General features: G+C 49.4%; 51 protein-coding genes and 1 riboswitch (2 of these 52 running past the window's edge). Of the genes, 23 read left to right on the top strand and 28 right to left on the bottom strand.

Annotated features, from left to right (window positions below):
* Positions 1 to 130, bottom strand: the start of a protein-coding gene (locus tag AC6R03_RS13725; RefSeq protein WP_500631902.1) for a D-hexose-6-phosphate mutarotase. The gene continues 761 nt to the left of window position 1, outside the view; the window shows 130 of its 891 coding nt (coding positions 1-130); its start codon is at positions 128 to 130; its stop codon lies off the left edge, out of view.
* A gap of 130 nt (positions 131 to 260) precedes the next feature.
* Positions 261 to 1,256 (bottom strand): type I glyceraldehyde-3-phosphate dehydrogenase, encoded by a 996-nt coding sequence (gene gap, locus AC6R03_RS13730; RefSeq protein ID WP_334551052.1) that lies wholly within the window; start codon positions 1,254 to 1,256, stop codon positions 261 to 263.
* 334 nt (positions 1,257 to 1,590) lie between these two features.
* On the opposite strand from gap, the gene msrB reads away from it, so the two are divergent.
* Positions 1,591 to 1,992, top strand: a complete 402-nt coding sequence (msrB, locus tag AC6R03_RS13735; protein WP_334551050.1) for a peptide-methionine (R)-S-oxide reductase MsrB — start codon at positions 1,591 to 1,593, stop codon at positions 1,990 to 1,992.
* A 92-nt stretch (positions 1,993 to 2,084) separates the two neighbouring features.
* Here the strand turns inward: msrB and AC6R03_RS13740 are convergent, their stop codons facing one another.
* Positions 2,085 to 2,903 (bottom strand): DUF2989 domain-containing protein, encoded by an 819-nt coding sequence (locus AC6R03_RS13740; RefSeq protein WP_500631903.1) that lies wholly within the window; start codon positions 2,901 to 2,903, stop codon positions 2,085 to 2,087.
* A 114-nt stretch (positions 2,904 to 3,017) separates the two neighbouring features.
* Here AC6R03_RS13740 and AC6R03_RS13745 point away from each other — a divergent pair, with 114 nt between their 5' ends.
* Positions 3,018 to 3,302, top strand: a complete 285-nt coding sequence (locus AC6R03_RS13745) for a YeaC family protein (protein ID WP_500631904.1) — start codon at positions 3,018 to 3,020, stop codon at positions 3,300 to 3,302.
* Positions 3,303 to 3,318: 16 nt separating this feature from the next.
* On the opposite strand, the gene AC6R03_RS13750 is transcribed toward AC6R03_RS13745, so the two are convergent.
* The 4 genes from AC6R03_RS13750 to AC6R03_RS13765 form a co-directional block, all read right to left on the bottom strand.
* A complete protein-coding gene (locus tag AC6R03_RS13750; RefSeq protein WP_500629095.1) occupies positions 3,319 to 3,795 on the bottom strand; it encodes a YchJ family metal-binding protein in 477 nt (158 codons plus the stop codon).
* A gap of 39 nt (positions 3,796 to 3,834) precedes the next feature.
* Entirely contained in the window at positions 3,835 to 5,043 is a 1,209-nt protein-coding gene (locus tag AC6R03_RS13755; protein ID WP_500631905.1) for an EAL and HDOD domain-containing protein, read from the bottom strand.
* A gap of 82 nt (positions 5,044 to 5,125) precedes the next feature.
* Positions 5,126 to 5,860, bottom strand: coding sequence for a UDP-2,3-diacylglucosamine diphosphatase (lpxH, locus tag AC6R03_RS13760; RefSeq protein WP_500625808.1), 735 nt, complete (start codon positions 5,858 to 5,860; stop codon positions 5,126 to 5,128).
* A 126-nt stretch (positions 5,861 to 5,986) separates the two neighbouring features.
* On the bottom strand, positions 5,987 to 6,481 hold the full coding sequence (locus tag AC6R03_RS13765; protein ID WP_334551042.1) for a peptidylprolyl isomerase: 495 nt from the start codon (positions 6,479 to 6,481) through the stop codon (positions 5,987 to 5,989).
* Positions 6,482 to 6,693: 212 nt separating this feature from the next.
* Between AC6R03_RS13765 and cysS the strand changes: the two genes are divergently transcribed.
* Positions 6,694 to 8,076, top strand: coding sequence for a cysteine--tRNA ligase (gene cysS / locus AC6R03_RS13770; RefSeq protein WP_500629093.1), 1,383 nt, complete (start codon positions 6,694 to 6,696; stop codon positions 8,074 to 8,076).
* Positions 8,077 to 8,172: 96 nt separating this feature from the next.
* On the top strand, positions 8,173 to 8,751 hold the full coding sequence (locus AC6R03_RS13775) for a thymidine kinase (protein ID WP_500625810.1): 579 nt from the start codon (positions 8,173 to 8,175) through the stop codon (positions 8,749 to 8,751).
* Between the two features lie 73 nt (positions 8,752 to 8,824).
* Here AC6R03_RS13775 and infA read toward each other — a convergent pair whose 3' ends face one another.
* From infA to aat, 3 genes are all read right to left on the bottom strand, one after another.
* Positions 8,825 to 9,043, bottom strand: coding sequence for a translation initiation factor IF-1 (gene infA / locus AC6R03_RS13780; protein ID WP_001040192.1), 219 nt, complete (start codon positions 9,041 to 9,043; stop codon positions 8,825 to 8,827).
* 82 nt (positions 9,044 to 9,125) lie between these two features.
* On the bottom strand, positions 9,126 to 9,824 hold the full coding sequence (locus tag AC6R03_RS13785; RefSeq protein ID WP_334551038.1) for an arginyltransferase: 699 nt from the start codon (positions 9,822 to 9,824) through the stop codon (positions 9,126 to 9,128).
* A gap of 9 nt (positions 9,825 to 9,833) precedes the next feature.
* Positions 9,834 to 10,541 carry a leucyl/phenylalanyl-tRNA--protein transferase gene (gene aat, locus AC6R03_RS13790; RefSeq protein ID WP_500629091.1) on the bottom strand — a complete coding sequence of 236 codons (708 nt, stop codon included), beginning with the start codon at positions 10,539 to 10,541 and terminating at the stop codon, positions 9,834 to 9,836.
* 18 nt (positions 10,542 to 10,559) lie between these two features.
* Between aat and AC6R03_RS13795 the strand changes: the two genes are divergently transcribed.
* Both AC6R03_RS13795 and aroA read left to right on the top strand, forming a co-directional pair.
* Positions 10,560 to 11,015, top strand: a complete 456-nt coding sequence (locus tag AC6R03_RS13795) for an outer membrane lipoprotein (RefSeq protein WP_500625813.1) — start codon at positions 10,560 to 10,562, stop codon at positions 11,013 to 11,015.
* A gap of 139 nt (positions 11,016 to 11,154) precedes the next feature.
* Positions 11,155 to 12,435 carry a 3-phosphoshikimate 1-carboxyvinyltransferase gene (gene aroA, locus AC6R03_RS13800; RefSeq protein ID WP_500631906.1) on the top strand — a complete coding sequence of 427 codons (1,281 nt, stop codon included), beginning with the start codon at positions 11,155 to 11,157 and terminating at the stop codon, positions 12,433 to 12,435.
* Positions 12,436 to 12,508: 73 nt separating this feature from the next.
* Here the strand turns inward: aroA and AC6R03_RS13805 are convergent, their stop codons facing one another.
* A complete protein-coding gene (locus tag AC6R03_RS13805; protein ID WP_334551034.1) occupies positions 12,509 to 12,757 on the bottom strand; it encodes a YciN family protein in 249 nt (82 codons plus the stop codon).
* A 339-nt stretch (positions 12,758 to 13,096) separates the two neighbouring features.
* On the opposite strand from AC6R03_RS13805, the gene topA reads away from it, so the two are divergent.
* The 5 genes from topA (at position 13,097) to AC6R03_RS13830 (ending at position 21,689) form a co-directional block, all read left to right on the top strand.
* Positions 13,097 to 15,724, top strand: coding sequence for a type I DNA topoisomerase (gene topA / locus AC6R03_RS13810; RefSeq protein ID WP_500631907.1), 2,628 nt, complete (start codon positions 13,097 to 13,099; stop codon positions 15,722 to 15,724).
* Between the two features lie 218 nt (positions 15,725 to 15,942).
* On the top strand, positions 15,943 to 17,637 hold the full coding sequence (locus AC6R03_RS13815) for a GGDEF domain-containing protein (RefSeq protein ID WP_500631908.1): 1,695 nt from the start codon (positions 15,943 to 15,945) through the stop codon (positions 17,635 to 17,637).
* A 342-nt stretch (positions 17,638 to 17,979) separates the two neighbouring features.
* On the top strand, positions 17,980 to 19,197 hold the full coding sequence (gene glgC, locus AC6R03_RS13820; protein WP_500631909.1) for a glucose-1-phosphate adenylyltransferase: 1,218 nt from the start codon (positions 17,980 to 17,982) through the stop codon (positions 19,195 to 19,197).
* Positions 19,187 to 20,647, top strand: a complete 1,461-nt coding sequence (gene glgA / locus AC6R03_RS13825; protein WP_500629086.1) for a glycogen synthase GlgA — start codon at positions 19,187 to 19,189, stop codon at positions 20,645 to 20,647. The genes glgC and glgA overlap by 11 nt, the downstream gene beginning before the upstream one ends.
* 241 nt (positions 20,648 to 20,888) lie before the next feature.
* The gene (locus AC6R03_RS13830) at positions 20,889 to 21,689 is read left to right on the top strand and encodes an alpha/beta fold hydrolase (protein ID WP_334551028.1); all 801 of its coding nucleotides are present in this window, start codon (positions 20,889 to 20,891) and stop codon (positions 21,687 to 21,689) included.
* Positions 21,690 to 21,711: 22 nt separating this feature from the next.
* On the opposite strand, the gene AC6R03_RS13835 is transcribed toward AC6R03_RS13830, so the two are convergent.
* From AC6R03_RS13835 to torD, 5 genes are all read right to left on the bottom strand, one after another.
* Positions 21,712 to 22,023, bottom strand: a complete 312-nt coding sequence (locus tag AC6R03_RS13835; RefSeq protein WP_500631910.1) for a putative signal transducing protein — start codon at positions 22,021 to 22,023, stop codon at positions 21,712 to 21,714.
* Positions 22,020 to 22,712 carry a TVP38/TMEM64 family protein gene (locus tag AC6R03_RS13840; RefSeq protein ID WP_500631911.1) on the bottom strand — a complete coding sequence of 231 codons (693 nt, stop codon included), beginning with the start codon at positions 22,710 to 22,712 and terminating at the stop codon, positions 22,020 to 22,022. The genes AC6R03_RS13835 and AC6R03_RS13840 overlap by 4 nt, the downstream gene beginning before the upstream one ends.
* Before the next feature lie 198 nt (positions 22,713 to 22,910).
* On the bottom strand, positions 22,911 to 23,504 hold the full coding sequence (locus AC6R03_RS13845) for a TfoX/Sxy family DNA transformation protein (RefSeq protein ID WP_500631912.1): 594 nt from the start codon (positions 23,502 to 23,504) through the stop codon (positions 22,911 to 22,913).
* Positions 23,505 to 23,708: 204 nt separating this feature from the next.
* A riboswitch (cyclic di-GMP riboswitch) is annotated at positions 23,709 to 23,817 on the bottom strand.
* Between the two features lie 175 nt (positions 23,818 to 23,992).
* Positions 23,993 to 24,997 (bottom strand): HTH-type transcriptional repressor PurR, encoded by a 1,005-nt coding sequence (purR, locus tag AC6R03_RS13850; protein ID WP_500629083.1) that lies wholly within the window; start codon positions 24,995 to 24,997, stop codon positions 23,993 to 23,995.
* Positions 24,998 to 25,235: 238 nt separating this feature from the next.
* Positions 25,236 to 25,943 carry a molecular chaperone TorD gene (gene torD / locus AC6R03_RS13855; protein WP_500631913.1) on the bottom strand — a complete coding sequence of 236 codons (708 nt, stop codon included), beginning with the start codon at positions 25,941 to 25,943 and terminating at the stop codon, positions 25,236 to 25,238.
* Between the two features lie 238 nt (positions 25,944 to 26,181).
* On the opposite strand from torD, the gene torR reads away from it, so the two are divergent.
* Complete coding sequence (gene torR / locus AC6R03_RS13860) at positions 26,182 to 26,889, top strand: two-component system response regulator TorR (protein ID WP_500631914.1); 708 nt, start codon at positions 26,182 to 26,184, stop codon at positions 26,887 to 26,889.
* A 114-nt stretch (positions 26,890 to 27,003) separates the two neighbouring features.
* Here torR and elyC read toward each other — a convergent pair whose 3' ends face one another.
* Positions 27,004 to 27,813 (bottom strand): envelope biogenesis factor ElyC, encoded by an 810-nt coding sequence (gene elyC, locus AC6R03_RS13865; RefSeq protein WP_334551018.1) that lies wholly within the window; start codon positions 27,811 to 27,813, stop codon positions 27,004 to 27,006.
* Positions 27,814 to 27,909: 96 nt separating this feature from the next.
* Here elyC and cmoM point away from each other — a divergent pair, with 96 nt between their 5' ends.
* Genes cmoM through mukB form a run of 4 tightly spaced genes read left to right on the top strand, consistent with a single transcriptional unit; the run spans position 27,910 to position 35,221 of the window.
* The gene (cmoM, locus tag AC6R03_RS13870; protein WP_500631950.1) at positions 27,910 to 28,707 is read left to right on the top strand and encodes a tRNA uridine 5-oxyacetic acid(34) methyltransferase CmoM; all 798 of its coding nucleotides are present in this window, start codon (positions 27,910 to 27,912) and stop codon (positions 28,705 to 28,707) included.
* Between the two features lie 13 nt (positions 28,708 to 28,720).
* A complete protein-coding gene (gene mukF / locus AC6R03_RS13875; RefSeq protein WP_487902687.1) occupies positions 28,721 to 30,058 on the top strand; it encodes a chromosome partition protein MukF in 1,338 nt (445 codons plus the stop codon).
* Positions 30,039 to 30,767, top strand: coding sequence for a chromosome partition protein MukE (gene mukE / locus AC6R03_RS13880; protein WP_334551013.1), 729 nt, complete (start codon positions 30,039 to 30,041; stop codon positions 30,765 to 30,767). Before mukF ends, mukE begins: the two co-directional genes overlap by 20 nt.
* Positions 30,764 to 35,221: a chromosome partition protein MukB gene (gene mukB / locus AC6R03_RS13885; protein ID WP_500631915.1), complete on the top strand. Its 4,458-nt coding sequence runs from the start codon at positions 30,764 to 30,766 to the stop codon at positions 35,219 to 35,221. The genes mukE and mukB overlap by 4 nt, the downstream gene beginning before the upstream one ends.
* Before the next feature lie 115 nt (positions 35,222 to 35,336).
* On the opposite strand, the gene AC6R03_RS13890 is transcribed toward mukB, so the two are convergent.
* Complete coding sequence (locus AC6R03_RS13890; protein WP_500631916.1) at positions 35,337 to 36,389, bottom strand: AraC family transcriptional regulator; 1,053 nt, start codon at positions 36,387 to 36,389, stop codon at positions 35,337 to 35,339.
* A 187-nt stretch (positions 36,390 to 36,576) separates the two neighbouring features.
* Between AC6R03_RS13890 and AC6R03_RS13895 the strand changes: the two genes are divergently transcribed.
* The 3 genes from AC6R03_RS13895 to AC6R03_RS13905 all read left to right on the top strand — a co-directional run bounded on the left by AC6R03_RS13895 (position 36,577) and on the right by AC6R03_RS13905 (position 41,310).
* Entirely contained in the window at positions 36,577 to 38,034 is a 1,458-nt protein-coding gene (locus AC6R03_RS13895) for a coniferyl aldehyde dehydrogenase (RefSeq protein ID WP_500631917.1), read from the top strand.
* A gap of 94 nt (positions 38,035 to 38,128) precedes the next feature.
* Complete coding sequence (locus AC6R03_RS13900) at positions 38,129 to 39,676, top strand: long-chain-fatty-acid--CoA ligase (protein WP_500629076.1); 1,548 nt, start codon at positions 38,129 to 38,131, stop codon at positions 39,674 to 39,676.
* Positions 39,676 to 41,310, top strand: coding sequence for a GMC family oxidoreductase (locus AC6R03_RS13905; protein ID WP_500631951.1), 1,635 nt, complete (start codon positions 39,676 to 39,678; stop codon positions 41,308 to 41,310). The genes AC6R03_RS13900 and AC6R03_RS13905 overlap by 1 nt, the downstream gene beginning before the upstream one ends.
* A 102-nt stretch (positions 41,311 to 41,412) precedes the next feature.
* On the opposite strand, the gene AC6R03_RS13910 is transcribed toward AC6R03_RS13905, so the two are convergent.
* The 6 genes from AC6R03_RS13910 to AC6R03_RS13935 form a co-directional block, all read right to left on the bottom strand.
* On the bottom strand, positions 41,413 to 42,390 hold the full coding sequence (locus AC6R03_RS13910; RefSeq protein ID WP_500631918.1) for an alpha-L-glutamate ligase-like protein: 978 nt from the start codon (positions 42,388 to 42,390) through the stop codon (positions 41,413 to 41,415).
* Positions 42,391 to 42,393: 3 nt separating this feature from the next.
* On the bottom strand, positions 42,394 to 43,899 hold the full coding sequence (locus AC6R03_RS13915) for an inactive transglutaminase family protein (protein ID WP_500625832.1): 1,506 nt from the start codon (positions 43,897 to 43,899) through the stop codon (positions 42,394 to 42,396).
* 12 nt (positions 43,900 to 43,911) lie between these two features.
* Entirely contained in the window at positions 43,912 to 44,652 is a 741-nt protein-coding gene (locus AC6R03_RS13920) for an ATP-dependent zinc protease family protein (RefSeq protein ID WP_500631919.1), read from the bottom strand.
* A 159-nt stretch (positions 44,653 to 44,811) separates the two neighbouring features.
* Positions 44,812 to 45,786: a tRNA 5-methoxyuridine(34)/uridine 5-oxyacetic acid(34) synthase CmoB gene (gene cmoB, locus AC6R03_RS13925; protein ID WP_500631920.1), complete on the bottom strand. Its 975-nt coding sequence runs from the start codon at positions 45,784 to 45,786 to the stop codon at positions 44,812 to 44,814.
* 140 nt (positions 45,787 to 45,926) lie between these two features.
* Entirely contained in the window at positions 45,927 to 46,664 is a 738-nt protein-coding gene (cmoA, locus tag AC6R03_RS13930) for a carboxy-S-adenosyl-L-methionine synthase CmoA (protein ID WP_487902693.1), read from the bottom strand.
* A gap of 102 nt (positions 46,665 to 46,766) precedes the next feature.
* Entirely contained in the window at positions 46,767 to 47,648 is an 882-nt protein-coding gene (locus AC6R03_RS13935; protein ID WP_500631921.1) for a DUF72 domain-containing protein, read from the bottom strand.
* 269 nt (positions 47,649 to 47,917) lie between these two features.
* Between AC6R03_RS13935 and aspS the strand changes: the two genes are divergently transcribed.
* Positions 47,918 to 49,690: an aspartate--tRNA ligase gene (aspS, locus tag AC6R03_RS13940; protein ID WP_500631922.1), complete on the top strand. Its 1,773-nt coding sequence runs from the start codon at positions 47,918 to 47,920 to the stop codon at positions 49,688 to 49,690.
* A 107-nt stretch (positions 49,691 to 49,797) separates the two neighbouring features.
* Here aspS and AC6R03_RS13945 read toward each other — a convergent pair whose 3' ends face one another.
* Positions 49,798 to 50,490: a pseudouridine synthase gene (locus AC6R03_RS13945; RefSeq protein ID WP_500631923.1), complete on the bottom strand. Its 693-nt coding sequence runs from the start codon at positions 50,488 to 50,490 to the stop codon at positions 49,798 to 49,800.
* 345 nt (positions 50,491 to 50,835) lie between these two features.
* Between AC6R03_RS13945 and AC6R03_RS13950 the strand changes: the two genes are divergently transcribed.
* Positions 50,836 to 53,061: an NADP-dependent isocitrate dehydrogenase gene (locus AC6R03_RS13950; protein ID WP_500631924.1), complete on the top strand. Its 2,226-nt coding sequence runs from the start codon at positions 50,836 to 50,838 to the stop codon at positions 53,059 to 53,061.
* A gap of 101 nt (positions 53,062 to 53,162) precedes the next feature.
* Here the strand turns inward: AC6R03_RS13950 and cspD are convergent, their stop codons facing one another.
* Positions 53,163 to 53,384, bottom strand: coding sequence for a cold shock domain-containing protein CspD (cspD, locus tag AC6R03_RS13955; RefSeq protein WP_334550993.1), 222 nt, complete (start codon positions 53,382 to 53,384; stop codon positions 53,163 to 53,165).
* 538 nt (positions 53,385 to 53,922) lie between these two features.
* On the opposite strand from cspD, the gene clpS reads away from it, so the two are divergent.
* Together clpS and clpA are read left to right on the top strand one after the other, a co-directional pair.
* Positions 53,923 to 54,243, top strand: coding sequence for an ATP-dependent Clp protease adapter ClpS (gene clpS / locus AC6R03_RS13960; RefSeq protein ID WP_334550991.1), 321 nt, complete (start codon positions 53,923 to 53,925; stop codon positions 54,241 to 54,243).
* Between the two features lie 43 nt (positions 54,244 to 54,286).
* Positions 54,287 to 56,557: an ATP-dependent Clp protease ATP-binding subunit ClpA gene (gene clpA / locus AC6R03_RS13965; RefSeq protein ID WP_334550990.1), complete on the top strand. Its 2,271-nt coding sequence runs from the start codon at positions 54,287 to 54,289 to the stop codon at positions 56,555 to 56,557.
* Positions 56,558 to 56,633: 76 nt separating this feature from the next.
* Here clpA and AC6R03_RS13970 read toward each other — a convergent pair whose 3' ends face one another.
* Both AC6R03_RS13970 and AC6R03_RS13975 read right to left on the bottom strand, forming a co-directional pair.
* On the bottom strand, positions 56,634 to 57,260 hold the full coding sequence (locus AC6R03_RS13970; RefSeq protein ID WP_500631925.1) for a YdcF family protein: 627 nt from the start codon (positions 57,258 to 57,260) through the stop codon (positions 56,634 to 56,636).
* Between the two features lie 8 nt (positions 57,261 to 57,268).
* Positions 57,269 to 57,671: the 3' end of an NAD-dependent epimerase/dehydratase family protein gene (locus AC6R03_RS13975; RefSeq protein ID WP_500631926.1), read on the bottom strand. The gene runs 419 nt beyond the window's last position; 403 of the gene's 822 nt are visible here — the last part of the coding sequence; its start codon lies beyond the right edge, outside the window — the gene reads right to left on this strand; the stop codon is at positions 57,269 to 57,271.

Raw genomic sequence — 57,671 nt, forward strand, 5'->3', positions numbered from 1 at the left:
GACCACCATGCAGGGCAATACCGGCGCTGGCTTTGTCATGGATGATACGAATCACCTTTACTTGGTCGACTTCGACAATCGTGACACTGTCAGACAAGACAGTCAGGGCAGGGAGCGTTAATAAGTCCATGTAAGTTTCCTGTGCCATAGAGAGCAGGCGTGTCGCCATTAATGAGCTCTCAAATTTCAGATACAAAAAAGGCGACTCAAGAGCCGCCTTTTATAAAATTCTGCGCTAAACGCTTATCTCAAAGTGATGATTACTTAGAGATGTGAGCGATTAGGTCTAGAACTTTGTTTGAGTAACCGATTTCGTTGTCGTACCAAGATACAACTTTAACGAATTTGTCAGTTAGCGCGATACCTGCTTTAGCATCGAATACTGAAGTGCAAACTTCGCCGATGAAGTCTTGAGAAACTACTTGGTCTTCAGTGTAGCCTAGAACGCCTTTTAGTTCGCCTTCAGACGCTTCTTTCATCGCTTTACAGATGTCTTCGTAAGAAGCACCGTTTACTAGGTTAACAGTTAGGTCAACAACAGAAACGTTAGCTGTTGGTACGCGGAAAGCCATACCAGTTAGTTTGCCGTTTACTTCTGGAAGTACAACGCCTACAGCTTTAGCAGCACCAGTTGATGATGGGATGATGTTTTGAGAAGCACCACGGCCACCGCGCCAGTCTTTAGCAGAAGGACCGTCAACAGTTTTTTGAGTTGCAGTTGTTGCGTGAACTGTAGTCATAAGACCAGATTCGATACCGAACTTGTCGTTAAGAACTTTAGCGATAGGTGCTAGACAGTTAGTCGTACAAGAAGCGTTAGAAACGATGTCTTGACCAGCGTAAGTGTCGAAGTTTACGCCGTTAACGAACATTGGAGTTGCGTCTTTAGAAGGACCAGTTAGTACAACTTTCTTCGCGCCAGCAGTGATGTGCTTACGTGCAGTCTCGTCAGTTAGGAAAAGACCTGTTGCTTCAGCAACAACGTCAACACCGATTTCGTCCCATTTTAGGTCTTCTGGGTTGCGCTCTGCAGTTACACGTACAGTTTTGCCGTTAACGATTAGGTTACCGCCTTCAACTTCAACAGTACCGTTGAAACGGCCGTGAGTTGAGTCGTACTTCAGCATGTATGCCATGTAATCTACATCGATAAGGTCGTTAATACCTACAACTTCGATGTCGTTGCGCTCTTGCGCTGCACGGAATACGAAACGACCGATACGGCCAAAACCGTTAATACCTACTTTGATAGTCATTATAGTTGCTCCACAACTTAATTTCTGATTAAAGATAACTGGTAGTAAAATTACAAAACCCAGTCAAAATCTGCAACCGATAATCGGACTTAACTTGTTTAATGTCAAAAAAAAGTGTCGCTTTTTTTCACAATTAAACGCGAGTGGTTGTTTTTTGAACGGATAGTGGAGTTTATACCTAACCAGTTGATGTAAAATGCGTTGAAGACTTGAACTGCTGCTTAAAGTTTAGCCATTCTGTTATGGTTTCAAAGTATGTGCTACAAAGGTTAAACTGCGCAAGTTTTTCAACAAAAAAGTCACAAATAAAAATGAGAATGTGGAGAATAAGTCAGTGAAACAACATAGCGAAAAAGTCACCAAGCCTGATGAATACTGGCGTGAGAAGCTATCGGATGAAGAGTATCGAGTATGCAGACAGCAGGGCACTGAGGCACCATTCTCCGGTAAATTGCTGCACAATAAAGAGACGGGAATCTACGCGTGTACCTGTTGTGACGCTCCGCTGTTTCGTTCAGATAACAAATACGATTCCGGTTGTGGCTGGCCAAGTTTCGATGCGCCGATCAATGACGATGCGATTCGTTACTTAGAGGATCTGAGCCACGGAATGGTGCGGACAGAGATTCGCTGTGCACGTTGTGATAGCCATTTAGGTCATGTATTTGAAGATGGACCACAAACCACCGGTGAGCGTTTCTGTGTTAACTCGGTGTCGTTAGTTTTCAACAATTGATGGCAAGGCAGCGTTAAACGCTGTGTGTGTTGTTACTCACTTTCAAATTGAACCCATTCAATTCAAAGTGAGTAACCACTAAAAACCTAAGGCTAATCAAGCCCTTCGAGTTGTTGGCGCTGAAATTTCCCGGCCCGAATCGCATCTTCAATATCGTCTGCAAACGCATCCAACTGACGATATTTGTCCTTATCAAAACCGTACAGCAATTGCAGCTCCTTCTCGGAAGCGATCGGCACATCAAAGGCTTTCGCTACCATCGCCCAAACGTACGCTTGTTCGCGTTGATGGGTTTGATAGTGAATACTGGCAAGTGATTTCAATATTTCAACGTTGACAGGCGAGCGCTTGGTCAGCTCCAACGCGTGCTTAAGCAATGCGATGGTTTTTTCTTGGTCACGACCCGTATAAAACGTGGCTAATGCATATTGCATTTCTGCGCTTTCAAGCTGAGGTGACCCTTCCATTTGAAGAAAGGCGCGGCGGGCAGAATCACTCCCAGTGCGACTCCAGAGAAAGTAGAGGGCTTGTGGGCTGGTGGATTCAGAGAGCTTTTTCACTAGCGCTTCGAGATCCTTACCCGAGTTGACCAGTGCTTCAAAACGCCGCTGTTTCAGGTTGGATTGATCAATGGGTTGGATCTGAGAGGCTAGCTCTAGACACTTTTTATACTCTGACAGCAAATTGTATTCTTTGATGAGATTTGGGTCTGTTGGGTCCTTAAAGACTTCAAAGCGGTGCCAAATGAGATCGGTACGAGGAACGCGACATTGGCCATCATCCATATTCAGGCGTTCGCAACGAAGTTCCGGTGTGTCTTTACACAGTTGGTCGGTATTTTTTCGAACTTCAAAGCAGCCCGTGAGTGTGGCCGCTAGCCCTATCAATACCAGTGTGATAAGTCGATTCATACGAAGTTTGCTTGTGATCCGTTACACTTATTCTTAGCCGTTATCTTGACGCCTTCATTGAGGCGGTTAATGTCAGGGCCTTAACAAAAAACAACAGAAACCAAAGGATACGTCATGGACGCAGAGCAGTTGATTAATTCAATTACACCAAAAGCTTACGAGCGTCTCCTCTATGCAGTTGAGACGGGTAAGTGGCCTGAGGGTACACCACTTTCGCAGCAGCAGCGAGATTCTTGCATGCAAGCTGTGATGTTGTATCAGTCTAAGCATAATGTAGAAGCGCAACATATGACAGTTGCGCAGGGTGGTGAGCTCAGTTTTAAGTCAAAATCTGAGCTAAAAAAACAGTTTCAAGCAGAACAAGACGACATTTTGCGAGTGAACCCGAATAAATCTTAGTCTCTGATTTTATTCGTTATCCGCAGCATTTTTTAAATTTCTTCCCGCTTTGACATGGGCAAGGATCGTTGCGACCAACCTTGGCCTGATTCGCTTGTGGGAATTCTCCATCGATGTAGTACCACAAGCCATTTTCACGGACAAATCGAGATCGCTCTTCAAGGCATAAGGTCTGTGTTGAGCGACCTTGCTCGGCAGAGAAATACGCCTTGAAGGTGACGAAACCCTCATCATGATGCTCGCCCGGCGCGGTGGATACCACTTCAAGGCCGCACCAGTCGCTCGCGATTGAATCTGCGATGGCATCGCGTTCTTTCTCCGCTTCGCACGAAGGGTGATAGGTGGCGACAACAAAATCAACCAGACCTTTGACATGGGCGCTGTAGCGAGCGCGCATGAGTTGCTCTGGTGTATGGGCATTCTGATGATGTTGATGAATCGGCAGGCAGCAAGACTCATAAGTCTGCTGACTTTCACAAGGACATAAAGACATCCAATCTCCGCTTTTTACTTATATCAGGGACAATCAGGGTTAATTAGACAGTAAATCTGCCGTCCATTGTACCGATTCATCGTAGCATTCACTAACGACTTCTTTCTCAAGGCCGAGCTGTTGACAGAGTTCAGCGGCTTCGTCCCATTGTGCGTGTTCATAGGCGATGACAAGCTTGAGCAACACCCCAAGCGTCCCTTCACCATCAGTGAGTGCATGCTTGACGGCTTCATCAATGGGGATTTCCGCCACGATTTGTTCTAACGGTCTGTCGAGTAAACTGTCGAGCAGCGAAAACATACCCGTAAGAAACGCTTGGCCAGAGGCGAGCTTCTCCTCGAGCTTCGCCGCGACTAATTCGCAGTAGCGTGCGCGCTGAATGGACAACCCGTAAAGGTACTCGGGTTTGGAGTCTTGGGAGGAGGCGAGCGCCACCAAGGAGACAAATTTACGCAATCTATCTTCACCCAGGTAAATCAGCGCTTGTTTAAATGACTGAATCTTGGTGCTGACAATCGAAGACGAGTTGACGTGCGTGAGCAATTTATACGAGAGCGAGACGTCTTTACTCACCAAGGTTTCAATCCGCTGATAATCGATGTCGGATTTTGCAATCTCACTGAGCAGTTGCACTATGGTCATGAAGGAAGGTTCGATCGATTTGCGCTGCAAGATCTCGGGTTTACTAAAAAAGTAACCTTGGAAATAGTCAAAACCGGCTTCAAGCGCGTGACTAAACTCCTCATACGTCTCGACTTTCTCTGCTAAAAACTGGATTTTGCTGCCTTGTAACTTGCGAATGAACAGTCGCGCTTTTTCAATCGGGACGACACGGATATCAAATTTGATGATCGAGACATACGGCAAAAAGGCTTTCCATTCAGGGGAAGGCACAAAATCATCCAGCGCAATTTTATAGCCGAGTTTATATATCTCTTTGACCGCCTCGAGTAGCTCGGGCGTCGGCAGGCAGTCTTCCAAAATTTCAACCACTAGGCTCGCCGACGGAAATAGAGTCGGCACGCGATTGATCAAGCTTTGATAAGGGAAATTCACAAAGCCAACTTTGTCACCCAATGTCGAGTAGTGGGTGGACATAAAATGATCAGACAGCAAACGACTCGTTGCCAGCTCAGGGTCGATTTCTGGAAACGTGTTTTTAGGGCCATCACGAAACAGCAGCTCATAGCCAATAGTATGTTTGTGCCGATCTAAGATAGGTTGGCGTGCAATGTATGAGGTTTTCAAAGTAGCAGTCTAATTTCAACGTGTTACCGAACATTGAAATTAAGTATAGGCACAATTTATTGAAAAATCTGGTACTTATTTGTCAATTTGTTGATAGGAATGCGCGATTTTGTAGGTCGTATCCTGTTTTATCAACCACTAAGACCGATCCTTGTGTGTACCAATCCCCTAACACGACGCGATGCAGGGTTTTTCCATTACTGATAAAACGGTGAATATTGGGGCGATGAGTGTGGCCATGAATCATGAGCTCAACATGGTGTTTGTTCATCACGCTCTCCACTTCTTGCTGATTCACATCCATGATCTCAAGGGATTTAGTTTGTTTGTCTGCACTGATGTCTGTTTGTACCTTGGCGACGATCTTCTGCTTGATGAACATCGGGATACGATTGAACACCCATTGTAGCCAAGGCTGATGAACTTTTTTTCGGTACTCAAGATAGCTGACATCGTCAGTGCATAGCGTATCACCGTGTAGAATCACGGTGGGCTGACCATACAAATCAATGACGGTCTCATCCCCGAGTAAGGTGACCCCAGTTTGCTTTGCAAAGCGCTTACCGACCAAAAAATCACGATTCCCCTGAGTAAAATAGCAAGGCACACCAGAGCGTGTTAAGCGGCGAAACTCATCACGAATAGTTTGCGCGAATTCAGACTTATCGTCATCTCCCACCCAAAATTCGAACAAATCACCCAAGACATATAAGGCGTCGGCTTGGCTGGCTTCTTCGCGCATAAAGCGAATAAAACACGCGGTGATCTCGTGCGTTGAAGGGGAGAGATGCAGATCGGAAATAAACAGAGTGGTCATAAAGTAATCAGAGTTCAGGCTAGCCCAGTGGGCTGAAAGGGTAGGGCAAAACAATCACAGGTTTAGGGTAAAGGCGCCCAATATAGGAAAAAAAGAGCTGCATTAGGCAGCTCCTCTCTGGATAGATTATTCTTCGATCGTTGTGCCAGTGATCACAACATCTTCAAGCGGTACATCTTGGTGCATGCCGTAAGAACCCGTGCTGACACCTTTGATCTGGTTAACAACGTCCATGCCTTCAACGACTTCAGCGAAGACACAGTAACCCCAACCGTCAAGACTTTCACTGCGGAAGTCTAGGAAGGTGTTGTTGTTTACGTTGATGAAGAACTGAGAGCTTGCAGAGTGTGGCTCCATGGTACGTGCCATTGCTAGTGTACCCACTTTGTTGCTTAGGCCGTTGTTTGCTTCATTCTTGATAGGAGCACGAGTAGCCTTTTCGCGAAGACCAGACTCCATGCCACCGCCTTGAATCATGAAACCGTCGATAACGCGGTGAAATAGCGTGTTATCGTAGAAACCGTCGCGGCAGTATTGAAGGAAGTTTGCGCTGGTTTCCGGTGCTTTCTCTTCGTTTAGCTGAATTTTGATGTCACCAAAATTAGTGTGAAGGGTGATCATGATTATGTCCTTTCGGTCGATTTTCTATGTGAAGGCAAGATTCTAACGTAAGTTTTACGACTTTCCTACGTCCAAAGTCAGTCGTGTTGTTCACGTACTGGCCCTTTGTCACAAGGATAGTCGGTTTTTCGCCGAGTTAGGGATGACTTCGCCAAGCAGGACTTGATATACTGCCCCACTATTTTGTTTCACTCATTTATTAGATAGAGATCATGTTAAAGATATATAACACACTCACAAGACAGAAAGAGGAATTCAAACCCATCACCGCTGGCAAAGTCGGCATGTATGTCTGTGGCGTCACCATCTACGATCTCTGTCATATCGGTCATGGCCGTACGTTTGTGTCTTTTGATGTGGTCTCACGTTACCTGCGCTACCTAGGCTACGATCTCACGTTCGTGCGCAACATTACCGACATTGATGACAAAATCATCAAACGTGCAAACGAAAACGGTGAGAGCTGTGATGCGCTGACAGAACGTCTTATCGGTGAGATGTACGCTGACTTTGATGCTTTGAATATGAAGCGCCCAGATGTTGAACCTCGCGCGACACAATTTATCCCTGAAATCATCGCCTTGGTTGAAAAACTGATCGAGCGTGGTTTTGCCTATGTAGCCGATAATGGCGACGTGATGTTTGAAGTGGGCAAATTTGACGAATACGGTAAGTTGTCAAAACAGGATTTGGATCAGCTGCAAGCCGGTGCGCGCGTTGATGTGGAAAGTGCAAAACGTAGCCCGCTTGATTTCGTGTTGTGGAAAATGTCGAAGCCGGGTGAGCCAACGTGGGAGTCACCATGGGGCCCGGGCCGTCCTGGCTGGCACATTGAGTGTTCGGCAATGAACTCGTCGATCTTGGGCAATCACTTTGACATTCACGGTGGTGGTTCCGATCTGCAGTTCCCACACCATGAAAATGAAATCGCACAATCTTGCTGTGCACACGGGACACAATACGTGAACACCTGGATGCACAGTGGTATGGTCATGGTCGACAAAGAAAAAATGTCCAAGTCACTGGGTAACTTCTTTACTATCCGTGATGTGTTGGGGCATTACGATGCAGAAACTGTGCGTTACTTCTTGATGTCTGGTCACTACCGCAGTCAGTTGAACTACAGCGAAGAGAACCTCAACCAAGCGCGTGCGTCGCTAGAGCGTTTGTACACAGCGCTACGTGGCTTGGATCTGTCGGCCTCCGCATCGGGTGGGCAGCAGTACATCACTCGCTTTACCGAAGCGATGAACGACGATTTCAATACGCCGGAAGCCTATTCAGTGCTCTTTGATATGGCGCGTGACATCAACCGCTTGAAGAACGAAGACATCAATGCCGCGAACGGTTTAGGTGTGTTGATGCGCGAATTGGCAGATATCATCGGCATTCTTGGTCAAGATCCCGAAGCTTTCCTAAAAGGCGACGCGGGCAATGACGACGAAGTGGCCGAGATTGAAGCGCTTATCAAACTGCGTAACGACAGTCGCGCCGCTAAAGATTGGGCAAACGCGGACATGGCGCGAGACAAACTGACTGAGATGGGTATCGTTTTGGAAGATGGCCCAGAAGGGACCACCTGGCGTCGTAAATAATTTTAACTTAAGGGCTGACTTTTCAGCCCTTTTTGTCATTTTAATCGGCCGCATTGAGTACGCTCATGTTGCCCCTTTTGCTACAGGTAACCTTTCGTGGCTCAGATGTACTTCTACTACTCTGCGATGAATGCAGGGAAATCCACCACACTACTTCAATCGTCTTTTAACTATCAAGAGCGTGGTATGACGCCGGTGATTTTTACCGCAGCGTTAGATGACCGTTACGGCATCGGTAAAGTCAGCTCTCGTATCGGCTTGCAATCTGACGCGCAGCTGTTTCGCGCTGAGACGGATCTCTTTGCAGAGATCAAAGCGCTGAACGAACAACAAAAGCGTCACTGTATCTTGGTCGATGAATGTCAGTTTCTCACTAAAGAGCAAGTTTACCAGTTGACCGAAGTGGTGGATAAACTGCATATTCCTGTGCTCTGTTATGGTCTAAGAACCGATTTTCTTGGTGAGCTGTTTGAAGGAAGTAAGTATTTACTTTCTTGGGCAGATAAGCTGATTGAACTGAAAACGATTTGTCACTGTGGAAGAAAAGCTAACATGGTGATTCGCACCGATGAAGAGGGTAACGCCATCGCTCACGGTGATCAGGTGGCCATCGGGGGCAACGACAAATACGTGTCGGTGTGTCGTGAGCACTACAAAGAAGCGCTGGGTAAATAAAGTTTTCCAGCGATTTGACAACAAAAAAGCGGAGCTAAGCTCCGCTTTTTTGTTGGTGTCTGATAATCAAAGATTAACGAGCACGGAAGACGATGCGACCTTTTGATAGATCGTATGGAGTCATCTCTACAGTTACTTTGTCACCAGTAAGAATACGGATGTAGTTCTTACGCATTTTACCAGAGATGTGAGCAGTCACGACGTGGCCGTTTTCTAGTTCAACACGGAACATTGTGTTTGGTAGAGTATCAAGGACCGTGCCTTGCATCTCAATTACGTCTTCTTTAGCCATTTAATCCTCTTTTAAAAAAATGGGCGATTTTCAGCGGCGAGAAAGGCCGATAAAAATGAATTAAGTAAAGTTGGGGCGTATTCTACCCTTGCCAACGCTGATTTACTAGCCTTTGATGACGAGCAAATCGGACTTTATAGTTCATAGCCGGGCATTCATCGATTTGATAGCCAAGATAGAGCCACTGTTTTCCAGCATGCTGACAATAGGTGATTTGCAGCAAGACCGCTAAGGTGCCTAAGGATAAATCGATGTCTGGGTCGAAGAAGGTATAAAATGCACTGGCACTATTGGAGAGAATATCGGTGACCGCGACCGCAATTAAACGCTCGCCATCATAGAGGTGTAAGTATTGGGTGTTGAGCCAGTTGCAACGTGAAAATTGAGCAAACTCGTTTTTCTTCGGCGGATACATACTGCCTTGGTGGTGACGAGCGATGATGTAGCGTGAGTAGAGATCAAACCAATCCTCATCTAAGGTCTCTTTGAGTTGCCAAGTCAGATGGCGTGATTTGGCCAAGAGACGCTTTTGACTCTTGCTTGGTACGAAGTCGGGCAGTGATACTCGCAGGGCCTGACAAGATTGGCAATGGTCACAGTGCGGTTTGTAGATGGTGTCGCCGCTACGGCGAAACCCATTGGCCAACAGCACCTCGTAACTGGAAGCGCTGTGCATTTTGGGGTCGAGTGCAACGGCCACGCGCTCTTGCCTCTCCTTGAGGTAACTGCATGGGTGACTGTCGGTTAATCCAATTCGAATCTGCTGTAAATCAGAGCTCATTCACGTTCTCTATTCATCGGCTAAGGTTTGCTGAGCAAAACAGCCTAGTTTGACGCTTTGTGCTTTTAATAATAGCAGTTGTTGCATAAAGTCCTCTCTTTCTATCTCCTCTGCGCCCAATGAGTCAAGGTGCGGATTCATCACCTGGCAGTCAATGAGCTGACCATCATGACGGGCAAAGTGACGACAAAAATACCAAAGCGCCACTTTGGAGGCGTTGGGTTTGAGGCTAAACATCGACTCACCACAAAACAGTTGGCCGACGCTGACGCCATAGAGACCGCCAATCAAGGTTTCGTCTTGCCACACTTCGACCGAATGAACGCGCCCTTTCTTCGCCAACCTCTTATACGTGTCACGCATCTCTTCGTTCAACCATGTCTCATCGGCAGGGCGAACACTGGCGCAATAGTCGATCACTTGTGCGGTCGCCTTGTTTATACTCACAGAGTAACGCTGTTTTTTTTGAAACTTCTTGAGACTTTTTGCCGGGGCAAAGGTCTTAGGATAAAAGACCGCCCTCGGTGCTGGGCTCCACCACAAGATGGGTTCACCTGGCCCAAACCAGGGGAAGATGCCGTGCTGATAAGCCAGTTCAACGCGCTCTGGTGAGAGATCGCCGCCAAAGGCGAGTAGGCCGTTGGGCTCTTCTAACGCCTCAAATGGAGACGGAAAGCTCAGCGTTTGTGGGTCTAACTCAGTCAAATATATCGTCATAATCGAAGAGGACGTGAGATGAAAAAGTGGACTTGGATCTTATTGATTTTTCCTCTGTTTGCCAATGCTGCTTATCAGAGAAATGTTGCCAGACCTGTGAACGAAGTGGTGTTTGGCGCAGTGGATACCGTGCGCTACATCAGTCAAGAAGAAACCGTTCAGTCGCGCGAGAATGGCTGGGAAACCTTGTTAGGTGCCGTTATTGGTGGTGTGGTCGGCAATCAGTTTGGTGATGGTACCGGGAGAGAGGTGGCAACGGCGGTAGGCGCCGTCGCGGGAGCCAGTGTGGCAAGGCATCGTGCCAATCAAACCTATAAAGTGGAATATAAACTGGTTGAGCTGTTGATTGAAACCGACAGCGGCCAATTGGTGGATGTGATTCAAGATGTGGACCCCAACATGCTATTTAGTCGCGGGGATAAAGTCAGGATTTTGTATTTTGACAATGGCGTTCGAGTGGATAAGACCTATTGATGGAGTCACGCAGGCACTCAATCGTATTTGTACGTGACTTAGCTCTGGTTTTAACCGGGGATTTTAGTTAGTCTGCCAGTACGAAGAATTTTTCATTGCCCTCAATAGGAATGAGGGTGATAAAGGAACAACTCACTGAATGGAAAGCCTTACGTTACAACCGATCAATAAAGTCAATGGTGAGGTCAACTTACCTGGTTCAAAAAGTGTCTCAAATCGTGCGCTGCTGCTCGCTGCGCTAGCAAAAGGGACAACACGCCTGACAAACTTACTCCATAGCGACGATATTCGCCATATGCTTAATGCCCTGACGCAACTGGGCGTCAGCTACACCTTATCGGACGATAAAACGGTCTGTGAGGTGGAAGGGCTCGGTCACGCATTTCATAGCGAGAACGCACTTGAGCTCTTTTTGGGCAATGCTGGCACGGCGATGCGCCCATTGGCTGCGGCGCTCTGCCTTGGCACTGGCGACTATGTGCTGACTGGCGAGCCGCGCATGAAAGAGCGCCCGATTGGTCACTTAGTGGACGCGCTGCGTCAAGCTGGTGCGGAGATCACCTATCTGGAAAACCCTAACTATCCACCGCTGAAAATTCAAGGCACGGGGCTTTCTGGTGGTACCGTTGAAATTGACGGCTCCATCTCGAGTCAGTTTTTGACCGCATTCCTTATGGCAGCACCGCTGGCGAAAGGGGATGTGGCGATCAAAATCATTGGTGAGTTAGTCTCAAAGCCTTACATCGATATCACTCTGCACATCATGAAGCAGTTTGGTGTTGAAGTAGAGAACCGCGACTACCAAGAATTTGTGATCCAGAGTGGCCAATCTTATCTCGCCCCGGGTGATTTTCTGGTTGAAGGTGATGCCTCTTCCGCGTCTTACTTCTTGGCTGCCGCCGCGATTAAAGGCGGAGAGATCAAAGTCACCGGCATTGGCAAAAACAGTATCCAGGGCGATATTCAATTTGCTGATGCTCTTGAAAAAATGGGCGCTCAGATTGAGTGGGGGGATGACTACGTCATATCACGCGTGGGCGAGCTTAAAGCGGTAGATATGGATTTCAACCATATTCCCGATGCGGCGATGACCATCGCCACCACCGCGCTGTTTGCAAAAGGGACAACCGCGATACGCAATGTTTATAACTGGCGCGTGAAAGAGACAGATCGCCTATCGGCGATGGCAACGGAGCTGCGTAAAGTCGGTGCAGAGGTGGAAGAGGGTGAGGATTACCTTATCGTGACGCCGCCAGCAACGCTGACACACGCTGCGATCGATACCTACGATGATCACCGTATGGCCATGTGCTTTTCGTTGGTTGCACTGAGCGATACGCCAGTGACGATTAATGATCCCAAGTGCACCTCTAAAACCTTCCCAGACTACTTCGAAAAATTGGCGGCGCTGAGCTGCTAACGAAGGTGAATGGATTAAAGCCAAGGCAAAAGTCCTTGGCTTTTTTTGGGGCGAGAGAGGGGCTATCGCTCGGTTATTTTGCGAGTGTAAACTCTTTAGACAGGTGATGAGCGAGGTATTTAAACATGTTGAATACGGCGGTCGTCTCTTGGGTAGGTAGGCCATTGTCATCAAGAAAGTAGTCACCTTTGAATACCAATACGTCCTCTTTTTCTTCTACGCTAGTCGCTCGCATCCCTTCGATATAGTCATCATGTTCTTGGATGATGTGATTGGCGATCATCAATAATTCCGCTTCTGAGATGGTCTTTTTATCGCTCATGGGGTTACCTCTTTGATATTGATAGCCGAATTCTAAGCATCTTTTCCATAATTTCAATGCGTGTTTACGTTGGATAAAGAGGACAGTGCGGCTACGCTTTTGTGAGCAAATGCAAAAATCGTTTCGATTTCTAAAGCGCATCGCTGAGTCTATCTATAGTATGTGCGCCCTTCTTTATTACCCATAGTGGGAGAGTCGTCGAATTGTCGAGCAGTCAATTGACTTTTTTAAAAAAGGTATTGATCTTCTTGCAATCTCGCTCAATAGTAAAAAAAGAAGCAAAATTTTAAGTATATCGTGCGCTAAAAGCGCTGCCGAAATAGGACACTTGAGTCGATTATGGGTAAGTCACTGGTTATTGTGGAGTCGCCAGCCAAAGCGAAGACCATCAATAAGTATTTAGGTAAAGACTTCATTGTGAAGTCGAGTGTTGGTCACGTCCGTGACCTACCAACTGCGGGTCAAAGCACAGGCCAGAAGGCGGCGGCGATCTCGACAAAAGGTTTGAGCGCTGAAGAAAAAGCCAAAATCAAGAAAGAGAAAGACAGGAAAGCACTGATCAAAAAGATGGGCATCGACCCATACCACGGTTGGGAAGCAAACTACCAAATCCTACCCGGCAAAGAGAAAGTGGTTGCAGAGCTGCAAAAGCTTGCTAAAGACGCGGACGCCGTCTATCTCGCCACCGATTTGGACCGCGAAGGAGAAGCCATCGCTTGGCACCTTCGTGAGATCATCGGCGGCGATGAAGAGCGATACAAACGCGTTGTATTTAACGAAATTACCAAGAACGCGATTCAACAAGCATTCCAAAAACCGGGTGAGTTGAGCATGGACGGCGTCAATGCACAGCAAGCGCGCCGTTTTATGGATCGCGTTGTGGGCTTTATGGTGTCACCACTGCTGTGGAAAAAGGTGGCTCGAGGCTTATCTGCTGGTCGCGTGCAGTCGGTAGCGGTGAAACTGCTGGTTGAGCGTGAGCGTGAAATCAAAGCATTTGTTCCTGAAGAGTTCTGGGACATTCATGCCAACACCAAAACGGCGGACAAGACGGATTTTCGTCTTCAAGTCGCGCAAGAAAATGGCACGGCATTTAAGCCCGTCAATGAAGCGCAAACTCAAGTGGCGCTGGATGTGCTCAAAAACGCCACGTTTGAAGTGTGCAAGCGCGAAGATCGCCCGACATCCAGTAAGCCTTCCGCACCTTTCATTACTTCAACGTTGCAGCAAGCGGCGAGTACACGTCTTGGCTATGGCGTAAAGAAAACCATGATGCTGGCTCAAAGGTTGTATGAAGCCGGTTACATCACCTATATGCGTACCGACTCGACCAATTTGAGTGCAGAAGCGGTCGACAGTGTGCGTGGCTTTATTGGCAGTGAATACGGTGATGCCTATTTACCCGCCAAACCGAATGTTTACGGCAGCAAAGAAGGGGCGCAAGAGGCGCACGAAGCGATTCGTCCTTCTGATGTCGCGGTGAAAGCCGAGGATTTACAAGGCATGGAAGCGGATGCGCACAAACTCTATGCTTTGATTTGGAATCAGTTTGTCGCATGTCAGATGACCCCTGCTAAGTACGATTCCACCACCGTTAGCGTTAAAGCGGCACAATACACGCTGAAAGCGAAAGGTCGTATTCTTAAATTTGACGGTTGGACACGCGTTCAGCGCCCGATGGGTAAGAACGAAGACCAAATTCTACCGCCAGTGCAAGTGGGCGATCACGTTGACCTAGTGAGCTTAGATCCTAAGCAGCACTTCACCAAGCCGCCTGCTCGTTTCACCGAAGCGGCACTGGTTAAAGAGCTTGAAAAGCGCGGCATTGGCCGTCCGTCGACGTACGCATCTATCATCTCTACCATTCAAGACCGTGGCTATGTGAAAGTGGATCAGCGCCGTTTCTATGCCGAGAAGATGGGTGAGATCGTCACCGATCGTCTTGATGGTAGCTTTGATGAGCTGATGAACTACGAGTTCACGTCTAAGATGGAAGAGAAGCTCGACCAAATCGCTGAGGGTTCCGCCAACTGGAAATCGGTCCTCGATAGCTTCTTCAAAGATTTCACTCAAGATCTTGAACAAGCTGAGCAAGATGAAGAAGAAGGCGGTATGAAGCCTAATCATATCGTTTACACCGACATCGAATGCCCGACCTGTTCACGTCCAATGGGAATTCGCACCGCATCGACAGGGGTTTTCTTAGGGTGTTCGGGCTATGCGCTGCCACCGAAAGAGCGTTGTAAAACCACCATTAACCTCGGTGACGAAGAGGGCATCATCAATGTCCTTGAAGAAGACGTTGAAACCGCGGCATTGCGAGCGAAGAAACGTTGTCCTATCTGTGAAACCGCGATGGACGCGTATTTGATTGACGACAAGCGCAAACTGCACGTGTGTGGTAACAACCCGAACTGTGAAGGTTATGTGGTTGAAAAGGGCGAGTTTAAAGTCAAAGGGTACGATGGCCCTGTCGTTGAGTGTGACAAATGTGGCAGTGACATGGTGCTGAAAAACGGTCGATTTGGTAAATACATGGACTGCACCAGTGAGACCTGTAAGAACACGCGTAAGATTCTGAAAAATGGTGAGGTAGCGCCGCCTAAAGAAGATCCTGTACATCTTCCTGAGCTACCTTGTGAGAACTCAGAGGCTTACTTTGTGCTCAGAGACGGTGCGTCTGGTCTCTTCCTCGCAGCGAGTACGTTCCCGAAATCTCGTGAAACTCGCGCACCTCTAGTTGAAGAGTTGGTGAGATTTAAAGACCGTTTGTCGCCTAAGTTCCTCTACTTGACCGAAGCGCCGCAAAAGGATCCGGACGGATTGCCTATGGTGGTTCGCTTTAGCCGTAAGACTAAAGAGAACTACGTGCGCTCAGAAGTAGAAGGCAAGCCAACGGGTTACACTGCTTTGTATATCGACGGAAAATGGGAAGTGTCGGACAAGCGTAAAAAATCCGCCAAGTAACATGACGATGTCTTTACGATAAGCACGTCTTCAGCAGACCCCAAAGGCAGCCAATCTAGGCTGCCTTTTTAGTTTTAGAACTAACAATAATAAGTATGGTGAATGGGATGGCGATCCCCATTTGCCAAATAAATAATCAACTTTGTGATGATTCGCTGGTTCTGTTTTGACATTTTCAATCTGAACTTCTATTGATCTATCTCTGGTGAGATAAAAAGATGACTCTAAAGTTAAGACTATTTTTCGCAATCTTCGTACTCTGTGTGGCGTTCGGTTTGGCAGCCTATGCGGTCTCTAAGCATATTATCGATGATATTATCGAGGAGTTGATGTGGAAGTATGGTCAAATCATCGCGCAATATGATGTAGAGAAAACTCTTGCGCCGTTGACCACGGAAATCGCCTTGGCGCAGGAGCTAGCAAGACACCCCAACATCACCTCCTGGGCGCAGAATGCTCAAGATGGTGTTTATCGCTCCGTGGCCCAAGAAACGCTCGAACACTACCGATGGCGCTTTGATTCCAAAAACTTTTTTATTGCACTCGATCAAGACCTTTCCTATCACTTCAATGATGTCAACAGTATTAGAACGGGTGACTTTCAACGATACACCTTAGAGCCTAACGCGGATGACGACCAATGGTACTTTGAGCAAAAATCGAGCTTAACGCCTCTGGCGGTCAACATTGATAAAGACTCTCACTTGGGGGTAACCAAAGCGTGGATCAACCAAAGCGTTATTGTCGATGGCCAGTTTTTGGGCATTGTCGGTACGGGTTTGGATATTGATATGTTGGTCAGTCAGCTTAATCACCACAAGAACTCACCACTCTCGACCCTGTTTATTGATCGCCAATTGCGCGTGCAATTGATCCGAGATTCCGATCGCTTTGTGTTTCCATTGGGTGAGCAAGGTCAAAGCCGCCCGACACTGCAAGAGGTGATAGACAACGATAGTGATTACCAAATCATCCAGTCGGCGTTGTATCAACAACTGAATGGCCGTGAGTCACAGTTTCTGATGCTCAAGCAAGATGCAGGTAATGTGGTGGCCATGATGCATTACATCGACGCATTGGGCTGGTTTGAGTTGACGCTGCTGAATGTAGACGCGGTGCTGCCACTCTTTATGCTGGATTATTTGTTGTTTATTTACCTAGGCCTCGCGTTGGTACTGAGTGTACTCTTCTACCTGTATGCAGCCAAAGAGTGGTTGATGCCGCTAGAGAGGTGGTTCACGCGCCTACACACGATGGCTCGTGGTCGGCGTCACTCCCATTTGGATGCTGTGACCGTTGATGCGGACTTAGCGGTTGTTGAAAGAGAGCTCTTAGAGGCGCGTCAAAGCGTCGAGAAGTTGGTTGTCGCGCGGACCGCCGCGCTCGATAAACTGGCGACCTATGATGTGATGACGCACTTACTTAATCGACGTGGCATAGAAAGAGAAGTGACGAATGAGCTTGCTCGAGGTAAGCGCGAACAGAGCCAATTCGGCTTGATATGGGTGGATGCTGGGCTTTGTGACGCGCTGAGTGCGGAGCACATAGGGCAAGACAAAACGCCTTGTTTGAAGTCGATTGCCGTAGCCATTTCAGATACGATTCGTGAGTATGACCTTGCTGCGCGTTGGGGAGAAAGTGAGTTTTTGTTGTTGATCAAAACCGATCAGAGGGAAGTGCTAAGCACGTTAGCACAGCGATTGATTGACACGATTCAACAGCAAAGAGCCCAAGACCAATTGCCCGCCTTATGTTTGTCCGTTGGTGGCTCTCTGATTAGTTCTGAGATGACCTTGCATCAAGCTTTATCGGTGGCGGATCGCGCCCTCTATCAGGCCAAAATTAATCAAGAAAAAATATATATTCACCACTGCCCACATGACACCCTGAATCAACTAATGGAACTGTCATAAAACATAAATAAAACACAGGTTTATTACTGAGCAAGAACGTCACTCTCTTGTGGTGATCTTGTTAATCTTATGTGAGCAATCGCTTATGTAATGTGAGCTGAATCAGCCATCCGCAAAGTAACTCATCTTACCATCTAAGTACGGTATATTTTAAATTGTAATCTTGGGCAAATAAGATAACGTAGAGTAAATCGCCGTGTTAAACGTTTACGTAGCAAAATGCGCGTAAGATCTATGCAGTTTGCATGCGCCATTCGCTAACGCTGTCAGATTTTGGAGCGTCGATGAGCCCCCCAAATATTACACTTTCTCATCGACAATATTATAAAAATGGAGATTAAAATGGCTGGTGTTTTAGGTATGATCCTCGCAGGTGGCGAGGGTTCGCGTCTGCGTCCTCTAACTGAATCAAGAAGTAAACCCTCGGTGCCTTTCGGCGGGAGTTACCGTCTGATTGACTTTGCGTTGAACAATTTCGTTAATGCGGATTTGATGCGCATTTACGTGCTGACGCAGTTCAAGTCTCAGTCTCTGTTCCATCACTTGAAAAAAGGGTGGAACATCAGCGGGATTACGGATCGCTTTATTGACCCGATCCCAGCGCAAATGCGCACGGGCAAACGTTGGTACGAAGGCACGGCAGATGCGATCTACCAAAACCTGCGTTTCATGCAGTTGTCGGAGCCAGAGCAAGTGTGTATTTTTGGCTCTGATCACATCTATAAAATGGATATCAAACAAATGCTTGATTTCCATAAAGAAAAAGAGGCTTCCCTGACCGTTTCTGCGTTGCGTATGCCACTGTCAGAGGCGTCACAGTTTGGTGTGATCGAGGTGGATGAAGAAGGTCGCATGATCGGATTTGCTGAGAAGCCAGCCAATCCGAAAGCGATTCCAGGTGACCCTGAGCACGCGCTCGTCTCTATGGGTAACTATATCTTTGAAGCAGAGACGTTATTTGCTGAGTTGATTGAAGACGCCGACAATGAAGCGTCATCGCATGACTTTGGTAAAGACATCATTCCTAAGATGTTCCCAAGTGGCGACGTGTTCGTTTACGACTTCAGTACCAACCGTATCACTGGCGAGAAAGAAGAAGTGTATTGGCGCGATGTGGGTACGATTGATGCCTACTGGCAAGCGCACATGGACTTACTTGCCAAAGACGCGCCATTCTCGCTCTATAACCGTAAATGGCCACTTCACACCTACTACCCACCATTGCCGCCTGCAACGTTTAGTGATTCGGACAATGGTCGAGTGCAAATTATTGATAGTTTAGTGTGTAACGGTAGTTTTGTACGCGGTTCGCGTATTGAAAAATGTGTGCTTGGCTTTAGAAGTAATATTGCATCTGCGTGCGATATTAGCGAAAGTATCCTTTTAGGTGACGTGAAGATCGGCGAAGGCTGTGTCTTGCGTCGCGTCATCATCGACAAGGATGTGGATATTGCGCCAGGGACGCAAATCGGTGTGAACCTGACGGAAGATAAAAAGCATTTCCACGTGTCGGATGACGGTGTTGTCGTTATTCCAAAAGGAGCACGTGTTGGCTACTAAGAATCTCTCTATTCTCTTTGTAGCATCGGAAGTAGAAGGATTGATCAAAAGCGGTGGCTTGGCAGATGTTGCCAAGGCACTGCCTGAAGCCCTTTTTGAGCTCGAGCAAGATGTGAGACTCACACTTCCCGCTTATCGCAAGGTTGCAGGCATTGAGTCTGCGACTGTGGTTTTAGAGACGGCATTAGAGCACTGGCCTCATACGCCTTATTGCGTCAAGCAGCTAGCGCTATCGGGAATCACTGTGTATGCCATCGATTGTCCGCAGTATTTTGACCGTCCTGACATGTACGCCGAGTACAATCAAGCCTACTCAGACAATGGTGAACGCTTCGCCTTTTTTAGTGCGGCGAGTTTGGACATGCTGCCGAAACTGGGCTTTCAGCCGGACATTGTCCACGCCAATGACTGGCACACGGGTCTGGTTCCATACCTTCTCAAGCATCGTTACGCCAGTGACGATTTTTTTGCTCATACCAAAAGCATTCTTTCCGTGCACAACGCGGTCTTCAAAGGTGTCTTTAGCTATGATGAGCTCGGCGATCTGCCTGAGTTCCAGACGCATTACGCGCCGGATGCCGCAGTGAGTGCAACGCACATCACCATGCTTCGCGCTGGGGTGAAAACCGCTGATAAGGTGAACGCGGTTAGCCCGACGTACGCGCAAGAGCTCAAGACCGAACTGGGCAGTCATGGTATGGCGCAAGATTTTCAAAGCCGAAGCCATGATCTGGTGGGGATTCTTAATGGTTGCGACTACAGTACATGGAACCCAGAAACAGACACCCACTTACCGTTAAATTACCGAGCGACGAAGCAGAGTATGGTACGCGGTAAGAAAGCGTGTAAGGCGGCGCTGCAAGCAAAAGCGAAACTGAGCGAAAAAAACGTCGCGATGTTTGGCATGGTTTGCCGTTTGACGCAGCAAAAAGGGTTACATTACCTAATCCCTATTCTGTCTGAGTTTCTCAAACACGATGTTCAGTTGGTGATTGTTGGGACCGGCGACCCGATGTTGGCAAGCCATCTTAAAGCGCTCTCAGCCACACACAGCGACAAATTTGCGTTTATCGAGGCTTACGATGAAGAGCTTGCTCACTTGGTGGAAGCGGGCAGTGATTTCTTCTTGATGCCGTCAGAGTTTGAGCCTTGTGGTCTCAATCAGATCTACAGTATGGCTTACGGTACGCTGCCAATCGTTCGTGGTGTGGGTGGACTGAAAGATACGGTTCACCATTACGACGATGATCCGTCAATCGCTACTGGGTTTGTGTTTGATGAGCCAACGCCGACTGCGTTGTTGTTGACTATGCTTCGTGCTTTGCTGCTCTACGCGCAAAATCTCAATGAGATAAAACGGGTTCAATTGCACGCGATGACAGAAAACTTCTGTTGGGAAAAAGCGGCGGGTGAGTACATCGAACTCTACCACAGTGCTTTAAGCGCCTAACACTAGGTCATTGAATTGCGGACGCTATTTTTTAGTCTGTTCGCGTAAAGACGACAATAGGTCCGCATAAAGAAAGCGCCTGAGGGGTTTTGTGCTTGCACAGTCTCACGGCGCTTTCATTTTTTCTAACATTTCCGATTGCACTAAAGTGGCGGTTTTCGTTTATGCTAAACAAAAACACGGGCGCTTTTGTGTTACCCTGCGCCCTGAATTGTGTGACGATAACGGTTATTTTTCGACTATGACTCAAAGCTTGCTATTCCATAAGACTTTTAAACACCCCACTAGCGATGAGTGGGTGGTCTTTGTGCATGGCGCAGGCGGCAGCTCATCGATTTGGTTTAAACAGATCAAAGCCTACAAGCAGCATTTTAATTTGCTGCTGATTGATTTGCGCGGCCATGGAAAATCGAACCAGCTGATTAAGGAGATCATTGCCAATCGCTACACCTTTAAAGAGGTCACATTAGACATCTTAAAAGTGCTCGATCACCTAAAGATTCAGTCGGCACATTTTGTCGGCATGTCGCTTGGAACCATCATCGTCCGTAACTTAGCGGAGCTAGCGACTGGGCGCGTAAAAACCATGGTGTTAGGTGGCGCCGTCACACGACTCAACACACGCTCTCAAGTACTGGTGAAGTTGGGCAATCTGTGTAAACACATTGTGCCCTACATGTGGCTCTATCGACTGTTTGCCTACATTGTGATGCCGCAGCGAGCACAAAAAGAGTCGCGACATATGTTTATCCGCGAAGCGAAGAAGTTGTGCCAAAAGGAGTTCAAGCGTTGGTTTATTTTGACCGCAGAGGTGAACCCTCTGATGCGCTACTTCAAAGACCGCGAGTTACCTATTCCTACGCTCTATCTGATGGGTGAAAAAGACTACATGTTCATCACCCCTGTGAAAGAGATGGTCTCAGCACATACGCTCAGTGAGCTGCATGAAATTCCTGACTGTGGCCATGTGTGTAATGTTGAGCGCCCAGATGAGTTTAACGATCACTCCATCGCCTTCATTCAGCAACACCTCACTGCTTAATCTCGGTTGACTCCAAGCACACTCAAGTTGGTTTGGTGTGCTCGCACTGCCAACATAACTGAAAATGGTCGTCATTTTCTTCTTGGCAAGTCGGGCAAACCCAAACCATGTTGTCGGGGGTGTCCTGTTGGAAATCATCAATCAGCGCGAGTGCCGCCTGCTTCTGCTCTGGGCGAATTAACCAAACGTACGGGCTGGCCTCTTCGCCAAACGGAATCTCTCCCTGCAAGCCGAACAAACCTTCACCTCTCACCTCACAGGCTATTCCTTCGCTGCGCAGCATTTCACACACGATGTGTGCTTGTGGTGGTGTCGTGGCAATAAAAATTTTCAAGACGCTTGCCCATTGGATTGCGGTGTCGCTTTGAGTTTGGCCATTACCCATTTGGCAACGATAGGGAATACCCCAAGCAACGCAAAAGAGGCAAGTACCGTTGGGGAGACGATGCCTGACAAACTGTCGATTTGCGCTAGCTGAGTCCCGGCGTTGAGGTAGACGGCCGTGCCCGGCAACATACCCAGTTGACTAACCAGATAGAAGCGCGCGATGGTGATGGGCGTAAGACCCATCAAGAGGTTGATCAAAAAGAAAGGGAACACCGGTATAAGGCGCAGTGAGAAGAGATAAAACGCACCATCTTTTTCGACCCCTTGGTTAATTGTCGCGAGCTTATCGCCAAACTTGCTTTGTACCCACTCTTTGAGTAAAAAGCGGCTGCTTAAAAACGCCAAGGTGGCACCTATCGTACTGGCAAAAGAAACGAGCAATAAACTGGTCCAAAAGCCAAACAGCGCAGCGCCAAGCAAGGTGACGACGGCCGCTCCAGGGATCGAGAAGGCGGTGATAGCGACATAGGCGAAGAAGTAACTCAGCGCGGCTAGGGCAAAGTGGGTGTCAATGATTTCAGCCAGCGCTTGCTGCTGAGCTTTGGCGTTATCAAGTGTCAGGTATTGACCAAAGTTTGCGCCTAAAAACACAATCAGAGCGAGCAAACCAATACCTAAAAGCAGTTTCTTGTTCATATGGATCCCTTTGAAAACATCATCATTGTTAGATATGAACCAAAAAGCCAGTAAAAAATTTCGCCCTAAGGGGAAAACACGTTGAATTCTATGACTAAGGAATGGAAACGCTGAAAAAGCATCGGCTAAAAACGTCTCAAGCCAGCGGTGTTCGGCTGGCTTGAGAAGGGTATTGGAATTAATGAACGCTATCGCTGACTAGCTTTGCAGCTGATTCAGGAGCTCGTCGCGTCTTGCTTGAGGGACCACAGACCAGTGCGTACCTTTAATTGCCCCCTCAAGTGCCCACAGCAGGTCGATACTGACGTCGGCAGAGTGTGTGGAACGAATCGCTTTATACGCTTCCACTGCGCCCGTCTGCTCCAAACGGGAGACACTGTCGATACCCGCTTTCTTGAGCATTCGCTCGGTCGCTAGACGCAAGTTCGGCAGATCTTTCAGGCGCGTTGGTTTGGCGTTGGTTTGACGCTGCTTGTCTTTGTTGGCCGCCTCTAGTGCAGTGTTTGCCATCGCAATAGTCTGAGCGACATCCTGATCCCAGTCATGGCCAAGGGCGTAGTATTTGGTGACCACAGGGAAACCACGCTTTTTATACACGTATGGCTCGAGTCCCTGAGCATTAAACTGTTGGGCCAACGAGTCGTCGGCGCGTATGTGAAGTTTGTCATTTACCACGAGGGCAAACATGGTGTCATCAGCGAAGATTCCGAATCCACCAAACATTGAGCGAGACTTGATCTTGCCCAATGGTTCAAACAATCGCATTGAGTCTTTTAAAATTGGTTTATCCATGCTGTTATTCTCGGTGTATTACAATACGCCACCAAATTCAGGTCCGAGAGATTAGCAAAAATATGCAGGTTTTGTGTCAGTAGGGTGTCATTCTGGCTCATAAAAGAATAATCCTACTCACGGTGTGAGCGCATAATGCGCGCGCAACGTTTAACTCATTGTATTCTTTGCTTTTGATAAAGAATTACGAAGTGCACATTTGCCATCGGCAACCCCGCTACCAAGCAGTCATCAACGTTGAAATAGTTGAGTGGCTGCAACAGGCCGGAAGCTTTGCGTCCCATCCTTTCGAAATGGTTTGCCCTGTTCGTGGCATTCGTCGAACATAATAAGCATAAATAATTTATGGGCTAAACATCACGTTTTGATGGGTTAAATGTGATCTTAGTTCATAAAATAGAGGGGTGTTACCGAGAGAATAAAGCCCAGCGGATGAGAAGTATTCTCGCTGGGCTAGTCGATGTGATGTGCTGAACTTGTTCGTTGGTCTATTTCACCGTCGCCACGGTATCGCGCTCGACGATTTCTGGGTGCATTTCAAAAATACGTTTTTCATGCTCTTTGTCTTTAATACGTTCGAGCAAAATCTCAAATGCGTTTTTACCCACACGGCGCTTCGGCTGGTGAACCGTCGTTAGCGGTGGTGAAAAGTACTCGGCTAGCTCAATGTTGTCATAACCAATGACCGACATGTCTTCTGGAATACGAATGCCTTTTTGCTGTAAACGGCTCATCAAACCGAGCGCCATCGTATCGTTGAAACAGAATACTGCGGTTGGCTTTTCGTCCATGGCGACGATTTTGTCCGCGGCAAGCACGGCGGTATCGCACTCAAAGTTACCTTCTAAGATCCAATCTTCGTTGACGCTCAAACCCGACTCGTTCATTGCGCGCTTAAAGCCTTGGATGCGCTCTTGGCAGGCCGCTTTTTCAAAATGCCCACTCAAGCAAGCAATGCGCTTGTGGCCGTGATCAATCAGGTATTTTGTTGCGAGGTAGCCGCCTTCTTCCGAGTTGTCGATGATTTTATCGGCTTGTGAGCTTTCCGGGCCCCAATCCATCACCACCTTAGGGATGTCTTTATGACGGTCAAGCATTTCGCTCAACTCTTCGGTCAAATCTGAACACATCACTAAGATGCCATCAACGCGCTTTTCCGCCAGCATGCGAATGTAGTCACGTTGTTTCTCGTAGATGCCGCCAGTGTTACACAAGATCAAGGTGTAGCCTTGACGGTAGCAGTAGCTCTCAACCCCGTCGATCACTTCCGAGAAGAAAAGGTTGGTCGATTGAGTAACCAGCATGCCTATTGTGCGTGTCGAGTTACATTTCAGGCTGCGTGCAACGGCACTTGGGGCATAGTTCAACTCTTGAACCGCTTCCATCACTTTTTCTTGCGTGGCTTCAGCGACAAAGCGTGTTTTGTTGATCACATGGGATACAGTGGTGGTCGAGACACCCGCTAAGCGAGCGACGTCTTTAATCGTGGCCATATGGTTTTGTCCTGTCGATGACTGCCTACTATTCTATGAAAAGTTAAGTCTATAAAAGTAAAGTCTATACAAAGTTTAGAGTATGTAGACAGAAAGTATCAGAAACACAAAAACCGCCCTCAAAAAGCGGTTTGTATTTATTAGTTTTATCGTTTGCGGACCGGATTGTAGTCCGCAACGTCGATTTGGGCAAATAAAAAACCCGCCTTTGGGATCTCGCCACACCTTTTGTATGGGCTTAATCGCTATCGCCTTGCAGGTAGGCTTTATCCAATTGAATGAACGCGCACAATAGCGACGACAGCGCCGCATAGAAGCCGAATGTGTCGAGGCGCTGGCAGCGCTCGGCAAACCTCTCAATCCAAGGGAGTAGATGCTGCTCAATAAAATCGGCTTGCTCTTGGTAGGCGAGATGCGTGTCGCCTGCCATCTGCTCTGCTGCATGAGCGCCGCGCACAATCAGGTTACCCAAAAAATCCAGCTCTATGGCGAGATGATCAGAAGGCTCATTGAGCCCTGAATGCACAGCGACGCCGTGTTGTTCAAGTAAAGCGTCCATCTGTTTGGCAGGCTCACCATTGAGCAGTCCTGATTCATCTAAGTAGACAGAGGCGTAAGGCAGCGCGCTGTCTCGGTCGGATTTTAAAAACAGGTCGCAATAGTCGGCTGATAGTTCCAACTGAGCATCTGGCCTGTCTTGCAATCGGTTCAATGCATCGATGAGCCTGTCTGCGGCGACGTTAAGCTCAGGGGTTTGTGCAAGTCCCGTCAGAAAGGTACGTGTGTCCACCGAATGATATTGGGCCAGCTCTTGCTCTGAGAGCTCTTTGGCAAACACGCTCGAAAACCACCAGTAGAGCTCAGCGCGTTGCTCATCAAAGGCGCGCTGCTCTTTTTCGGCGGGAGATAAAGGGTCGGAAATCTGGGCGTTCGGTGTCTCTGGCATGATGGGCTCTCAACTGAATCAGATGCCGTTAAGTCTAACGGATAAAAATGAACAGCGGTCAACCAGATTATGAGAAGAAATGGTCAAATATGGCAATTTGTGAACAGGGCGGCAAAGCTTGCTTTGCATCAATGAATCGCCAACTTTTCGCTTCACAAAGAGGACAAAGATGGAGTTGTGACTAATTATGAATAGAATAAAGCCATTGAATCAGTGTGTGAATAAGTGAGTAGAGCCGATGAGCTACCACATTTTGGTTGTTGAAGATGATGAAGTGACTCGCCGTAAATTGGCGGGCTACTTTCAAACCGAAGGGTATCAGGTGAGCCAAGCTGAGAATGGCGCGCAGATGCGCGATGTACTCAGCAGCAGTCGGGTCGATTTGGTGATGCTGGATATTAATCTGCCCAGCGAAGATGGCTTGATGCTGACGCGTGAACTACGCAGTCAATCGGACATCGGTATTATCTTGGTGACCGGGCGTACCGACAGCATTGATAAGATTGTTGGTTTAGAAATGGGCGCGGACGATTATGTCACCAAGCCATTTGAGCTTAGGGAACTGCTCGTCAGAGTCAAGAACCTCTTGTGGCGCATCGCACTGGCTGCGGGAGCGCAAAACGCGGGCAGCGATCAGCAAGACGGCGTGGTCCGCTTTGCTGAATGGACGTTCGATATTCAGCGCCGCGCTTTGAGCCGAGGGGATGAACCGGTCAAACTGACTAAAGCAGAGTATGAGCTTTTGGTGGCGCTCTCCTCTCACCCTAACCAAGTGCTCAGTCGGGAACGCATTCTTAATATGATCAGTCATCGTGTGGACGCACCCAATGACCGCACCATCGATGTCCTGATTCGGCGCATGAGAGCGAAGATGGAAGTGGATCCAAAAAATCCGCAGATATTCGTCACCGTGCACGGCGAAGGCTACATGTTCGCCGGAGATTAACGGTTTTCGGCAATGAACGAGCGCAGATTGATGCCAAAGAAACGAAAAATCCAGGCATGCAGCCTGGATTTTTGTGTTAAGTGGAAGACGTTCTCCGTCTACGCTGGCGGCCGGTTAAACGTCGCTCTGCGCAGCCTCCACCTCCAAGGCTTGCTCTTCATAATCGGACGCCCAGTCGCGCAGGTGTTGCCAAATGGTGCCCAGCGTTTCATGCCAGTAGCGCTCAGTTTGTTCGAGATATTTGCCCTTCGGCGCGTACTTCTCCCACGCTTGATCGATGTTTCTCTGCGCTAGGTAGTTGGTCGGCGCGGCGTAAGGTTTCAATCCTGCGGAGTGGAATTCATTTAAGGCACGGTTCATGTGACTGGCCGATGTGACCACCACCAACTTCTTGTTCTTAACGAACGCTGCCGCTTGGCGCGCTTCTTCCCAAGTATCTTTGGCGGTTTCGAGCAGAATGATGTCAGATTTAGAAACGCCAAGCGCCAGCGCTACTTTAGCCATCATGCGCGCATTGCTCACTTCAGAACCGGCGGCATAGCCTGAGAGAATCAGTTTAGAGCCCGGATAAATTCGCATCACACGAATCCCTTCGGTCAAACGCATTAGGCCGGCGCGACTCAGTTCTGAGGTGGGCGGAATGTCGTCGTCCACAACATGGCCGCTGCCAAGCACCATCACATAATCAATCGATTCATCGACAGGAAAAAAGGCCGAGTATTGGCGCTCGATAGGCATGAGAAGACGTGATGAAACGGGCTGGAAGGCAACGAGAAAAATGCCAACAAACGAGAAGAGAACAACGAAACATCCTGTTTTTTGTTTTCGTGTGAACATGACGAGCATGAGTCCCACAAGGCCAATGATCAGCAGGGCTGGCAAAGGCATAAGTAAAGCCGAGACGACTTTTTTCAGCTCAAACATACTTAAATAGTCCGAAAAAACACCAGTTGATTATAATTTAAGAGAAAGCCTCTTTATTCCTGCCTTTCTTGTGACAGAATAGCAGCACGATTCAACATCATAACTCAAGCTGCTGTGACTGAAGACCGCAATTTCGACGATATTGCCCACAAATTTGCAAAAAATATATACGGCTCTGACAAAGGCGAGATTCGACAAGTCATTGTTTGGGAAGACCTTCAAACCATCCTCGCCTCGTTACCCGCCAGTGATTCACCACTCGACGTGCTCGATGCCGGGGGTGGGTTGGCACAAATGTCGCAAAAGCTGGCGAAACTAGGCCATCGCATTACGTTATGTGATCTATCTTCTGAAATGCTGCAATTAGCTGAGCAGGATATTGCAAAAAATGGCTTGCTTGAGCAGTATCGCTTGATTCATTCGCCCGTTCAATCCATCGCTCAACACCAGCAGCAACCGGCGGATTTGGTGATGTTTCATGCCGTCATGGAGTGGTTGGCTGAGCCAAAGCCAGCGCTGCAAACGCTGTTAGAGCAGGTCAAACCGGGCGGTATCGCGTCGGTCATGTTCTACAACCATCATGGCCTCGTGTACAAAAATGTCGTGTGTGGCAACCTTCCGCATGTGTTAGAGGGAATGCCGCACCGAAAGAGATTTAAGCTTCAGCCCCAAAAAGGGCTTAAGCCTGAAGATGTCTACCGTTGGATAGAGGAGTCGGGGTTTCACATTGAAGGGAAATCCGGCATTCGTTGTTTCAGTGACTACATTGGCGATCGCCAGTATATGGGTGACTACACCAGTGAGGATGTCTTGGCCCTAGAGAGGCAACTGTGCCGCCAAGAACCGTATGTGTCGCTCGGACGCTATATCCACGTTTGGGCAAGAAAGAATTAAAACAGGATAAACCATGAGTGAAATGACTCTGAATGCCGCTGAGCAACCGATTGATGAGTTGGTGGGTTGGGTCAAGCAGCATGATTTTTCATTGAACCTGACCAACGAACGCTTGGCCTTTTTGATCGCCATTGCCGTGTTGAGTAATGAAAGGTTTGATGAAGAGTTAGGTGAAGGGGAGTTGCATGATGCGTTCGCCATTGTCACTCGATTGTTTGCCGATTCGGGCGAAGCGTCGGCGTTTCGCGCCAACAACGCCATCAATGACATGGTCAAACAGCGCCTTATCAGCCGCTTTACCAGCGAAATTACCGACGGTGCGAGTATCTATCGTCTCTCGCCGTTGGCCATCGGCATTACGGACTACTATGTTCGTCATCGCGAATTTTCCAAACTGAAACTCTCTATCCAACTGTCTATGGTGGCGGACGAAATGGCGAAAGCCATTGAAGCGGCACAAAAAGGCGGAACGGCGGGTCATTGGAAGAAAAACGTTTACGGCGTGCTGAAATACTCAGTCGGTGAAATTTTCGATCAGATTGATTTAAACCAGCGCGTGATGGATGAGCAGCAGCAGTCGGTCAAAACACAGATAGCTGAGCTACTTAACAAAGATTGGCGCGATGCGATCAATAACTGTGAATCCTTGCTGTCAGAAACCTCCAGCACACTGAAAGAGCTACAAGACACCTTGCAAGCGGCGGGTGATGAGCTGCAAAGCCAAATCCTCGATATTCAAGAGTTGGTACATGGCGATGATGAGCTCGAGTTTATTGCCGAAACCCTGTTTGTGTTGCAGATGAAGCTCGACCGCATCACCAGTTGGGGTCAGCAAGCAATTGATCTCTGGATTGGTTACGATCGCCACGTGCACAAGTTCATACGAACTGCCATCGACATGGACAAAAACCGCGCGTTTAGCTCGCGCCTACGTCAGTCGGTCAAAGACTACTTTGAGAACCCTTGGTACCTCACTTACGCCGATGCGGAGCGTTTGAGCGATTTACGTGATGAAGCCTTGGTGTTGCGTGATGATGAAGTGACCGGTCAAGTGCCACTCGATGTGGTCTACGAAGAATTTCAGCAAGTGAATGATGCGCTGTCTGAGCGCATTGGGGAGATGCTCCAAGTGCACAAAGCGCAGGGTCAGCCTATTGATTTAGGCCAAGTGCTGCGCGACTACCTCGCCGAGCACCCCTATACCCATCATTTTGATTTAGCCCGAATTGTTGTCGATCAAGCGGTGCGACTGGGTTACTCCGAGTCCGATTACCAAGCGATTCAGCCCGATTGGCAAGCGATCAACAATTATGGTGCAAAGGTACAAGCCAATGTCATCGACAGATACTAATGAATACATGCCAGAGAATCTGGTCAAAGCGATCTCTAATCCGCTGTTTCCGGCGCTAGACAGCATGCTGCGTGCCGGGCGTCACATCTCCAGCGAAGACCTCGACAACCACGCCTTGTTGTCGGATTTTGAAGTGGAGCTATCGAGTTTTTATCAGCGTTACAACACCGAACTGGTGAAAGCGCCTGAAGGCTTCTTTTATTTGCGTCCGCGTTCGACGTCGCTGATTAACCGCAGTGTCCTGTCTGAGCTCGATATGCTGGTGGGCAAAGTGTTGTGCTTTTTGTATTTGAGCCCAGAGCGTCTTGCTCACGAAGGCATCTTTACCAACCAAGAGTTGTACGATGAGCTTCTGTCACTGGCCGATGAGTCCAAATTGATGAAGCTCGTGACCAACCGAGCCAGCGGCTCTGATCTCGACAAAGAGAAACTGTTCGAGAAAGTGCGCACCTCGTTGCGCCGCCTGCGCCGTTTGGGCATGGTGATCAACATCGGTGAAACCGGAAAATTCAGCATCAGTGAAGCGGTGTTCCGTTTTGGTGCGGATGTTCGTGTCGGTGACGATATGCGTGAAGCGCAGCTACGCCTCATCCGTGATGGTGAAGCAGTGGTTCACACCAAAGAGCCGAGCCAAGGCGATCTTTTGCACAGCGATAACCTAGATGCGCCAGAAGGCGAAGAAGAACTGACACAAGCAGGTGAAGCATGATTGAACGCGGTAAATATCAATCACTGACAATGGTCAACTGGAATGGCTTTTTTGCCCGCACTTTTGACATTGATGATCTGGTGACCACCTTATCGGGAGGGAACGGAGCGGGCAAATCGACCACCATGGCGGCGTTTATCACCGCGTTGATCCCTGACCAAACCTTGCTTCACTTTAGAAACACCACCGAAGCTGGCAGTAGCCAATCTTCTCGCGACAAAGGTCTCTACGGTAAACTTCAGCCGGGTGCCTGTTACGCGGCGCTCGATGTGGTCAACTCGCGTAAGCAACGCCTACTGTTTGCCGTTAAGCTGCAACAGGTGGCGGGGCGTGACAAAAAGGTCGATATCAAACCCTTCGTCATTCAAGGCTTGCCAAGCCATGTCAAACCTACCGATGTACTGATTGAAACCGTCTCGGCGACCCAAGCGCGCGTACGTCAAGTCAACGAAGTCAAAGAGGCAGTGGTCCAATTTGAAGGGGTGCAATTTAAAACCTTCCCATCGATTGTTGATTATCACGCGCAGATGTTTGAATTTGGTGTGATCCCGAAAAAGCTACGTAACTCGGGCGATCGTTCTAAATTCTACCGCTTAATTGAAGCCTCACTGTATGGCGGTATTTCCAGCGCCATCACCCGTTCGCTACGTGACTACCTACTGCCACAAAACGGCGGAGTGAAGAAAGCCTTCCAAGATATGGAATCGGCGCTGCGTGAAAACCGCATGACGCTTGAAGCGATCAAAACTACTCAAGCGGACCGAGATCTATTCAAACACCTGATCACAGAGTCGACGAACTATGTCGCGGCGGATTATATGCGTCATGCCAACGACAGACGCAATAAACTCGATCAGACCTTGGCGCTGCGCAGCGAGTTGTTCAGCTCACGTGAAATGTTGATCGAACAAAACGCGTTGCTGACACGCGTGCAAGAAGAGCTTGAGCTGTTGGTGGAGTCTGAATCTGGGCTAGAGCAAGATTACCAAGCCGCATCCGACCACTTGCAACTGGTGCAAACTGCGCTGCGTCAACAAGAGAAAATTGCCCGCTACCAAGATGATCTGGAAGAGCTCAGTGAGCGTCTTGAAGAGCAGATGATGGTGGTGGAAGAAGCGAATGAACGAGTTCACATCGCGCAAGACCAAGCGCTGGTTTTTGAAGAAGAAGTCGATAGCTTAAAGAGTCAGTTGGCCGATTACCAACATGCGTTGGATGTTCAGCAGACGCGCGCGTTGCAATATCAGCAAGCGGTGCAAGCGCTGGAAAAAGCCAAAACGTTACTGGGTGACAATAATCTGACCGCCGAGTCGGCGCAAAGCTTGGTGAGCAGCTTGAAAGCTGAGCAGGGCGAGCGCACCGACGCCTTACTCGCGATGAAGCACAAACTTGATATGTCGAGTGCGGCGGCCGAGCAGTTTGATAAAGCCTTTGCGCTGGTTGAGTCTGTCGTGGGCAAGGTAGCTCGCCAAGAGGCGTCAGAACGCGCTAAAGCGTTGATCAATCAAGCGCGCGATGCGCAGCAAACGCTGCAAAACGAAGCTCAACTGCGCGCCCAACATCGTGATGTTGAACGCAGCTTAACTCAGCAGCGTAGCGCCGCAGAGCAAGTGGCGAGCTATCAAAAGCAGCACAACGTCGCACTGGTTGATGAACTGACGTTTGAACAAGAGCGCGAACGCCACAGCGCGCTGATTGACTCTCTTGAACACAATCAAGAAGCATTGCGTGAGCAGCGCAGTGAGCAGCGCCGCAGTGAGCAAGATTACGCTGCGCAGATCACCCAGTTGGAAGCGCTCGCTCCGGCTTGGATTGCCGCGTCTGATGCGCTAGAAAACCTGCGTGAGCAAAGCGGTGCTGAGCTTGGCGATAGCCAGTCGGTGATGGCGCACATGCAGCAAGTGTTGGAGCAAGAGAAGCTGCAATCTCTGGCGAAAGAGAAACTGGCAGAGCGCCGCGCGACACTCGATAGCGATATTGAGCGCCTCGCTTCACCGGGTGGCTCGAACGATCCGCGCCTTAAAGGATTGGCGGATACACTGGGTGGTGTGTTGCTGTCTGAAATCTACGATGACATCACTATAGACGATGCGCCGTACTTCAGCGCCATGTATGGCCCTGCTCGTCATGCGATTGTGGTATCGGATTTGTCTGGCATCGAGCAAAAGCTGGTTGAGCTGGACGACTGCCCTGAGGATCTCTACATCATTGAAGGCGATATTGATGCCTTTGATGACAGCAGTTTTGATGCGCAAGAACTAGAAGGCGCCGTCTGCGTGCGCATGAATGAGCGCCAAATGCGTTACTCGCGATTCCCTCAGATCCCACTGTTTGGGCGTGCGGCGCGTGAACAGCGCCTTGAGCTTTTGCGCAGTGAACGTGATGAGGTCATCGAGGCGCACGCCAAAGCGGCGTTTGATTCGCAAAAACTGCAGCGCCTTTACCAAGCATTCAACCGTTTTGTTGCAGAGCACATTCAGGTCGCTTTTGATGACGATCCTGAGCAAAGCCTGCAAGTCGCGCGCGAGAAACGCACTCTAGTGCAGCGCACCTTAGCCGAGTTAGATGGGCAAGAGGCAACCTTACGCGGTCAGCTGCAAGCGAGCAAACAGGCGCTTAGCGCATTGGATAAATTAGCGCCCATGATGTCGCTGGTGGAAGACGATACCTTGGCTGAGCGTTTTGCCGAGCTCGACGCGCAGATGAGCGCCTTGAGCGAAGCGAAAGCCTTTATCAACCAACATGGTAAAGCGATTGAGCAGCTAATGCCGATCGCCTCCGCGCTTGAGGCTGACCCACAGCAGTTTGAAACGTTAGAGATGAACTATCGTCAAGCCGATGAGGCACTGCAGCAGATTAAAGCACAAATTTTTGCGCTCTCTGATCTTATTGAACGTCGCCACTACTTCGCTTACTCCGATTCTATCGACATGTTGGGTAAGAGCAGCGAACTCAGTGAGCAGTTGAAGGCCAAGTTGGCACAAGCGGAAGTCAACCGTGGCCGAGCGCGCGAAGAGCTTAAGCTTGCGCAAGACCAACTGAACCAATACAACCAAGTGCTCGCCTCTTTGAAAAGTTCTCACCAAGCCAAAATGGAAACGGTGCAAGAGTTCAAACAAGAGCTGCAAGAGTATGGTGTCAACGCCGATGAAGGCGCAATGGAACGTGCGGAGCGCCGTCGTGATGAGCTGCATGAACGTTTGCACAGCGCGCGAGCACGTAAGAGCGAGTATGAGCGCACCATCACCTCGACAGAGCTTGAGATGAAAGGGCTGGCTAAGCGTCTTAAGAAAGTACAAAAAGAGTACACGGATCTGCGCACGTTCGTTGTGGCAGCAAAAGCGGGTTGGTGCTCGGTACTTCGATTGGCGCGTGAAAATGATGTCGAGCGACGCCTGCATAAGCGTGAGCTTGCCTACCTCTCGGCGGATGAATTGCGTTCGATGTCGGACAAATCATTGGGCGCGCTACGCCTTGCGGTGGCCGACAACGAAGATCTGCGAGATGCGCTGCGCCTTTCGGAAGACAACGCTCGCCCAGAGCGAAAAGTCTTGTTCTACATTGCGGTCTACCAGCATCTGCGCGAGCGCATTCGCCAAGACATCATTCGCACCGATGATCCTGTGGAAGCGATCGAAGAGATGGAAGTGGAACTGGCGCGTTTGACCGAAGAGTTGACCCAGCGTGAAAACCGTTTGGCGATCAGCTCTGAATCCGTTGCAAGCATCATCAAAAAGACGATTCAGCGCGAGCAAAATCGCATTCGCATGCTCAACCAAGGTCTCTCGAACATCTCGTTTGGTCAGGTGAAAGGGGTGCGTCTGAACGTTAAGATTCGTGAAAGTCATGAGGTGCTGTTAAACGGCCTAGCGACCGGTCAAGAGCAGCACAAAGACCTGTTTGAGTCGATGCGTTACACCTTCTCAGAGGCGATGGCAAAATTGTTCCAACGTGTGAACCCACACATCGATATGGGCCAACGTTCACCGCAAGTGCTGGGTGAAGAGCTGCTCGATTATCGTAACTACCTTGAGCTAAGCGTCGAAGTGAACCGTGGCTCAGACGGTTGGCTGCAAGCGGAATCGGGCGCGCTTTCTACTGGTGAGGCGATCGGTACCGGTCAATCGATTCTTTTGATGGTGGTACAGAGCTGGGAAGAGGAGTCTCGCCGCTTACGCAGTAAAGATATTGTGCCGTGTCGTTTGCTGTTCCTCGATGAGGCAGCGCGATTGGATGCCAAATCGATTTCAACCCTGTTCGAGCTGTGTGACCGCCTCGATATGCAGCTGTTGATCGCGGCGCCTGAGAACATTAGTCCAGAAAAAGGCACCACGTACAAGCTGGTTCGTAAAGTCTTTAAAGACCACGAACATGTGCATGTGGTGGGCCTAAGGGGCTTTGGTCAAGGCGAAAAGCCTAAGAGTGAAGCCGCTCAACTTATCGAAGAGTTTTAACGTCAACGCCCACCTTTTGGTGGGCGTTGTTTTATGTGTGGGATGGACGTATTTGTTTAACGGACTTATTGCTTTAACGGACTTCTCTGTCGAAACGTCGCGTACTCTGCATTCGCTAATGCTCACCAAGATAGGGCTCCGCATGGGCCGATTTGCGATAGTGACTTGGCGAATCGCCACTCCACTTACGAAACGCGTGACGAAAGTTGGCACTGTCTGAGTAGCCGACGCGCTCTGAAATCTCATCAATGCTCAATTGCGTCGAGCAGAGGTAATGGCGTGAAAGGTGGAAGCGGACGTGATCCAAAATCTGTTGGTAGCTGGTCTGCTCTTGAGTCAGTTTTCGTCTCAGCGTGCGTGAAGACATCCCCAGTTGCTGCGCCACGACTTCAATCGATGGGTAGTGCCCCGGCTGCTCGATTAAGCGTTGAGTAATCCTGTCTTTTAAGCTGGTACTGGCGCCACTCAGTTTTGCCAGCATCTCATCACACGTTTTTAAGCACTGCTGCAAGGTCATCTTGTTGGCGGTGGGCAAGGGTTGATTGACCACATCCGTAGAAAATTGCCACTCCAGCTGTTTGGATTGAAACTTCACCGGGCAGCGAAATACCTCTTGATACAATGATGCGTAGTGGGGCGCGGGGTAAGGAAAATGCAATTGGTGTGAGGGGAAGGGATGTTGCATCACCTCTTCACACAAAGATTGAATTGCCGAAAACCAGTATTCGCAGCAAAAGGGCATCAAGGTGTCGAGATCAATTAACTCTTCCGCGCGGATATACCCCAAATCCTTATCGATGAGGAGCTGCTTGCGCAGCACTGGCCCCGCCAATCTCAGGTATTTGAATCCCATCGTCATCGCTTCAAGCAAGGTGCTGGAGCTAAACACCGCGTAACCCAACACGCCAAAATCGCTGAACCTGGCTTGTTGGCCCACCTTAAGGCCAAGTCCGGGCTCGTCTGCACAGAGTAGGGCATTGCTGAAAATATGCAGCTTCTGGGCGAGGGTGACTTGCGTGTCGGGTTGATAGAGCTTTTCGACACTGACACCACTGCCATCCAGCAGGTCTGTGAGCGGCACTCGCTGACCGAGATAGCGCACCAACAACTGCACGTCCAGCAGACCGCATGCGTTACTATCAGGCTCATAAACCGCTAAATGTTGCATTGTGTGACCGCTCCAGTATGAGAGTAAGATAACGGATATTGGCGTTGAGTATAGCCAAGATGGGGCTGTGATGTTGTCAGCAGTCTCTCATTTTTGTCCGAAATTCACCGTTTTTTGTCTGTTTGCCACCTAGGTGGCATGTTAACAAAATGTTGTAATACTTGTGTCAGTACCACGAGAATCGATTATGAATGCATTAGTATACCCTCAAACACCTCATGATGTTATTTCACCCTCAGACCAAGATCTGCAGCAATGGTTTGATGCGTTGAGCACGGCCTATCGCAACGAACCCATGCCGTCACTGGATGTGCGTAAGCAGCGTTTAGTGGCGTTGAAAACTCAGTTGCGCCGCTATCAAGATAGATTAGCTCAAGCGATGAGTGATGATTTTGGTGGGCGCAGTGAGACCGAATCTAAGATGGCGGATGTGTTGGCACCGATATTGGACATCAACCATGTTCTTCGTCACTTGAAAGGTTGGATGAAAGCCAAGCGTCGCCCGACGGAGTGGCTATTTAAAGGCAACAAATTGCAAATACGCTACCAACCGAAAGGGGTGGTGGGCATCATTTGTCCGTGGAACTTTCCGGTTTATCTCTCTATTGGGCCTATGATCACCGCATTGGCTGCGGGTAATCGCTGCATGATTAAAATGCCGCCCAACTGTCCCAATACCACCCGTGTATTGAGCCAAATGTTGGCGGAAATTTACTCAAACGATCTGGTGCGGATTGTCCCCGGCGATCACCCGCAAGCGATGGACATATCGCATCTGCCGTTCAATCACTTGGTGTTCACCGGTTCGCCGAGCAGCGGCAAGATCATTATGGCCAATGCTGCGGCCAATTTAACGCCGGTCACATTGGAGCTCGGCGGTAAGTCTCCCGCTATTGTGGCGCCAGATTATGACGTCACCAAAGCGGCGAAGCGTTTGGCGCACGGCAAAGGCTTTAACTCAGGGCAAATTTGTATCGCTCCCGATTATGCGTTTGTCCATGAGAGCAAGCTAGAGGCGTTTGTCGACGCGCTGTGTGATGCCCATGTAGCTATGTATCAGCAAATCAGTGGCAATGCTGATTACACCTCTTTGGTGGATGAGCCACAACATCAACGCTTCCATGCGCTGCTCGAGGATGCGAAGCAAAAAGGCGCCAACATCATTCAATGTTTGCCTGAAGGGGAAGGACGCAAGACGCCGCTTTATATTGCCACGAATCTCAGCAGCGATATGCGTATTTGCCAGGAAGAGATCTTTGGCCCACTGCTTCCGGTGCACAGCTACAAAAACATCGAGCAGGTGGTGGAGTACATCAACAATCGACCTAGACCGCTTGCTTGCTATTTGTTTACCCACAGTGGCTCGCTGCGCGATGACATTCTTTGCCAAACACACAGTGGCGGCGTCACCGTGAACGATTGGGGCTGGCATGTCCTCAACCACTCGGTCCCGTTTGGCGGCATAGGCAATTCAGGTATCGGTAACTACCACGGCGAAGAAGGATTTCGCGAGCTTAGCCACGCGCGCAGCGTACTGCAAATGCGCGAGTGGTTCCCTATTTCGTTGTTTTCACCGCCCTACGGCACTTGGGTGCAGAAGCTCGTGGTGAAGCTATTTGTCGGCAAATCCGACCCAACGGTTTAAATCGACCCTCTCCCCGAGAAGGGGAATACCCTACACACAATAACAAACTTACGGGCCGCATCGTCTTGATGCGGCTAAGATAAGGAGATCCCGCATGCACAACTTGGCTGTCAATCTGGAGCGTAATGCCGCGCTCTTTGCTTCTCATCCTGCGCTCAAACTGGCGAACAACGTTATCACCTACCAACAGCTCGACATCATGGCGGGTAAGGTGGCGCGTCACTTGGCTGAGCTTGGTCTCGAGCCGGGGGATAAAGTCGCGCTATCGTGCCCCAATATTCACTACTTTCCGGTGGCCTATTACGGCATTTTAAAAGCTGGGTGCGTGGTGGTGCCGATGAATGTGCTCTTTAAAGCGCGCGAAATTGCCTATCACCTTAATGATTCAGAGGCCAAAGCGTATCTCTGTTTTGATGGCAATGAAGCGCTGCCGATGGGCCAATACGGCCGAGACGGTTTTCATGCCGCACAAGGCTGTCAGCACTATATCGCCATGCCACAAGGCAAAGTGGGCGAGCATTCGTTGGAAGCGTGGTTGGCATCTGACGTCGAGCCGCTAGAGTCGATTGTGCGTCAAGGCGATGACAGTGCGGTGATTCTCTACACCTCAGGTACGACAGGGCAGCCTAAAGGGGCAGAGCTGTCACACACCAACATGCTCACCAATGCGATGGCGTCACAAAACTTGATGCGCTTGCAACGTGATGACACCACCATCGCCACCTTACCACTGTTCCACAGTTTTGGTCAGACGGTGATGATGAACGCCACCTTGATGATTGGTGGTTGTATGGTGCTGGTGCCTCGCTTTGATCCTAAGCAGGTCATTGAAGACATTATTAGCCACAAAGTCAGCGTGTTTGCTGGTGTGCCCACCATGTACATTGCGCTGCTCAGCGCTGGGCAAGCGGATACCGAAGTGGCGCACAAACTGAAAGAGAGTTTGCGCCTGGGCGTGTCTGGCGGTGCTTCACTGCCGGTTGAAGTGCTTCGCCAGTTTGAGGCGCTGTTTGAAGTGCCTATCCTTGAAGGTTATGGCCTCTCCGAAACCGCACCAGTGGCGACGTTCAACCACATTGACGGTGAGCGCCTGCCGGGCAGTGTCGGTCAGCCACTGTGTGGCCACATGGTGAAAGTAATCGATTTAGAGGGCAATCGCGTACCGTGTGGAGAACTGGGTGAAATCTGCGTGAAAAGCCCGAGTGTGATGAAAGGTTACTACCGCCGCGAAGAAGCCACCGCAGAAGTGATTCAAGATGGCTGGTTTAAAACCGGGGATATTGGCCGTTTAGACGAGCAGCAAAACCTCTTTATCGTCGATCGAGTGAAAGACATGATCATTCGCGGCGGATACAACGTCTACCCACGTGAAATTGAAGAAGTGATGATGTGCCACCCCGCGATTGAGATGGTGGCAGTAGTGGGTGAGCCTGATGAGCGTTTGGGTGAAGAGATCCACGCTCACGTGACGTTAAAACATGACAGTGATCTTGACGCGGACACCCTGGTTCAGTGGTGCCGTGAGCAGTTGGCAGAGTACAAATACCCGCGCCGCATATTTGTTCGTCAATCTTTGCCGATGACAGCGACGGGTAAAATTCTCAAACGGGAGCTGCATCCTTGTGATGCCGAGGAGGCGTGATCATGGAATACGATTTTATTGTGGTCGGCGGCGGCTCGGCGGGCTGCGTGATGGCGTCACGTTTGAGTGAAGACCCTAGTATCAGCGTGTGCTTAATTGAGGCTGGCGGTAAAGATAGCAGCGCGGTGATCCACACGCCGGTAGGCGCGGTGGCGATGATGCCGACCAAAATCAATAACTGGGCGTTTGAGACAGTGTCTCAGCCAGGTCTAAATGGTCGCAAAGGCTATCAGCCACGTGGAAAAACGCTCGGTGGTTCAAGCTCCATCAACGCCATGATGTACGCACGCGGCCATCGCTATGATTACGACCTTTGGGCAAGCCTAGGCAATCCCGGCTGGAGCTACAACGAGTGCTTGCCGTACTTTAAAAAGGCAGAGCATAATGAGCAGCACGTCGACGCGTATCATGGACAAGGTGGACCGCTTAACGTCAGCAACTTGCGTTCACCGAGTCCGCTACTAGAGCGTTTTCTTGATGGGTGTGAATCCATCGGGGTGCCAAGAAATCATGACATCAATGGTGCAGAGCAGTTTGGCGCTATGGTCACCCAAGTGACGCAAAAAAACGGTGAACGCTGCAGCGCGGCAAAAGGGTATCTCACGCCGAACTTACATCGCTCAAATCTTACCGTGATTACCCGAGCCACGACCCGAAAAGTGCTGCTTGAAGAGAAGAGTGCGGTGGGTGTGGAGTACCAGCATAAGGGTAAGGTGTACCAAATTCGAGCACGCAAAGAGGTGATTTTGAGCGCCGGAGCCTTTGGCTCGCCGCAAATTATGCTGCTGTCGGGCATAGGCGCCAAGAGCGATGTTGAACCGCACGGGCTGACTCACCACCACCATCTACCCGGCGTGGGAGAAAACTTGCAAGATCACATCGACCTTGTCCATAGCTATAAAACCAGCGCCAAGAAAGAGACCTTTGGTGTGTCGCTCTCTATGGCGGCTGAGATGAGCAAGGCGCTGCCTGAGTGGATGTCTGAGCGCAAAGGTAAGCTTAGCAGCAACTTTGCCGAAGGAATTGCGTTCGCGTACTCCGAACCTGAGCTCGATGTGCCGGACCTTGAGTTTGTGTTTGTGGTCGCGGTGGTCGATGACCACGCAAGAAAAATCCACACCAGTCACGGTTTCAGTTGCCATGTCACTGTGCTAAGGCCGAAAAGCCGTGGCACCGTTAAGCTGGCGAGCGCTGACCCGACTCAAGCCCCATTAATTGATCCGCAATTTTTTGCTGACCCAGACGATATGGAAGTGATGAAGCGTGGCTGGAAGTTGCAGCATCGCATGCTAAACAGCCGTGCGTTTGACGAGGTGAGGGGGGAGAACTTTTATCCGGTCGATATCACCGATGATGCGCAAATCGAACAAGACATTCGCAATCGCGCCGATACCCAGTATCACCCAGTCGGTACTTGTAAAATGGGGCCCAGCAGCGATGAGTATGCGGTAGTGGACGCCGACCTCAAGGTACACGGCTTAGAAGGGCTGCGGGTGGTGGATGCGTCGGTGATGCCGACCTTGGTGGGCGCGAATACCAATGCCCCGACCATCATGATTGCCGAGCAAGCTGCGGATAAAATTCAGCGTCAATATGGCCTGCAGTCTACCCCTGACGTGCGCGCCGCGAGCTAATGTGACACCCGAGGTCGACAAGAAACAAAAGACCAGAAACAAAAATAGCCGCTAAGCGGCTATTTTTTATTGGAGGTTTAAGGCAACTTAGACATTAAGGAATCAAGCAGGAATTTCGTTGGCGAAAATTCCAAACTGTTTCGCGGCATAGGCGACGCGCTCTTCCGGTGTAGGGTAACGGATAGCCGTGCCCATGTTTTCAATGTGACGGAGCCTTGGGAGTAGTCCGCTGCCGTTCGCGATTTGAATCGCCAGACCGGGGCGCGCGTTGAGCTCGAGCACCATAGGCCCTTCTTCTTTGTCCAGCACCATGTCGGTGCCCATGTAACCGAGACCGGTCATCTCCCAAGCACTAGAAGCCAGCACCAGAAGGCGCTCCCAATGAGGCACTTGTAGGGTCGCCAGCTCTTTGCCGGTGTCTGGGTGATGAGTAATCGGTTGGTCAAACTGCACCGCTCGCACCGCGCGGCCGGTTGCAATATCGATCCCGACGCCCACGGCGCCTTGGTGCAAGTTCGCTTTGCCATCAGACGCAGCGGTCGAGCAGCGCATCATAGCCATCACTGGGTAGCCTTTAAATACGATGATGCGCACATCGGGCACCCCTTCGTAGCTAAAGCCATCAAAGCAATCATCAAATTTGATCAGATTTTCAACCACAGCGACATCGTTCTTGCCACCGAGCGAGAAGAGCCCAGCGAGGGCATTACTTATGTGACGTTCGACATCTTCTTTATTGATGGTGGCACCGGAAGGCTTGGTGTAGACGCCATCCTTATGAGAGGTGATAACAAGGATCCCCTTGCCACCACTGCCTTGTGCTGGCTTGATAACAAAACCAGGCCAATCGAGCACCATATTGTGAATACGTTTGACTTCGGCTTGGTTACTGATAACGCCGATAAGCTTCGGTGTCGTCGCGCCATGCATCTCGGCAATGATCTTGGTTTTCAGCTTATCGTCCACCAAGGGGTATTTTGAACGGTCATTGTAGCGACCAATATAACTGTGGTTACGTTGGTTCATGCCCATAATGCCCTTGTGGCGCAGCTTACTCGGAGAGGTAAAACGTGAAAACATCGTTCAGTCCTCCGCTAATGGCTTAAAACGACGCAGCTCAGTCAGACGGTATCCAGTGTAGGTACCGAGTAACAAAATACCGCCCAGTACGATCAGTTGCAGACCAATAAAGTTAAAGGTCAGGTGTTGAATGTAAGGGTTGGTCATCGCTAGGTAGACCAGTACAGCAGTCAGTAGCGAGCCCCCACCTTGCAATACTACCTCTTTAGCGCCTTCCTCTTCCCAGAGAATCGACATGCGTTCAATAGTCCAAGATAGTATGATCATTGGGAAGAAGGTGATCGAGAGACCTTCGGTCAAGCCAATCTTAAATGCCACCACGGTAAACACCGAGATGATCATAATCACCGTGATGATGACCGCCGAAATCCGCGCCACCAAAAGCAGGTTGAGCTTAGAGAGATAGCTGCGGATAACCAAGCCAGTACCGACGATCAATAGGAAGCCGACAATACCGGTCACAAGCTGAGTTTGCACAAAGGCGACCGCAATCAGAACGGGCATAAAGGTGCCGGAGGTTTTCAGACCAATCAGCACGCGTAAGAAAACCACAATCAAGGCGCCAATCGGGATCAGCATGATGGTTTTGAACATGGCTTGCTCTTCTAGTGGCAAGCTATGAATAGAGAAGTTGAGTAAACCGTCGGCTTGCACTTTGTCCATCGTCGCTTGAGACGGCGAGACTTCCTGAGCAATCATGGAGAAGTGAACTTGACTGTTTTGACCGCCAATCAAATCAAGTAGCGAGACGTTCGATTCATCCCACACCAGAATGTTCTCTGCGGTGACTTGGCTCGCTTTGCTTGGGTTGAACAGCACCCAACTTTTGCCATCCCACACTTGGTTCATCTGCTGAATGCTTTGGCGACGACGGCCATCTTCCAGCTCGATAACACCGACGACTTTACTTGGGATATCCGCATAGGCGAGCAGTTTGCTTACTGCTTCAACTTTAGACATGCGATTGAGAATTAACGCCGCGTTCTGGCTGTCTGAGTCGTTGATGGATTTGATCAGTTCGCGGGTAAAGGTGATGTCATCGGCAGAGCGTTGATTAGCGAGTTCAATCAATGCATTGGCTGCTGCTTCGACAGGACCATCGAAAGTGGGTTTGGTGGTGGCGGCAACAGGTGGAATCGGGTCGACGTCGGCTTGCGGGTCAACCAAAAACTGCGCTTTGTAGTAGATGGTCTGCGCGCCGCTCGCTTGGCGAATGGACCACTCGGCACGTCGCCCAGTTTCGGTGTCGATGTAGGAAACACCATAGCCTGGAGAAGATGACGACTCGCTAATCAGGGTAAAACCCGATTGTGTATGAGGCGCAGCAAGGGAGGCTTTGACGGGCTTATTTTGCGCATTAAATTCAATACGAGCCTCGATATCCCAGACTTGGCGCGTTTCTCCTGGCGTCCAAGGCACACCATAGCTTTGGTGGCGAAATAGACTCAGCGCAATCCCTACGCAGATCAGGACAACCACTGAAATATAAAAAGGGACTTTTGACGTCATACTGTTACCTTATTATTTTTTTGCAACTTCCGTGTGAATGTACTTCTTGCTGACATCGACGACGGCGATGTCACGGATGAATTCACGACCTAGAAGAACAGGATGACTCATTTGAGAGCGATCTGCCAATGTAAACTGCGCTTTTTCATGAATTTTTCCAAGTTTGACCCAAAGTTCAACCACGACTCGTCGCTCCAGTTCTTCATTGGTGGATTGACGAATTTTGACATGGCGAACCACGGGCGCTTCGATCCAGTTGTCATCATTTAACTCTGTGACACCATCGGAGAGGTGGAAGCGAACCCAGTTTTTGCCGTTGCGCTCAAACTCCGCAATGTCGACAGCATTGAGTGACGAGGTCGCAGCGCCGGTGTCAACTCGGGCGTCAAAACGTTGTGAGACGTTGTCTATGGTGACCGTCTCGATTTCTCCCAGCACAATGCGGTTACTTGGGTCAACCTTGACAATTTTCTGCGTGGGCGCTTTGGGTGCGGTTTGTGCTTTGCTCGGTGTGTTGACGCGTTTTTTCAGTTCACCCACCTCACCACCTAACACCAAGACTTGGCTCTCTAGGCTTTCGATGTAGTCGGACTGATTGCTCAGTTGCAGGGCGATGTTTTCGAGCTTGTTATTAAGAGAGGTTTCTTGCGCTGAAATCGCGGCGAGTGTTTCTTGATGGTACGGCTTTTCGTCAGTTGTCGCGCAGCCTGAAAGCACAGCAAGGGCGACAAGCGGAGTCAATCTTGAAAACATTAATCAACCTAAATTGGGCAGTAAAAAGAGATAAAAAACGAAAAATTGTCCCTTACTGACTGGGCGCATTGGGCAGCAGAAAGTAAGGGTTTGGAGAGTAACGATTCGATAGCAAAAATGCGTTAACGTATTGTCAAATCTTTAAGAAATTCGGAATTCCTAGTTGGGTTTCTTCGCCACTAAGATCGCACGTCGTGGCGCCGGATAGCCTTCCACGGTTTTGCTCGGATCGCTTGGGTCTAAATAGTCTGGCAATGAGTTATGCGTCATCCAATCGGTGGTGCGCTGTTCGCCAGTGCTCGTGACGTTTTCATCCACAATACGCACTTGCTCAAAGCCAACCAGTTCCAGCCAGACTTTGAGCGCTTTGGCGGAAGGGAAGAAGTACACATTTCGCATCTGTGCATAGCGCGATGTCGGCACCAACACGGATGTTTCATCGCCTTCGATAACCAGAGTTTCGAGCACCAGCTCTCCGCCTGCCACCAATTGATCTTTAAGTTGGATCAAGTGATCAAGCGGCGAGCGGCGATGGTAGAGCACACCCATGCTAAAGACGGTATCAAAGGCTTCCAGTTTTGGCAGTTGTTCTATACCCAGCGGCAGAAGATGGGCTCGTTGATCACCGCCCATCAGTTTGCGAATCGCTTCAAACTGGATCAAAAACAGGTGTGATGGGTCGATGCCGACCGTAAGACGCGCGCCTTCGCCCAGCATGCGCCACATGTGATAGCCATTGCCACAACCGACATCCAGCACACTGCGATTTTTCAGTGGAGAGATATGAGGGAGGACACGATCCCACTTCCAGTCGCTGCGCCACTCAGTATCAATATGGATACCGTGTACGGTGTACGGCCCTTTACGCCAAGGGTGGAAGGTACGCAGTAAGTTTTCGAGTTTCTTTAACTCGCCCTCATGGAATGGCGTGTCATTGCTCAACGTCACCGAATATTTAATATCGACTTGATCTGGCGCGCCTTCTGGGATCTTGTTCAGTGCTTTTAACCAGCGGCCAAAATCACCGTGTTCGGCATTTTGCCAATCGGTCAACTGCTGTGGTAGAACATTCAGCCAAGGTTGCAGACGCGTGTCTTGAGCGATGAGTTGATAGAAATCGGCAAAATTAAACATGAAAACAAGGTCCTCGTTGATACAGGCATGGCCCTAGATGTTTATGCTTGCTCGCGGCCTCTAGGGACTCGGCGCGTGCAAATGTGGAGATGGGTGTCGTACAACACTATTCGTTGATGGACACCATATGCGCGTGATGACTACTTAATCGCGAACATAGAACCAAAGTTAAAACACTGAAACCAAACGTCAAAACTGCTAAAGCCAATCTTGGCAAAGCGCTCTTTATGCGCTTTGATGGAATCAGGACGCATGACGTTTTCAATCGCGCTGCGCTTTTGGCTGATCTCGAGTTCGCTATAGCCATTGGCGCGTTTAAAGTCATGGTGCAAATCAATTAATAGCTCGTTGGCGCCGACATCATCAAAGACAAATTTCTCGGACAAAATGAGAATACCGCCAGGTCTTAAACCCGCGTAAATCTTCTCTAGCAAACTGTAGCGGTCTTGTGGTGAGAGAAATTGCAGCGTGAAGTTCAAGACCACCACAGACGCGTTGTCGATGTCGATGTGTCGAATATCGGCTTCAACCACCTCAACAGGCGTATCGCTGCGATAGGCGTTGACGTGCAGTTTGCATCGCTCAACCATGGCTTGCGAGTTATCGACAGCGACAATCTTGCAGCCTTCTTGCTGGATGTGGCGACGCATAGAGAGGGTCGCGGCACCCAATGAACAACCTAAATCGTAAATGTTGGAGTGAGGCTTAACGAAGCGCTCGGCCAACATGCCAATCGCTGAAATGATGTTGCTGTAGCCTGGTACCGAGCGCTGGATCATGTCAGGGAACACTTCTGCGACACGTTCATCAAACGTGAAGTCACCAATTTTGTCGATTGGCGCCGAAAAAATGGTATCTGGGTTGCTCTTAGGGTTCATCACACACTCTCGCTACGGCCGATGCAAACAGTCAAGCATGCCATCGTCAGATGTCAAAAAAGGCGCGTATTTTATGAGATCTTTGCGCGCTTGTCATGTGACTTAAAACATTGATATTTGCGCGTGGTCGCCTTGGCTTGGAAATGACGCTAAATCGGGCAATGACACCTGCTGTTGCAAACGTCGATAGAGCTTCGCGGCTAGCTCGGGCGCAACCAGGTTGTCGGCGGTATGGATCATCAGGTAAGGCTGCTTTCCTTCGCCTATCCACTGCGGCAATTTGTCGAGCCAAGGAGTAAAAAAAACGTCGTTGAGTGGTTCATCAGGATGGCCAATAAAACGCACCATAGGATGCGCTCCGGTGGCAATGGCGTGCACGGGAACGCGTGGTTTCTTCTCTTGGGCATCAATTAGGGCAGCAAAATAGGGGGAGCGCCTGTCCTGCTCGGTCGAAAAAACAGGGCGACTGTCCATAATGATGCGATCGTAATTGCGCTCCAGCAGCCACTGATTGAGTCGCTTTTCGGCGTCACCTTTGGCGAAAAAGGCGGGGTGGCGCACTTCAACGCCGATGGGAAAGTCCGGTGGCAGCATGGCGCAGAAGGTCGTCAACTGTGGAAAGTGTTCCGGTCCAAAGGTAGCAGGGAGTTGAATAGTCCATTGCCCAATGCGCGGTATCAGTGGCGCCATAATGTGCATAAAGTCGGCAAGCAGTGCTTGGCAGCCTTGCAACTGATGCTGGTGGGTGATGGCTTTGGGAAGCTTGAAGGTAAAGCGAAAATCATCGTGCGTGGCGGCTTTCCAGTTGCTCACCGTTGATGGCGTTGGCGTGGCGTAAAACGTGGTGTTACCTTCAACGGTATGGAATACCTCAGCATACTTTTCAAGGCGTTGTGAGGCTTGAGTGCCACTACCATAAAACGCCTGCTGCCAGTGGTTGTTTGACCACATTGTCAAGCCTAATCTTAGCGGTAACTTGTCCATATTCCCCTCAATACGCATCGGATGTCTCTACTCTACGAGAGTTTTGAAGAAAAAGGTAATCTGGCGTTATAATCGGGTCAATTTGACGGCGAAATCGGCTTTTTTGGCCATTTGTTGGTGTAAAAATCATCAAAGCACGATAAAACGCAATAAATTGTCGCTGCAACAGTCGATTTAAAATGACTTTCAGCGTATAAATGGACCTTTGCTCTGGCGGCAGTCAGCTAGGGCGTCATCAACTTATTACTAGAGAGATTGGGAATTTCATTATGCGTACCCATTACTGTGGTCACCTGAACAAGTCCCTAGCAGGACAAACTGTAGAACTGTGCGGCTGGGTAAACCGTCGCCGTGATTTAGGCGGTCTTATTTTTATCGATATGCGAGATCGCGAAGGTATCGTACAGGTAGTGGTGGATCCAGACATGGCGGACGCGTACGAAGTGGCGAATACCCTTCGTAGTGAATTCTGTATCAAGCTAACGGGTGAAGTGCGTGTTCGTCCAGAAAGCCAAGTCAACAAAGACATGGCCACCGGTGAAGTTGAGATCCTTGCGAAAGGTCTTGAGATCATCAACCGCAGTGACGTTCTGCCTCTAGACTTCAACCAAAAGAACTCGGAAGAACAACGTCTTAAATACCGTTACCTAGACCTGCGTCGCCCTGAAATGAGCGACCGCATCAAGCTGCGTGCGAAAGCGTCTAGCTTTGTTCGCCGTTTCCTAGACGACAACGGCTTCCTAGACATCGAAACACCTGTACTGACCAAAGCGACACCAGAAGGTGCGCGTGATTACCTAGTACCAAGCCGTGTTCACAAAGGCAGCTTCTACGCGCTTCCTCAGTCTCCACAGCTATTTAAACAGCTGCTGATGATGTCGGGTTTTGACCGTTACTACCAAATCGTTAAGTGTTTCCGTGATGAAGACTTGCGTGCTGACCGTCAACCAGAATTCACTCAGATCGATATCGAAACGTCATTCATGACCGCTGACGAAGTGCGTGCAACCACAGAGAAAATGGTTCGCGACATGTGGCTAGAGCTACTGAACGTTGACCTTGGTGAGTTCCCTGTCATGCCATTTAGCGAAGCGATTCGCCGTTTTGGCTCTGACAAGCCTGATCTACGTAACCCACTAGAGCTTGTTGATGTTGCAGATCTAGTGAAAGACGTTGAGTTCAAAGTCTTCTCTGGTCCAGCCAATGACGAGAAAGGCCGCGTTGCTGTGATTCGCGTACCGGGTGGTGCGTCACTCACTCGTAAACAAATTGACGGCTACGGCGAGTTTGTTGGTATCTATGGTGCGAAAGGTTTGGCATGGATGAAGGTCAACGACCGTGCGGCGGGTATGGAAGGTATCCAATCTCCTGTGGCTAAATTCCTTAGCGAAGAGGTGATCAATGGCATCCTTGAGCGCACGCAAGCGGAATCTGGTGACATTATTTTGTTCGGAGCAGATAAAGCGAACATCGTGGCTGAAGCGCTGGGTGCACTGCGTCTGAAACTGGGCAAAGACCTAGAGCTGACAAAAGAAGGCACTTGGGCGCCTCTATGGGTTGTTGACTTCCCAATGTTTGAAGAAGACGATGAAGGCAACTTGCACGCGATGCACCACCCATTCACATCGCCTCTCGGTGTGACGGCAGAAGAGCTAAAAGCGAACCCTGCAGCGGCGAACTCTAACGCCTACGACATGGTACTCAACGGCTACGAAGTGGGCGGCGGTTCTGTTCGTATCCACAATGCGGAGATGCAAGCGGCGGTATTCGATATTCTTGGTATCGATGCGGATGAGCAACGTCTGAAGTTTGGCTTCCTATTGGACGCACTGAAATTTGGTACGCCGCCGCACGCGGGTCTTGCATTTGGTCTCGACCGTCTTGTGATGCTGTTGTGTGGTACCGAGAACATCCGTGATGTGATTGCGTTCCCGAAAACGACGGCAGCGGCTTGTCTATTGACCGACGCGCCTAGCCTTGCTAACCCTGCCGCGCTTGAAGAGCTAGCGATTGCAGTGACCGCAGCGAAAGATAAAGAGTAATCCCTTTACGGGTGACGAAACCAAAAAAATACCGCTCAATAGAGCGGTATTTTTTTATCCTAAGTTACTCTGAGAGGGTAACGAAGAATCATTTATAACAAGGGCAGTTACAAGTCGACGGTTTGCCACTCGCCTGGCTGCAAATCGCCTAACGTGATGTCACCCATCGAGTAGCGCACAAGCCTAAGAGTCGGGAAGCCGATGTGCGCGGTCATGCGTCTGACTTGGCGATTACGACCTTCGATGATGGTGACGGCGAGCCAAGTCGTTGGAATCGAGGCGCGAAAACGAACCGGCGGGTTGCGCTCCCAAATATCAGGCGCGTCCATGCGTTCGATGGTGGCCGGCAGTGTCATGCCATCTTTTAATTCAACCCCTTGGCGAAGCTTATCGAGATCCGCGTCGCTCGGCTCACCTTCTACTTGTACCCAATAGGTTTTAGGGGCTTTCGATTTGGGCGAGGTCAGTTTGGCTTGGAAGATGCCGTCATTCGTCAGCACCATCAGCCCTTCACTGTCACGATCGAGTCTTCCAGCGGCGTACACATCTTTAACATCGATGTAGTCGGCTAGGGTTTTTCTTCCCTCCCCATCGGTGAACTGGCTCAAGGTGTCATAGGGTTTATTGAAGACGATCACCTTACGTTCTGATGGCGCGATCTTCGATTTTTGACTTGGCTTTTTTCTGCGATGTTTAGACGAGCTGCGCTTGGCATCTTGCGCGCCAAACGGTCGTTTTAAACGTGTTTGACCGTTGCGTGGTGAAGCGGGCTGAGACTCGCGTCTTGAGCGTGGTGACATGTTAACTACCTTGCAAAAATGTAAACGAAGTGTGGGCGAAAGTTTCGATCTATCTCGAATTACGCTATGATGTGCGCGCCTCGAATCAGGATTGGCGCACAAGATAATAGACTATTTTGCCGATTTTGTTTAATTATAACGATTACGTTCTCATGGACGCCGAGTCAGCGAAACACAAAGTTTCAACGGCGATGGCCAAACAAAAAAGAGACATCTAAATCGCAACAAGTGAGGGGATGACGATACCAAGGCAACCACATTCGTGTTGGTATTATCTACTTGTCGCGGACAGACCACAAAAGCCCATGCATCCAATGGGTTTGTCAGAACAAATAGGGAAATTTCATGCCTACAGAAAAGCCTACAATTATTTACACGATCACCGATGAAGCGCCAGCGCTAGCGACCTACTCACTACTGCCAATTATCCAGTCTTTCACTGCCTCCTCAGGCATTGACGTAGACACACGCGATATTTCACTCGCCGGTCGTATCATCGCGAGCTTCCCTGAGCATCTGAAGCCAGAACAGCGTATCGGTGATGCGCTTGCTGAATTGGGCGAGTTGGCGAAAACACCTGATGCCAACATCATTAAACTGCCGAACATTTCGGCGTCTATCCCACAGTTAAAAGCCGCAATTAAAGAGCTGCAAGCCAAAGGCTACAACCTGCCGAACTACCCTGAAGAGCCAAGTACATACGAAGAGGAAGCGATCAAAGCGACCTACGACAAGATCAAAGGCAGTGCAGTGAACCCGGTGCTACGTGAAGGTAACTCTGACCGCCGTGCGCCGCTTTCAGTCAAGAACTACGCAAAGAAAAACCCACATTCAATGGGCGCGTGGTCAAAAGAGTCGAAGTCTCATGTCTCTAGTATGGATGACAAAGATTTCTTCGGTAGCGAGAAGTCGGTGACGGTCGAGCATGCGACCAAAGTGACCATCGAATTTGTCGCGAAAGACGGCAGCACAAAACAACTGAAAGCGCCGTTCGCCCTGCAAGATAAAGAGATCATTGATTGCGCGGTGATGAACAAAAACGCACTCGTGGCTTACTTTGAGCAAGAGATTGCAGACGCGAAGCAAAAAGATGTGCTGCTATCACTGCACATGAAAGCGACCATGATGAAAGTCTCTGACCCAGTGATTTTCGGTCATGCCGTGAAAGTCTACTACAAAGACGTGTTTGCTAAGTATGGTGAGCTGTTTGAGAAACTCGGCGTTGATGTCAAAAATGGTATCGGCGATGTGTACAGCAAGATTGAAGCCTTGCCGCAAGATCAAAAAGCCGAGATTGAAGCCGCGCTTCAAGCGGTGTATGAAACTCAACCACCATTAGCTATGGTCGATTCTGATCGCGGTATCACCAACCTTCACGTGCCAAGTGACATCATCGTTGATGCCTCGATGCCGGCCATGCTTCGTGCATCCGGTCAAATGTGGGGCCCTGATGGCAAACAGAAAGACACCAAAGCGATGATTCCAGATCGCAGCTACGCGGGTATCTACCAAGCGGTGATTGATTTCTGTAAAGAGCACGGCGCGTTTGATCCAACCACTATGGGTAGCGTGCCTAACGTGGGTTTGATGGCGCAGAAAGCGGAAGAGTACGGCTCACACGATAAGACCTTCATTCTCGATGCCGATGGCGTTGTCCGTGTTGTTGACAGCAACGGCAAGGTGCTGCTTGAGCAATCGGTGGAAGCGGGTGACATCTTCCGTATGTGCCAAGTGAAAGATGCACCGATTCAAGACTGGGTCAAACTTGCGGTGACACGTGCACGCGCAACCGGCGTCCCTGCGGTATTCTGGTTGGATGAAAATCGTGCTCATGATGCTCAGCTGATCAAAAAAGTGAACGCGTACTTACCTGAGCACGACACCTCTGGTCTAGAGATCAAGATCCTTGCACCACTTGAGGCGTGCAAATATTCGTTAGAGCGCATTAAAGAAGGTCTTGATACCATCTCTGTGACAGGTAACGTGCTGCGTGACTACTTGACGGACTTGTTCCCAATTCTTGAGTTGGGAACTTCAGCCAAAATGTTGTCTATCGTACCGCTAATGAACGGCGGTGGTCTGTTTGAAACAGGGGCGGGCGGCAGCGCGCCGAAGCACGTTCAACAGGTGGAAAAAGAGAACCATTTGCGTTGGGATTCATTAGGTGAGTTTTTGGCATTAGCAGCGTCACTGGAACACCTCAGCGTCGTGACAGGCAATGCTAAAGCGCAAGTGCTGGCCGATGCCCTTGATAAGGCGACCGGTGAGTTCCTTGACAACAACAAGTCACCGTCTCGCCGAGTTGGCGAGCTTGATAACCGTGGCAGCCATTACTACCTAGCGAGCTACTGGGCAAAAGCGTTAGCAGAGCAGACCGCTGATGCTGAGCTTGCGGCGGAGTTTGCGCCGATTGCGAAGTCGTTGCAAGACAACGAAGAGGCGATTATCGCTGAGCTCAATGGTGCTCAAGGTGTCGCGGGCGATCTGGGTGGCTACTACGCACCAGTGTTTGAAAAGGCCGCGACGCTAATGCGACCAAGCGCAACACTCAACAGCATCATTAATCGCTAATAGACTGGCGAGCCGATAAACAAAAACCCGCTGACTGAGCGGGTTTTTTATTGCGTTAGATTTGCGGCACCGAAGAATCGGGCGAAGTTTTTTGGCAGCGGTTATTTAGCTGGTTGAGCGTCCACTGGTGTCACCACGCTAGCGTGGTAGCCTTTGGGACCTTCTTCCACTTCAAAATTGACTTGTTGGCCTGCTTTCAGAGTACGATACCCATCCATTTGAATGGTTGAGTAGTGCGCAAACACATCACTCTCTTCACCTTCTGGACAGATAAAACCAAATCCCTTGGCATTGTTAAACCATTTTACTGTACCTGTAGCCATGCTATACATCCCTCATGCATTGTTTACTGACGTTGTTGGTGGTTACACGACCGATTTCAACTCCGCTCTATACTGCCGCCATTCCTGTTGCCATTTGATGACCGTCTAGCGCGGAATGTTGTCAAAATGTGACGTGTAAACAAAAAGTGAATTTCCATTCAGCCGCTGCCAAATTTTTACTCACTATTTGACCAATGTAGCCAATGATTGAACACAGTCAATAGAAAAAACGTATTACACTCTGCATATTTGCAAACAAATCACTTTTGAGATTTACATTTTTGCAACGGTTTTCAATTTCTAGTCTATGGGGTGATTTTGACAATTTAGCGATTTTGGCTTCTTTTTAATCAATCAGATAGAGGGCTTGAGAGAATAAAAATCTTTTATTTGCAGGCTTGGAAATGGTGGATTAGTCTCTAAGTAAGCGTGAAATTTTTGTTGTGCTTAAATGGTCTAAATTACAAGAGCAAAATCTAAAACTTCTCTTCCATGAAGTGGTAAACTGAAACCAGATAAACCTAATTGTTGAAGAGTCATGAGCAAGCAGTTTGAATGGGTGACTCCAGATTCTGACTTACTGGAGCAAGAAAGAACAGAAATTAAGCCACCGTCCATGTATAACGTTGTATTGAACAATGATGATTACACCCCCATGGACTTTGTCATCGAAATCCTAGAGCGTTTTTTCTCTATGGATATTGATAAGGCAACTCAGGTGATGCTCAAAGTGCATTATGAAGGTAAAGCGGTCTGCGGCACCTACACCGCGGAAGTCGCTGAAACCAAAGTGGCGCAAGTCACAATGTATTCCAAGGAAAATGAGCATCCCCTGCTTTGTACAATGGAACAAGCGTAACGTTTGTTCGAGCAACCATCGTTGTTCTATTTAGGAGGTACTTATGCTGAACAAAGAATTAGAGTCGAGTCTAAACGGCGCGTTCTCACGTGCACGTGACAAACGACATGAGTTTATGACCGTCGAGCACCTCCTGCTAGCATTGTTAGAAAATGATGCTGCGCGAGAGGCATTGAAAGCCTGCCAGGCTGACATCGATGCACTTCGTGCCGAGTTGGACATTTTCATCGATCAAACCACCCCCCTGATTCCTGATAACGACGAAACCCGTGAAACGCAACCAACGTTGAGCTTCCAGCGTGTGCTGCAACGAGCCGTTTTTCACGTGCAATCGTCCGGTCGCAGCGAAGTGACTGGCGCGAATGTTCTCGTTGCTATTTTTAGCGAGCAAGAATCCCATGCTGCTTATCTGTTGAAGAAAAACGACATCAGCCGCTTGGACATCGTCAATTTTATCTCTCACGGCATTACCAAAGCGTCCAGTTCAGGTGATGAGTCCTCTTCATCGGATTCCTTTGGCAGTGACAGTGTCGAAGAGTCAGGCTCTGAAGAGCGTCTAGAAAGTTTCGCGACTAACCTCAATCAAGTGGCGAAGCAAGGCCAAATTGACCCATTGATTGGGCGCGATAAAGAGTTAGAACGGACTATCCAAGTCCTGTGTCGCCGACGTAAAAATAACCCACTGTTGGTGGGTGAAGCGGGCGTTGGTAAAACGGCGATCGCGGAAGGCTTGGCGTGGAGAATCGTCGAAGGGCAAGTGCCTGAAATCATCGCCAACAGCGTGATCTACTCCCTCGATATCGGTTCGCTGCTGGCGGGCACCAAATACCGCGGTGACTTTGAAAAACGTTTCAAAACCATCTTAAAGCAGCTTGAAAAAGAGCAAGATGCCATCCTATTTATCGATGAGATTCACACCATCATCGGTGCGGGTGCGGCGTCTGGTGGTCAAGTGGACGCCGCCAACCTCATCAAACCGCTCCTCAGCAGTGGCAAGTTACGCTGTATTGGCTCCACTACGTACCAAGAGTACAGCAACATCTTTGAAAAAGAGCGAGCGTTGTCGCGTCGCTTCCAAAAAATTGACGTGGTGGAACCTTCGCTTGATGATACCACCAAGATCTTGATGGGACTGAAACCCAAATATGAAGCGCACCACGAAGTGCGTTACACCAACAAAGCCTTGCGTGCCGCGGTTGAATTGTCGGCAAAATACATCAACGAGCGTCACTTGCCAGACAAAGCGATTGACGTCATTGATGAAGCGGGCGCGCGCAGCCGCTTAGCCCCAGCCAGTCGTCGTAAGAAAACCGTCGGTGTGGCCGACATCGAGGCGATGGTCGCTAAAATGGCGCGCATCCCAGAGAAATCCGTCTCCTCTTCTGACAAAGAAATTTTGCAGAACTTGGATGAGAAGATGAAGATGTTGGTGTTTGGTCAAGACGATGCCATCGATGCCTTGAGTGAGGCGATTAAGCTGACTCGCGCTGGGCTAGGTAACGACAACAAACCGGTCGGTTCTTTCTTGTTTGCGGGCCCAACCGGGGTGGGTAAAACCGAGGTCACTGTGCAGCTTTCTAAACTCATGGGTATCGAACTGCTTCGTTTTGATATGTCTGAGTATGGTGAGCGTCATTCGGTGAGCCGTTTAATTGGTGCGCCTCCAGGTTACGTAGGCTACGATCAAGGCGGTTTGTTGACCGATGCGGTTATTAAACACCCACACTCCGTTGTCTTGTTGGATGAGATTGAAAAAGCGCACCCAGATATCTTCAACTTGTTACTGCAAGTGATGGATAACGGCACACTGACGGACAACAATGGCCGTAAAGCGGATTTCCGTAACGTGATTCTTGTGATGACCACTAACGCGGGCGTGAAAGAAACCGAGAAGAAATCCATCGGTCTCATTCAGCAAGATCACAGCCATGATGCGATGGCAGAAATTAAGAAGGTCTTTACACCTGAGTTTCGAAATCGCTTGGATAACATCATCTGGTTTAACAGCTTGGATGAACATGTTATTCATCAGGTGGTTGATAAGTTCATCGTTGAATTGCAAGCTCAGCTGGATGCACGCGGCGTGTCATTGGAAGTCTCTGATGATGCTCGTCACTGGCTATCGCTCAAAGGTTACGATAAGGCAATGGGCGCACGTCCAATGGGCCGCGTGATCCAAGAGCAGTTGAAGAAACCTTTGGCGAACGAGCTGCTCTTTGGCTCCTTAGTTAACGGTGGCACAGTAAAAGTCGATCTTGATGGCGACGCGCTGACCTTCAAATACTTAGGCGAGCAAGAAGAAGCGGTCCACTAAATCCAAACACGAATAAGACCAAGGCCAGATCATCGCGATCTGGCCTTGTTGTTTTGCTATGAGACTCAACTGTCGTTCAATCAAAGATGGCTTTGAGTGCACGGTACGCTTGTTCGACGGAATCTGGCACCACTTGCTCGACCTGAAACCCAAGTTGTGGATAGGTTTTTATTCGCTCGAAATCGCCAAGCATTGCCCGCACTGTGGTATCAAGGTCAATCTCTTCATTGAAATAGTCCCAGACCGTTAATGCCGGCGAAGTGACGAACACCTGCCGATAGGGTAGAGGCCACTGTTTTAAAAACGCGGCATAGCAGCGCCGCTCCATATACGGTTTTTGTACCAATAGAATCGAATCGAGCTGAATGTTCAATTGTTGGAGCTTTTCAGCGCTAAACAGCAGGTTTTCGCCGGTATTCGTGGCTTGGCTTTCTATCACTATATCACGGCGTGGAACGCCCATATCGATGGCAATTTGAGCGAAGGTGTCGGCTTCACTGTCGGCAAACAGACCCTGCGTCAAGCGCCCGGCACCGCCGCTGAAGATTACCGTCTTGGCCCAGCCGTCGAGGTAGAGCTTGGCGGCGTACTCTGCAACACGCACATCATTACTGCCAAGAACCAACAAACCGTCACATTGCTCTAACGGTTGGTTGAGTCTCATATACGCCCATAGGTGCTCAAGATGTTGATACAGTCTCATGGTGTGACTCACAGCGCCTCTAGCGTATGTTGGAAATGAAAACGGTAACCGAGCTCTAGCAAACGGTCCGCCATAATCCGTTTACCTTCCACGTCGACAATCGGTGGTAGGGGCTCTGACAGCCCAGCTCTTTCTAACGCAGTTTGATAAAATTGCGCTTTGCTCACGGTATTAGGCGTCGTGGCATTGACTACCATATTGTTGTCATGCAGAGCTGCAAAACTGACTGCACCTATGGCATCGAGTAGGTGAATCATATTAGCGGGCGCAAGGCGACTGACTTGGCGAAGCTTGGCTGCAAATCGAGAAGGGTGACGCTCAGGGCCAATAAGACCGCTGCAACGAACGATGGCAAAACGCAACCCAGAATCTTGAACGTGTTGCTCAGCACGGAGCATGATTTTGGCATTG

The sequence above is a fragment of the Vibrio sp. R10-SG-ISO4 genome (assembly GCF_059834135.1).

Excerpts from the sequence above, each read along its gene's own strand:
- AC6R03_RS13910 (WP_500631918.1), bottom strand. The coding sequence starts at position 42,390 with ATGTTTTCACGTTTTACCTCTCCGAGTAAGCTGCGCCACAAGGGCATT.
- AC6R03_RS13915 (WP_500625832.1), bottom strand. The coding sequence starts at position 43,899 with ATGACGTCAAAAGTCCCTTTTTATATTTCAGTGGTTGTCCTGATCTGC.
- AC6R03_RS13765 (WP_334551042.1), bottom strand. The coding sequence starts at position 6,481 with ATGATCACCCTTCACACTAATTTTGGTGACATCAAAATTCAGCTAAAC.
- AC6R03_RS13970 (WP_500631925.1), bottom strand. The coding sequence starts at position 57,260 with ATGAGACTGTATCAACATCTTGAGCACCTATGGGCGTATATGAGACTC.
- AC6R03_RS13795 (WP_500625813.1), top strand. The coding sequence starts at position 10,560 with ATGAAAAAGTGGACTTGGATCTTATTGATTTTTCCTCTGTTTGCCAAT.
- aat (WP_500629091.1), bottom strand. The coding sequence starts at position 10,541 with ATGACGATATATTTGACTGAGTTAGACCCACAAACGCTGAGCTTTCCG.
- mukB (WP_500631915.1), top strand. The coding sequence starts at position 30,764 with ATGATTGAACGCGGTAAATATCAATCACTGACAATGGTCAACTGGAAT.
- AC6R03_RS13805 (WP_334551034.1), bottom strand. The coding sequence starts at position 12,757 with ATGAGCGATAAAAAGACCATCTCAGAAGCGGAATTATTGATGATCGCC.
- AC6R03_RS13830 (WP_334551028.1), top strand. The coding sequence starts at position 20,889 with ATGACTCAAAGCTTGCTATTCCATAAGACTTTTAAACACCCCACTAGC.
- AC6R03_RS13945 (WP_500631923.1), bottom strand. The coding sequence starts at position 50,490 with ATGTCACCACGCTCAAGACGCGAGTCTCAGCCCGCTTCACCACGCAAC.
- AC6R03_RS13740 (WP_500631903.1), bottom strand. The coding sequence starts at position 2,903 with ATGAATCGACTTATCACACTGGTATTGATAGGGCTAGCGGCCACACTC.
- infA (WP_001040192.1), bottom strand. The coding sequence starts at position 9,043 with ATGGCTAAAGAAGACGTAATTGAGATGCAAGGCACGGTCCTTGATACT.
- cysS (WP_500629093.1), top strand. The coding sequence starts at position 6,694 with ATGTTAAAGATATATAACACACTCACAAGACAGAAAGAGGAATTCAAA.
- lpxH (WP_500625808.1), bottom strand. The coding sequence starts at position 5,860 with ATGACCACTCTGTTTATTTCCGATCTGCATCTCTCCCCTTCAACGCAC.
- aroA (WP_500631906.1), top strand. The coding sequence starts at position 11,155 with ATGGAAAGCCTTACGTTACAACCGATCAATAAAGTCAATGGTGAGGTC.
- elyC (WP_334551018.1), bottom strand. The coding sequence starts at position 27,813 with ATGTTTGAGCTGAAAAAAGTCGTCTCGGCTTTACTTATGCCTTTGCCA.
- AC6R03_RS13935 (WP_500631921.1), bottom strand. The coding sequence starts at position 47,648 with ATGGACAAGTTACCGCTAAGATTAGGCTTGACAATGTGGTCAAACAAC.
- clpS (WP_334550991.1), top strand. The coding sequence starts at position 53,923 with ATGAGCAAGCAGTTTGAATGGGTGACTCCAGATTCTGACTTACTGGAG.
- torR (WP_500631914.1), top strand. The coding sequence starts at position 26,182 with ATGAGCTACCACATTTTGGTTGTTGAAGATGATGAAGTGACTCGCCGT.
- AC6R03_RS13815 (WP_500631908.1), top strand. The coding sequence starts at position 15,943 with ATGACTCTAAAGTTAAGACTATTTTTCGCAATCTTCGTACTCTGTGTG.
- AC6R03_RS13890 (WP_500631916.1), bottom strand. The coding sequence starts at position 36,389 with ATGCAACATTTAGCGGTTTATGAGCCTGATAGTAACGCATGCGGTCTG.
- AC6R03_RS13845 (WP_500631912.1), bottom strand. The coding sequence starts at position 23,504 with ATGGATAAACCAATTTTAAAAGACTCAATGCGATTGTTTGAACCATTG.
- mukE (WP_334551013.1), top strand. The coding sequence starts at position 30,039 with ATGTCATCGACAGATACTAATGAATACATGCCAGAGAATCTGGTCAAA.
- purR (WP_500629083.1), bottom strand. The coding sequence starts at position 24,997 with ATGGCCACGATTAAAGACGTCGCTCGCTTAGCGGGTGTCTCGACCACC.
- cmoB (WP_500631920.1), bottom strand. The coding sequence starts at position 45,786 with ATGTTTAATTTTGCCGATTTCTATCAACTCATCGCTCAAGACACGCGT.
- AC6R03_RS13785 (WP_334551038.1), bottom strand. The coding sequence starts at position 9,824 with ATGAGCTCTGATTTACAGCAGATTCGAATTGGATTAACCGACAGTCAC.
- AC6R03_RS13840 (WP_500631911.1), bottom strand. The coding sequence starts at position 22,712 with ATGAACAAGAAACTGCTTTTAGGTATTGGTTTGCTCGCTCTGATTGTG.
- aspS (WP_500631922.1), top strand. The coding sequence starts at position 47,918 with ATGCGTACCCATTACTGTGGTCACCTGAACAAGTCCCTAGCAGGACAA.
- gap (WP_334551052.1), bottom strand. The coding sequence starts at position 1,256 with ATGACTATCAAAGTAGGTATTAACGGTTTTGGCCGTATCGGTCGTTTC.
- AC6R03_RS13750 (WP_500629095.1), bottom strand. The coding sequence starts at position 3,795 with ATGTCTTTATGTCCTTGTGAAAGTCAGCAGACTTATGAGTCTTGCTGC.
- cspD (WP_334550993.1), bottom strand. The coding sequence starts at position 53,384 with ATGGCTACAGGTACAGTAAAATGGTTTAACAATGCCAAGGGATTTGGT.
- AC6R03_RS13950 (WP_500631924.1), top strand. The coding sequence starts at position 50,836 with ATGCCTACAGAAAAGCCTACAATTATTTACACGATCACCGATGAAGCG.
- cmoA (WP_487902693.1), bottom strand. The coding sequence starts at position 46,664 with ATGAACCCTAAGAGCAACCCAGATACCATTTTTTCGGCGCCAATCGAC.
- glgC (WP_500631909.1), top strand. The coding sequence starts at position 17,980 with ATGGCTGGTGTTTTAGGTATGATCCTCGCAGGTGGCGAGGGTTCGCGT.
- AC6R03_RS13895 (WP_500631917.1), top strand. The coding sequence starts at position 36,577 with ATGAATGCATTAGTATACCCTCAAACACCTCATGATGTTATTTCACCC.
- AC6R03_RS13745 (WP_500631904.1), top strand. The coding sequence starts at position 3,018 with ATGGACGCAGAGCAGTTGATTAATTCAATTACACCAAAAGCTTACGAG.
- mukF (WP_487902687.1), top strand. The coding sequence starts at position 28,721 with ATGAGTGAAATGACTCTGAATGCCGCTGAGCAACCGATTGATGAGTTG.
- torD (WP_500631913.1), bottom strand. The coding sequence starts at position 25,943 with ATGCCAGAGACACCGAACGCCCAGATTTCCGACCCTTTATCTCCCGCC.
- clpA (WP_334550990.1), top strand. The coding sequence starts at position 54,287 with ATGCTGAACAAAGAATTAGAGTCGAGTCTAAACGGCGCGTTCTCACGT.
- topA (WP_500631907.1), top strand. The coding sequence starts at position 13,097 with ATGGGTAAGTCACTGGTTATTGTGGAGTCGCCAGCCAAAGCGAAGACC.
- AC6R03_RS13900 (WP_500629076.1), top strand. The coding sequence starts at position 38,129 with ATGCACAACTTGGCTGTCAATCTGGAGCGTAATGCCGCGCTCTTTGCT.
- AC6R03_RS13920 (WP_500631919.1), bottom strand. The coding sequence starts at position 44,652 with ATGTTTTCAAGATTGACTCCGCTTGTCGCCCTTGCTGTGCTTTCAGGC.